47 protein-coding genes and 2 pseudogenes (2 of these 49 cut by a window edge) are annotated in these 57,671 nt (G+C 67.7%); 25 read left to right on the top strand and 24 right to left on the bottom strand.

All coding sequences use genetic code 11. The annotated features are described in order from the left end of the window. Both MNAB215_RS06685 and MNAB215_RS06680 read right to left on the bottom strand, forming a co-directional pair. Positions 1–373 carry the 5' portion of a helix-turn-helix domain-containing protein gene (locus MNAB215_RS06685; protein ID WP_077078005.1) on the bottom strand. The gene continues 149 nt to the left of window position 1, outside the view, so 373 of the gene's 522 nt are visible here — the first part of the coding sequence; it begins with the start codon at positions 371–373; its stop codon lies off the left edge, out of view. After that, on the bottom strand, positions 370–3,423 hold the full coding sequence (locus tag MNAB215_RS06680; protein ID WP_077078004.1) for an MMPL family transporter: 3,054 nt from the start codon (positions 3,421–3,423) through the stop codon (positions 370–372). Before MNAB215_RS06680 ends, MNAB215_RS06685 begins: the two co-directional genes overlap by 4 nt. Positions 3,424–3,746: 323 nt before the next feature. Here MNAB215_RS06680 and MNAB215_RS06675 point away from each other — a divergent pair, with 323 nt between their 5' ends. Further along, a complete protein-coding gene (locus MNAB215_RS06675; RefSeq protein WP_077078469.1) occupies positions 3,747–4,247 on the top strand; it encodes a hemophore in 501 nt (166 codons plus the stop codon). 21 nt (positions 4,248–4,268) lie between these two features. Here the strand turns inward: MNAB215_RS06675 and MNAB215_RS06670 are convergent, their stop codons facing one another. Further along, complete coding sequence (locus MNAB215_RS06670) at positions 4,269–5,462, bottom strand: lysylphosphatidylglycerol synthase transmembrane domain-containing protein (RefSeq protein WP_077078003.1); 1,194 nt, start codon at positions 5,460–5,462, stop codon at positions 4,269–4,271. Positions 5,463–5,589: 127 nt separating this feature from the next. Between MNAB215_RS06670 and MNAB215_RS06665 the strand changes: the two genes are divergently transcribed. Beyond that, positions 5,590–6,738: an AI-2E family transporter gene (locus tag MNAB215_RS06665; protein WP_077078002.1), complete on the top strand. Its 1,149-nt coding sequence runs from the start codon at positions 5,590–5,592 to the stop codon at positions 6,736–6,738. A gap of 18 nt (positions 6,739–6,756) precedes the next feature. Here the strand turns inward: MNAB215_RS06665 and mmpL3 are convergent, their stop codons facing one another. The 3 genes and pseudogenes from mmpL3 to trmB form a co-directional block, all read right to left on the bottom strand. Then, the gene (gene mmpL3 / locus MNAB215_RS06660; protein WP_083746020.1) at positions 6,757–9,600 is read right to left on the bottom strand and encodes a trehalose monomycolate exporter MmpL3; all 2,844 of its coding nucleotides are present in this window, start codon (positions 9,598–9,600) and stop codon (positions 6,757–6,759) included. Positions 9,601–9,660: 60 nt separating this feature from the next. Continuing rightward, on the bottom strand, positions 9,661–10,392 hold the full coding sequence (locus MNAB215_RS06655) for a PIN domain-containing protein (protein ID WP_077078001.1): 732 nt from the start codon (positions 10,390–10,392) through the stop codon (positions 9,661–9,663). A gap of 2 nt (positions 10,393–10,394) precedes the next feature. Then, positions 10,395–11,069, bottom strand: a pseudogene (gene trmB, locus MNAB215_RS06650) (tRNA (guanosine(46)-N7)-methyltransferase TrmB); the annotation flags it as partial. A 356-nt stretch (positions 11,070–11,425) separates the two neighbouring features. On the opposite strand from trmB, the gene MNAB215_RS06645 reads away from it, so the two are divergent. The 3 genes from MNAB215_RS06645 (at position 11,426) to MNAB215_RS06635 (ending at position 16,048) form a co-directional block, all read left to right on the top strand. Next, positions 11,426–12,502 carry a hypothetical protein gene (locus MNAB215_RS06645; RefSeq protein ID WP_077077999.1) on the top strand — a complete coding sequence of 359 codons (1,077 nt, stop codon included), beginning with the start codon at positions 11,426–11,428 and terminating at the stop codon, positions 12,500–12,502. After that, a complete protein-coding gene (locus tag MNAB215_RS06640; RefSeq protein ID WP_077078467.1) occupies positions 12,496–14,007 on the top strand; it encodes a hypothetical protein in 1,512 nt (503 codons plus the stop codon). Before MNAB215_RS06645 ends, MNAB215_RS06640 begins: the two co-directional genes overlap by 7 nt. 211 nt (positions 14,008–14,218) lie before the next feature. Next, complete coding sequence (locus MNAB215_RS06635) at positions 14,219–16,048, top strand: phosphoenolpyruvate carboxykinase (GTP) (protein ID WP_077077998.1); 1,830 nt, start codon at positions 14,219–14,221, stop codon at positions 16,046–16,048. Positions 16,049–16,059: 11 nt separating this feature from the next. Here the strand turns inward: MNAB215_RS06635 and MNAB215_RS06630 are convergent, their stop codons facing one another. Together MNAB215_RS06630 and MNAB215_RS06625 are read right to left on the bottom strand one after the other, a co-directional pair. After that, on the bottom strand, positions 16,060–16,815 hold the full coding sequence (locus tag MNAB215_RS06630) for a class I SAM-dependent methyltransferase (RefSeq protein WP_077077997.1): 756 nt from the start codon (positions 16,813–16,815) through the stop codon (positions 16,060–16,062). Further along, positions 16,812–17,759, bottom strand: a complete 948-nt coding sequence (locus MNAB215_RS06625; RefSeq protein WP_245830143.1) for a methylenetetrahydrofolate reductase — start codon at positions 17,757–17,759, stop codon at positions 16,812–16,814. The genes MNAB215_RS06630 and MNAB215_RS06625 overlap by 4 nt, the downstream gene beginning before the upstream one ends. A 122-nt stretch (positions 17,760–17,881) precedes the next feature. Here MNAB215_RS06625 and MNAB215_RS06620 point away from each other — a divergent pair, with 122 nt between their 5' ends. The 4 genes from MNAB215_RS06620 (at position 17,882) to MNAB215_RS06605 (ending at position 21,133) form a co-directional block, all read left to right on the top strand. Further along, on the top strand, positions 17,882–18,253 hold the full coding sequence (locus MNAB215_RS06620; protein ID WP_245830142.1) for a DUF3253 domain-containing protein: 372 nt from the start codon (positions 17,882–17,884) through the stop codon (positions 18,251–18,253). 28 nt (positions 18,254–18,281) lie between these two features. After that, positions 18,282–18,572, top strand: a complete 291-nt coding sequence (locus MNAB215_RS06615) for a hypothetical protein (RefSeq protein ID WP_077077995.1) — start codon at positions 18,282–18,284, stop codon at positions 18,570–18,572. Between the two features lie 73 nt (positions 18,573–18,645). Continuing rightward, positions 18,646–20,163, top strand: coding sequence for a fatty-acid--CoA ligase FadD4 (gene fadD4, locus MNAB215_RS06610; protein WP_077077994.1), 1,518 nt, complete (start codon positions 18,646–18,648; stop codon positions 20,161–20,163). 4 nt (positions 20,164–20,167) lie between these two features. After that, positions 20,168–21,133, top strand: coding sequence for an enoyl-CoA hydratase/isomerase family protein (locus MNAB215_RS06605; protein ID WP_077077993.1), 966 nt, complete (start codon positions 20,168–20,170; stop codon positions 21,131–21,133). Between the two features lie 6 nt (positions 21,134–21,139). Here the strand turns inward: MNAB215_RS06605 and MNAB215_RS06600 are convergent, their stop codons facing one another. Together MNAB215_RS06600 and MNAB215_RS06595 are read right to left on the bottom strand one after the other, a co-directional pair. After that, positions 21,140–21,583 (bottom strand): CD225/dispanin family protein, encoded by a 444-nt coding sequence (locus MNAB215_RS06600; RefSeq protein ID WP_077077992.1) that lies wholly within the window; start codon positions 21,581–21,583, stop codon positions 21,140–21,142. 111 nt (positions 21,584–21,694) lie between these two features. Then, entirely contained in the window at positions 21,695–22,849 is a 1,155-nt protein-coding gene (locus MNAB215_RS06595; RefSeq protein WP_174604528.1) for an acyl-CoA dehydrogenase family protein, read from the bottom strand. 111 nt (positions 22,850–22,960) lie between these two features. On the opposite strand from MNAB215_RS06595, the gene MNAB215_RS06590 reads away from it, so the two are divergent. The 3 genes from MNAB215_RS06590 to MNAB215_RS06580 are packed head-to-tail and all read left to right on the top strand — an operon-like array spanning position 22,961 to position 26,510. Beyond that, positions 22,961–23,980 carry a MaoC family dehydratase gene (locus tag MNAB215_RS06590; protein ID WP_077077991.1) on the top strand — a complete coding sequence of 340 codons (1,020 nt, stop codon included), beginning with the start codon at positions 22,961–22,963 and terminating at the stop codon, positions 23,978–23,980. A 35-nt stretch (positions 23,981–24,015) separates the two neighbouring features. Beyond that, positions 24,016–25,212, top strand: coding sequence for a CoA transferase (locus tag MNAB215_RS06585; protein ID WP_077077990.1), 1,197 nt, complete (start codon positions 24,016–24,018; stop codon positions 25,210–25,212). Continuing rightward, the gene (locus MNAB215_RS06580; protein WP_077077989.1) at positions 25,206–26,510 is read left to right on the top strand and encodes an amidohydrolase family protein; all 1,305 of its coding nucleotides are present in this window, start codon (positions 25,206–25,208) and stop codon (positions 26,508–26,510) included. The genes MNAB215_RS06585 and MNAB215_RS06580 overlap by 7 nt, the downstream gene beginning before the upstream one ends. Before the next feature lie 10 nt (positions 26,511–26,520). On the opposite strand, the gene MNAB215_RS06575 is transcribed toward MNAB215_RS06580, so the two are convergent. Next, a complete protein-coding gene (locus MNAB215_RS06575; RefSeq protein WP_077077988.1) occupies positions 26,521–27,414 on the bottom strand; it encodes an alpha/beta hydrolase in 894 nt (297 codons plus the stop codon). A 143-nt stretch (positions 27,415–27,557) separates the two neighbouring features. On the opposite strand from MNAB215_RS06575, the gene MNAB215_RS06570 reads away from it, so the two are divergent. The 5 genes and pseudogenes from MNAB215_RS06570 to MNAB215_RS06550 all read left to right on the top strand — a co-directional run bounded on the left by MNAB215_RS06570 (position 27,558) and on the right by MNAB215_RS06550 (position 32,361). Further along, a complete protein-coding gene (locus tag MNAB215_RS06570; RefSeq protein ID WP_077077987.1) occupies positions 27,558–28,220 on the top strand; it encodes a class I SAM-dependent methyltransferase in 663 nt (220 codons plus the stop codon). Between the two features lie 23 nt (positions 28,221–28,243). Then, positions 28,244–28,745 (top strand): annotated as a pseudogene (locus MNAB215_RS06565) (hypothetical protein). Positions 28,746–28,835: 90 nt separating this feature from the next. Beyond that, positions 28,836–30,041 carry an alpha/beta hydrolase gene (locus MNAB215_RS06560; RefSeq protein WP_077077986.1) on the top strand — a complete coding sequence of 402 codons (1,206 nt, stop codon included), beginning with the start codon at positions 28,836–28,838 and terminating at the stop codon, positions 30,039–30,041. A 44-nt stretch (positions 30,042–30,085) separates the two neighbouring features. Next, positions 30,086–31,492 carry a WS/DGAT/MGAT family O-acyltransferase gene (locus MNAB215_RS06555; RefSeq protein ID WP_077077985.1) on the top strand — a complete coding sequence of 469 codons (1,407 nt, stop codon included), beginning with the start codon at positions 30,086–30,088 and terminating at the stop codon, positions 31,490–31,492. Positions 31,493–31,575: 83 nt separating this feature from the next. After that, the gene (locus MNAB215_RS06550) at positions 31,576–32,361 is read left to right on the top strand and encodes a crotonase/enoyl-CoA hydratase family protein (protein WP_077077984.1); all 786 of its coding nucleotides are present in this window, start codon (positions 31,576–31,578) and stop codon (positions 32,359–32,361) included. Positions 32,362–32,418: 57 nt separating this feature from the next. Here the strand turns inward: MNAB215_RS06550 and MNAB215_RS06545 are convergent, their stop codons facing one another. Further along, positions 32,419–33,498, bottom strand: coding sequence for an MIP/aquaporin family protein (locus MNAB215_RS06545; protein WP_245830141.1), 1,080 nt, complete (start codon positions 33,496–33,498; stop codon positions 32,419–32,421). 133 nt (positions 33,499–33,631) lie between these two features. Between MNAB215_RS06545 and MNAB215_RS06540 the strand changes: the two genes are divergently transcribed. Then, positions 33,632–35,134 (top strand): class I adenylate-forming enzyme family protein, encoded by a 1,503-nt coding sequence (locus MNAB215_RS06540; RefSeq protein ID WP_077077983.1) that lies wholly within the window; start codon positions 33,632–33,634, stop codon positions 35,132–35,134. Beyond that, positions 35,131–35,427 carry a hypothetical protein gene (locus MNAB215_RS06535; protein ID WP_077077982.1) on the top strand — a complete coding sequence of 99 codons (297 nt, stop codon included), beginning with the start codon at positions 35,131–35,133 and terminating at the stop codon, positions 35,425–35,427. Before MNAB215_RS06540 ends, MNAB215_RS06535 begins: the two co-directional genes overlap by 4 nt. A gap of 15 nt (positions 35,428–35,442) precedes the next feature. Here MNAB215_RS06535 and MNAB215_RS06530 read toward each other — a convergent pair whose 3' ends face one another. The 3 genes from MNAB215_RS06530 to MNAB215_RS06520 form a co-directional block, all read right to left on the bottom strand. Next, a complete protein-coding gene (locus MNAB215_RS06530; RefSeq protein WP_077077981.1) occupies positions 35,443–36,030 on the bottom strand; it encodes a TetR/AcrR family transcriptional regulator in 588 nt (195 codons plus the stop codon). A 682-nt stretch (positions 36,031–36,712) separates the two neighbouring features. Further along, positions 36,713–38,182, bottom strand: a complete 1,470-nt coding sequence (locus tag MNAB215_RS06525) for an aldehyde dehydrogenase (RefSeq protein ID WP_077077980.1) — start codon at positions 38,180–38,182, stop codon at positions 36,713–36,715. 47 nt (positions 38,183–38,229) lie between these two features. Continuing rightward, positions 38,230–38,994 carry a class I SAM-dependent methyltransferase gene (locus MNAB215_RS06520; protein ID WP_077077979.1) on the bottom strand — a complete coding sequence of 255 codons (765 nt, stop codon included), beginning with the start codon at positions 38,992–38,994 and terminating at the stop codon, positions 38,230–38,232. 75 nt (positions 38,995–39,069) lie between these two features. Between MNAB215_RS06520 and MNAB215_RS06515 the strand changes: the two genes are divergently transcribed. Then, positions 39,070–40,224 (top strand): glycosyltransferase family 4 protein, encoded by a 1,155-nt coding sequence (locus MNAB215_RS06515; RefSeq protein ID WP_077077978.1) that lies wholly within the window; start codon positions 39,070–39,072, stop codon positions 40,222–40,224. Here MNAB215_RS06515 and MNAB215_RS06510 read toward each other — a convergent pair. Beyond that, the gene (locus tag MNAB215_RS06510) at positions 40,221–41,924 is read right to left on the bottom strand and encodes an MmpA family trehalose lipid delivery protein (protein WP_077077977.1); all 1,704 of its coding nucleotides are present in this window, start codon (positions 41,922–41,924) and stop codon (positions 40,221–40,223) included. The genes MNAB215_RS06515 and MNAB215_RS06510 overlap by 4 nt on opposite strands. A gap of 46 nt (positions 41,925–41,970) precedes the next feature. Continuing rightward, a complete protein-coding gene (pgfA, locus tag MNAB215_RS06505; RefSeq protein ID WP_077077976.1) occupies positions 41,971–43,254 on the bottom strand; it encodes a cell envelope lipid trafficking protein PgfA in 1,284 nt (427 codons plus the stop codon). Positions 43,255–43,446: 192 nt separating this feature from the next. Here pgfA and MNAB215_RS06500 point away from each other — a divergent pair, with 192 nt between their 5' ends. After that, complete coding sequence (locus MNAB215_RS06500; RefSeq protein ID WP_425436426.1) at positions 43,447–44,553, top strand: acyltransferase family protein; 1,107 nt, start codon at positions 43,447–43,449, stop codon at positions 44,551–44,553. A 17-nt stretch (positions 44,554–44,570) separates the two neighbouring features. Here MNAB215_RS06500 and MNAB215_RS06495 read toward each other — a convergent pair whose 3' ends face one another. The 3 genes from MNAB215_RS06495 to MNAB215_RS06485 all read right to left on the bottom strand — a co-directional run bounded on the left by MNAB215_RS06495 (position 44,571) and on the right by MNAB215_RS06485 (position 47,660). After that, the gene (locus MNAB215_RS06495) at positions 44,571–45,050 is read right to left on the bottom strand and encodes a YbjN domain-containing protein (RefSeq protein WP_077077974.1); all 480 of its coding nucleotides are present in this window, start codon (positions 45,048–45,050) and stop codon (positions 44,571–44,573) included. 98 nt (positions 45,051–45,148) lie between these two features. Beyond that, entirely contained in the window at positions 45,149–46,687 is a 1,539-nt protein-coding gene (locus MNAB215_RS06490) for an AMP-binding protein (protein WP_077077973.1), read from the bottom strand. Then, positions 46,680–47,660, bottom strand: coding sequence for a phosphotriesterase family protein (locus MNAB215_RS06485; RefSeq protein WP_077077972.1), 981 nt, complete (start codon positions 47,658–47,660; stop codon positions 46,680–46,682). The genes MNAB215_RS06490 and MNAB215_RS06485 overlap by 8 nt, the downstream gene beginning before the upstream one ends. 122 nt (positions 47,661–47,782) lie before the next feature. Between MNAB215_RS06485 and MNAB215_RS06480 the strand changes: the two genes are divergently transcribed. Beyond that, entirely contained in the window at positions 47,783–49,492 is a 1,710-nt protein-coding gene (locus tag MNAB215_RS06480) for an acyl-CoA dehydrogenase family protein (RefSeq protein WP_077077971.1), read from the top strand. Between the two features lie 15 nt (positions 49,493–49,507). On the opposite strand, the gene MNAB215_RS06475 is transcribed toward MNAB215_RS06480, so the two are convergent. Then, the gene (locus tag MNAB215_RS06475; protein ID WP_077077970.1) at positions 49,508–50,173 is read right to left on the bottom strand and encodes a S1 family peptidase; all 666 of its coding nucleotides are present in this window, start codon (positions 50,171–50,173) and stop codon (positions 49,508–49,510) included. A gap of 129 nt (positions 50,174–50,302) precedes the next feature. On the opposite strand from MNAB215_RS06475, the gene MNAB215_RS06470 reads away from it, so the two are divergent. Then, positions 50,303–50,989 carry a TetR/AcrR family transcriptional regulator gene (locus MNAB215_RS06470; RefSeq protein ID WP_077077969.1) on the top strand — a complete coding sequence of 229 codons (687 nt, stop codon included), beginning with the start codon at positions 50,303–50,305 and terminating at the stop codon, positions 50,987–50,989. Next, on the top strand, positions 50,986–51,924 hold the full coding sequence (locus MNAB215_RS06465) for a R2-like ligand-binding oxidase (protein ID WP_077077968.1): 939 nt from the start codon (positions 50,986–50,988) through the stop codon (positions 51,922–51,924). The genes MNAB215_RS06470 and MNAB215_RS06465 overlap by 4 nt, the downstream gene beginning before the upstream one ends. On the opposite strand, the gene MNAB215_RS06460 is transcribed toward MNAB215_RS06465, so the two are convergent. Continuing rightward, on the bottom strand, positions 51,921–53,297 hold the full coding sequence (locus tag MNAB215_RS06460; protein ID WP_077077967.1) for an NADP-dependent succinic semialdehyde dehydrogenase: 1,377 nt from the start codon (positions 53,295–53,297) through the stop codon (positions 51,921–51,923). The two genes, MNAB215_RS06465 and MNAB215_RS06460, sit on opposite strands and share 4 nt — an antisense overlap. Before the next feature lie 89 nt (positions 53,298–53,386). Here MNAB215_RS06460 and MNAB215_RS06455 point away from each other — a divergent pair, with 89 nt between their 5' ends. Next, positions 53,387–55,033 carry an acetolactate synthase large subunit gene (locus MNAB215_RS06455; RefSeq protein WP_077077966.1) on the top strand — a complete coding sequence of 549 codons (1,647 nt, stop codon included), beginning with the start codon at positions 53,387–53,389 and terminating at the stop codon, positions 55,031–55,033. 3 nt (positions 55,034–55,036) lie between these two features. Here MNAB215_RS06455 and MNAB215_RS06450 read toward each other — a convergent pair whose 3' ends face one another. Further along, on the bottom strand, positions 55,037–56,458 hold the full coding sequence (locus MNAB215_RS06450; protein WP_077077965.1) for a lipase maturation factor family protein: 1,422 nt from the start codon (positions 56,456–56,458) through the stop codon (positions 55,037–55,039). A gap of 3 nt (positions 56,459–56,461) precedes the next feature. After that, positions 56,462–57,671: the end of an alpha-(1->3)-arabinofuranosyltransferase gene (locus MNAB215_RS06445; RefSeq protein WP_077077964.1), read on the bottom strand. It continues 3,020 nt past the right edge of the window; only the last 1,210 of its 4,230 coding nucleotides appear in the window; its start codon lies off the right edge, out of view; its stop codon occupies positions 56,462–56,464.

The raw sequence follows: 57,671 nt of genomic DNA, 5'->3' as shown, positions 1-57,671 counted from the left end.
ATTCCTGCTGGTTCAGCCCGGACCTCTCGATCAGAAGTCCCACATGGCGGGCCACTTCGGCGCGCTCGTTGGCCTCGAGGTGCACGCGGGCACGCTCCAGCACCTCCCACAGGGCTTTGGCGATGCCGAACGGGCGTGCGCCCTCGAGCACTTCCTCGACCTGACGGGCGGTGCGGCCGAAGGGGTCACGCTTCAGGGCGGACGCGATGCGCTTCCAGGTCTCGATGTCGCCGGCCTGAAGCGCCGCGCGGATGGCCGAGGTCGGCCAGAACTCGACCGGCTGATCCGGGTCTGGCGCAGATCCACTGACGGGCCGTTCCGAGGCGGGCCGCTGGGGCGGCAACGCGCGGCGTCGGTCGGGTGCCAACGTCACCTCGCCTCCTCCAGCATCGCCACGGCCACTGACAGGCAGCGCTGCCGGACCTCTTCCCAGTCTTCCTGAACATCCGGCTTGGAGAGTTGTTCAGCGGTGAAATCGGCGGGATGTGGATCCGCAAGTTGGCGGACCAACTGGGAGGCCATCCACTGCTGCCTGGGTGGTTGACAACAGTAGTACCTGTCCATTCCGGCCAGCACGAGAGCAGCGGTTTTCGGCTCCACGGTGTCGACCATGTCAGCAAAATCGGCAAAATCGCGGCTGCTGTTACGGCTCATGATCAGGTAGCCCTTCATGCGCAGGGTCTCGGCGCCGGTCGGGACCTGCAACCGGTCCCCGGTGGGCAACTGCACGTGGGTGGTCTCCACGGGGCTGCTTCGTTCGTACTGGAGTCGGCCGTTGGCGCCCGTCTTCGAGCCGCCCTGCGCCTCCAGCGCGTCGATGGCGACCGATAGCCGCCCCCGCCACAGGGTGACGGGATGGACCGGCCGGTTGCCCCCGGTGATCGCGCGGGCGATGCCGTTGCGGGAGGTCAGGCCGTCGACCAGCTTCTTGGCCCCGGCCTGGCCGCGGGGCTGACCGTTGCTGCCGTTCTTCGCACCGGCCGCAACCGCCCCGATCCCCGCGGTCTCGTCGATGATGTTGACCTGGTGCGGGATGTCGCCGGGGCCCAGGCCGCGGACCTGGTCGGGGTCGTCGCCGGTGTCGCCGCCGGTGCGCCCGCAGCCGGTGAAGGCCAGCGGGTCGGCCACGCAAATCGCGTCGGGTGCCAGATTCTTGAGCTTGGCCGCCGACTTCAGCACCATCCGCAGGTCCGCACTGGGCGCGATCAGCGCCGAGATGTCGTCGGGGATGACGACGATGTTGGCGAGGTCGACCTCGGGCAGAGGCCGGTCGAAGTCGACCGACGGCAGGATCCGGGCCATCCAGCGGGGCAGCCACCAGTTCCACTGGGCGAACATCGCCATCAGCGCAGGCACCAGCACCAGCCGCACCACGGTCGCGTCCACCGCGATCGCGACGGCGCAGGCCACACCGATTTCGGCGACCAGCGGCATGCCCGCGAAGGCGAACCCGATGAACACCGCGATCATGATCAGGGCGGCGCTGGTGATCGTGCGCGCGCTGGTGCTCACGCCGTAGGCGACGGCGTCCCGGGTGTTGCCGGTGTGCAAGAACCGCTCCCGGATGCGGGTGAGCAGGAAGATCTCGTAGTCCATCGACAGCCCGAACGTCATGGCCAGCACCAGCGGGGGAACCGTGCTGTCGATGGAGCTGATGTGGGCGAACCCGAGGTCGGACAACCAGCCCCACTGGAAGATCACCACCAGGCTGCCGTAGGCGGCGGCGACCGACAGCAACGTCATCAGCACGCCCTTGAACGCCAGGAACACCGAATGGATGGAGATCAGCAGCATCACGAACGCGATCAACGCGACGAAGGCCAGCACCAGCGGCTCGGTCGCCGACACCCGGTCGTCGAAATCCTTGATCAGCGCGGTGGAGCCGCCGACGTCGATGCGCGCGGCGGCGTCGCCGGACGCCTTGGGCAGCTCCGCGCGCAGCCAGTCGACGGTCTGCCGGGCGCCCATGTCCTCGGGGTCGACCGACAGCACCGCCGACATCAGCGCGCTGGTGTTGTCGTCGGCGAACGCCGGCGGCGACACCGAGATGATGTTGGGCGCCTGTGTCATCCGCTGCCGGATCGCGGTCAGGGCCTCGGTGTGGTCGGGTGAGGACGCGCCGCCGTCGGGAAAGCTGACCAGCACCTGGACCGGGCCCAACGCGCCGGGCCCGAGCGCCTGGGACGCCGCAGCGACCCCGGCCCGGATCTCGTGCGAGGAATCGAATTGGCGCAGCAAGCTGTTGCCCAGCACCATCGACGCGGCCGGCACCGCCATGACGAGCAACACCGTCGACGCCGCGACGGCGGTGATCCAGGGCCGTCTCATCACCGATCCCACCCAGCGGTTCCAGAACCGGGACTGGGTGCTTTCCGGCCGGCGCGACCAGTGCAGCAGGGCCGAGCGCTTGGCGGCCGATCGGCCGAACGTCGCGAGCACCGCGGGCGTCAGGGTTGTCGACGTCAGCATCGCGACCGCGACGGCCATGATCGCGCCCGTCGCCATCGATTTCAGCGCCGGGGTGTTGATCAGGTAGATCCCGGTCAGCGAGGCGACGACGGTCATGCCGGACAGCACCACCGCGAGCCCGGAGGTGGCCATCGCGGCGTCGACGGCTTCGCGCGGCTCACGACCGGAACGCAACTCCTCGCGGAAGCGCATCAGGATGAACAGCGAATAGTCGACGGCGAGCGCGATGCCGAACATCGACACCGTCGAGGTGACGAACACCGACATGGTGGTGAACGACGACAGCAGGTAGACCAGGCCCATGGTGACGGCCACCGTGCACACGCCCAGGGCGAGCGGAATCGCCGCCGCGGCAAGCGAACCGAACACCGCCAGCAGCACGATCAGGATGATCGGCAGGTTCCAGCTCTCCGCCTCGGCGATGTCGTGTTTCGTGTTCTGCGCCGCAGCCGTGGACAGGGCCCCCTGCCCGATGACGTAGAGCCGCACCCGGCCGTTGGCGGTCTGCCCGGATTGGTCACCCTTGATGCCCACCTTTTGGCGCAGCTGTTTGGCGACGTCACTGGTGCCGGAGTTGGTGGGGTCCAGCCGCAGCGACACCACGTAGGGGCGGTCGGGCTGCGGCGGGCGCTGGGTGGGGTTGGGCTTCTCCGTCACCCCGGGAAATTCGCCGGCGATCTGCCGCAGCTGCGCGACGGCGTCGTTGATGTCCTGATAGGTGGCGTCGGGGCGGGGAGCGGCGACCAGCGCCAGCGAGGATGCGCCCAGGTCGTGGTACTGCTCCTGGAGCTGATCGTGGACCAGCAGCGACTGCGAGCCGGCCACTTCGAACCCGCCGCCGGTGAGATTTCCGGACTCGGACATCACCAGGTAGACAGCGGGTACCAACGCCAATAACCAACCTGCGAAGACGAACCACCGGTACCTGCGCAGGCTGCGGCTGATACGCATCATGAACTGCTGGATTTCGTCACTCCCCGGTTTCTCGCGAACGCGTGCTGGCGAGAATACCGCAGCAGTCTGTGCAATATCTGGGGTTCGCGGGTTCCTGAGCTGGGCAGACGGCGATGTTGCCGAGACGCGACGCAGTTGTTGTGAACCGGTTATAAAGCGGGATGTGGATCACATCGGCTGGCAGCCGCGCCCCGCGGAATGGCAGGATGTCGCATGTCCGTGGGGGTATCGGGGCCGTTTCGTCGCTCATCGAGTCGTCTGGCGCGGCCGGTTGTGACGCGCCGAAACCCGGCCGGCGCAGCACACCGCCCAAGGAGCTATCTATGAAGACAAGCCGTCGCCTTTTCGCCGGACTGGTCGCCGCCGCCGTGCCGGGTGTGGCCTTCGCCGTCCTGGCCGGGCCGCCGGCGACCGGTGCCAACGACCCGTGTGCGGCCAGCGAGGTCGCCCGGACCATCGGTTCGGTGTCCAAGTCGATGGGCGACTACCTGGACTCGCATCCCGCGACCAACCAGACGATGACCGCCATGCTGCAGCAGCAGGCCGGCCCGCAATCGGTCGACTCGATGAAGTCCTACTTCGCGGCCAACCCCAAGGTCGCCGCCGACATGGCGTCGATCGCGCAGCCGCTGACCAATATGTCCATGCAGTGCAAGCTGCCGATCAGCATCCCGCAGGCGATGGGCCTGATGCAGCAAGCCGACGGTGCGGGCGCACTGCCCGCTCTGCCGCCCGCGGCGGCCCCGCCTCTTGGGGCCCCGCCGGCGGTGGCCGCGCCGGGTGCACCGCTCGGCGGCCTGTCGCGGCAGAACAACGTCGGCTGAGCGGATCGGCCGAGCGGGCCGCTAGGCGCCGTGCTCGAGAGGTCGAATGCGGGCTGGATCGGGCGGCGGCAACGGACCCTGCAGCGCGCTGCCGGTCGGGTCGGTGGCCGGATCGTTCCAGGCCAGCGGTGGTGTCAAGGCGGGCAGCGGCCCGGTGGGCGGGTCGTCGTCGGGGCCGGCGACATTCTCGGTGCGGAACATGAAGAAGAACACCACCCAGCCGATGGCGGAGATGAGCAGCCAGCTGATCAGCCGATAGAGCAGCATCGCCGAGATCGCGTTGGGCAGCGACATCCCGCTGGACACCAGGCCGGGCACCAGCACCGCCTCCACGACCAACAGCCCGCCCGGCATCAGCGGAATCGTGCCGACGGCGCGCGCGGCGGCGTAGGCAACCGTCAGTCCGGCGATGGACGCATGGTCGCCGGCCGCATACGCGCAGAAGCCCAGGCAGGCCACGTCGGCGATCCAGTTGAACATCGACCAGCTGAACGCGACCCCCAGGTCGCGGCGGCCCAGGCTCACCGACTCGAGCTGCATCAGCGTCTCGCGCCACTTCGCCAGTCCGGTGTCGGCGGTCTTGCCCCGAACCGAGTTGAACCACGACAGGACGCGGGTGCCGATGCCCTCGATCAGCTCCGGCCGGGATGCCACGGCCTGGGCAAGCAGTAGCAGCGCGATGAAGCCGCCGAGCGTGAACAACAACGAGAAGGGATTGTTCTTCGCGCCCAGGAAGAAGGCGCCGCCCAACCCCAGCAGCGCCAATCCCACCGCCTGCAGCACACCCGACATGACCAGCTGCCAGGACGCCACCACGGTCGAGGCGCCCCAAATGCGTTGCTGCCGAAGCAAAAACGTGGCCGACAGCACCGGACCGCCGGGCAGCGTGGTGCTCAGCGAGTTGGCGGCATAGAAGGCGGCCTCGGAGCGCAGTTGCTTCACGTGCACGCCGGCGGAGCCCAGCAAAGTGCGTTGGATCTGGGCGAAGCTGTGCATCGATGCCGCCGCGGCCAGCGCCGCCGCGAGCAACCACCACCAGTTGGCGGCAAACAGGCTCGTCCAGGCCTTGGCCAGCTGATCCCAGCCCAGTGCGACCTCGACAGCGAGCACGATGGCGACGACGCCGAGAACCGCCCAGCGCAGCCACCAATACTTCCCGCGCGGTGACTCTTCGCGCGGGAAGTCGATTTTGCGGGCCGGTGCGTCGTGCGACACGGGTTTTAGGGTAACCGTGCAGGTGGCGTAGCCCTCGGTGCACAGCTCCGGCCGTGTCGTCAACGTAACCAGATTGTGCCGGCCCGAGACCCTTAATGGGGTCTACCGCGCCCGCTAGGCTTGCCGCATGTCAGCAAACCTCGAAGATGCTGCCGTAACACCGCTTGTCCGCAAAACCGCAGCCTGGGCGTGGCGTTTGCTGGTTATCCTGGTCGCCGTTCTCGCCGTCTTGTGGGTGGTGGACAAACTCGAGGTCATCGTGGTTCCAGTGTTCCTGGCGCTGATGGTCAGTGCGCTGTTGGTACCGCCGGTCGACTGGCTGGATCGGCACGGCGTCCCGCGCGGCGGGGCGGTGGCCGTGGTGTTGCTGGGCGGATTCGCGACGCTGGGCGGTGTGCTGACGTTCGTCATCACCCAGTTCGTCGTCGGCTTGCCCGATCTGACCGAGCAGGTCACCCGCAGCATCGACAAGAGCCGCAGATGGCTGATCGAAGGGCCGGCTCATCTGCGCAGTGAGCAGATCACCAATGCGGGCAACGCCGCGATCCAGGCGCTGCACAACAACCAGGCGAAGTTGACCAGCGGTGCGCTGTCCACCGCGGCCACCCTCACCGAGCTGCTCACCGCCGCGGTGTTGGTGCTTTTCACGCTGATTTTCTTCCTCTACGGCGGCCGCAACATCTGGCAGTACGTCACCAAGATCTTCCCGGCGGGGGTGCGCGACCGGGTGCTGGAAGCCGGCCGCGCCGGATACGGCTCGCTGATCGGCTACGTGCGGGCGACATTCCTGGTGGCGCTGACGGATGCGGCCGGCGTCGGCACCGGGCTGGCGATCATGGGTGTGCCGTTGGCGCTGCCGTTGGCGTCCCTGGTGTTCCTCGGCGCGTTTATCCCGTTGATCGGTGCCTTGATCTCGGGCCTGGTGGCCGTAGTCGTCGCGCTGCTGGCGAAGGGAATCGTCTACGCGCTGATCACCCTGGGGTTGCTGGTGGTGATCAACCAGATCGAAGCCCATCTGCTGCAGCCGCTGGTGATGGGCCGCGCGGTGTCGATTCACCCGCTCGCGGTGGTGCTGGCCATCTCCACCGGCGGAGTGCTGGCCGGCATCGTCGGCGCCTTGCTCGCCGTTCCGACGGTCGCGGTCCTCAACAACGCGATCCAGGTGCTGCTCGCCGCGGATCCTTCCGCCGAAGCCGAGAAGCAGACCGAGGACGCCTACGCCGACAGGGCCGTCGGCAGGGCGAGTCCGGACCATCCGGACGACGATCCGGACTGAGCACGGCGGCCGCGCGGCCTAGAGCCGTCCCTCGCGGCGCAGCAGATCCTGGGCGGACAGCCCGCCGCCGGCGCGGCGTCGCGGCCGTGGATCCTCGCCGTTGTCACCCTTGGCGCGGGTGTTGAGCTTTTCGGTAGCGGCGTCGGAGTCGTTGCCCTGCGCGGGCAGGGCTGCGGTGGGCTCGGCCGGGTCGCCGTTGCTCGGGACCTGGATGGCCCGGGTCTCCGTGTCCGACGGCGTGGCCGGCTTGGGTGCGGGCGGCGCCGGGGGTCGCGGCGTTGCGGGCGGTGTCGAGTTGCCGGGCACCGACAGGCGCGACGTCTGGGCCTCGGTCGGCTGGCTGGGCTTGGTCTGGATGCGTGTGGTGCTTGCCCCCGACGGCGGCTCCAGGGCCGGCTTGGCCTCGCCCTGACCGACCGGGCCCGGACGGATCGCGCGCGACGGCTCGGGCGGTGCGCCCGGGTGCGTGGGGTCGTGCGCCGGACGCGGCGTCGCGGCGGCCAGGGCGGCCACCGGCGGGCGGGCCGGACGGCCGTTGGCGGTGGGCCGTTTGCGCTCGTCGGGCAGGTCGATCTCGCCCAGGCCGATGCGGTCCTGCAGCCGCCGGGCCCAGCGCGGCGCCCACCAGCAGTCGTCGCCCAGCAGCTTCATCACCGAGGGCACCAGGAACATCCGCACCACGGTCGCGTCCAGCAGCAGCGCCGCCATCAGACCGAACGCCAAGTACTTCATCAACACCAGGTCGGAGAACACGAACGAACCGGCCACCACGGCGAGCACCAGGGCCGCGGCCGTGATCAGGCGCCCGGTGGTCGCGGTGCCGATCCGAATCGCCTCGGCGGTCGACATGCCGCGTTCGCGGGCTTCCACCATTCGCGAGACCAAGAACACCTCGTAATCGGTGGCTAGCCCGAAGCCGACCGCGACGACCAGGGCGATCAGCACGATCATCAGCGGCGTCGGGGTGAAGTTCAGCAACGTCGAGAAATGCCCGTCGACGAAAATCCAGGTCAGGATGCCCAGCGTCGAGCCGAGTGTCAGCGCGCTCATCAGCACGGCCTTGATCGGCAGCACCACCGAGCCGAATGCCAGGAACATCAGCAGCAGCGTGGCGCTGAGTAGCAGCACCAGCATCAGCGGGGCCTTATCGAACAGGCTGTGAATGGAATCCTGTTCCAGCGCAGGGGTTCCGCCGACCAGCAGGGTCAGCCCCTTGGGAGGATTTATCGCTCGCAGCTCCTCGATCTTCTTGGCGGCGTCGTTCTTGTTGACCAGGCCGTTCTGGATCACCCGCACCGAGTCGTCCTTGGGCTGCGTGGTCCCGTTCGGCCCGTTGACGCAGGGGTTGCCGGCGATCATTGGGCACGCCCGCTCCTCCCAGGTCTTGTCGGTGAACCCGCTGATCCCCGCGATCCGGTTGCGGATGTCGGCAACCTGCTGGTCGGTGACCTTGCCGTGGTTGGTGCTCTCGATCACCACGGTCAGTTGTTCGGTCCGATACCCGGGGAACAGCTTGTCGAAGTGCTCCTGCGCCAGCCGCACCGCGTTATCCGGAGGCAGGTACTTCTCGCTCATGCCGCCGAACGAGAGGTTGCCCAGCGGGATGACCAGCAAAATCATGCCGACGGCGATCGGGATGGCGAACGCCAGCGGCCGCTTCATCACCCAGTTGACCAGCTTGCCCCAGAAGCCGGCCTCGACCTCTTCGCGGGTCTTGGTCTTCTGCAGCCGGTCGGCGAGCCAGTTGAGGTAGGCGCGCGAGTACTTCCAGTTGCGCAGGAAGGGCACCCGAAATGCCGTCCGCACGCCGAGCGCGTCGACGTTGCGACCCAGGATGCCCAGGCACGCAGGCAGGAAGGTGATCGACAGCACCGCAGCAAGTCCCACCGCCGCGAAGATCGCATACGTCAGCGAATGCACGAAGCCCTGCGGCAGCACCAGCAGGCTGGCGCTGGACGCGATGATCAACACGGCCGAGAAGACGATCGTTCGGCCGGCCGTCATCACGGTGCGCCGCACGGCGGCTTCCGTGTCGTAACCCTCGGCGATCTCTTCCCGGAAGCGGCTCACGATGAAAAGCCCGTAGTCGATGGCCAGGCCCAATCCGACCAGCGAGACCACCGGCTGGGCGAAGAAGGACACCGGCCCGAACATGGTGACGAGACGCAGGAGGCCCGTCGACCCCGCGATGCTCAACCCGCCCACGATGACCGGCAGGCCGGCGGCCACCGCGCCGCCGAACACCAGGAACAGCACCACCGCCACCAGCGGCAGCGCCAGGACCTCCATGCGGCGCTGGTCGGTGGCGATGGTGCCGGTCAGGGCGTTGGCGATCGGCTCGAGGCCGGCGAGTTCGATCTTGCCGCCCTCCAGCTTCTGCAGGTCGGGTACGACGGCCTTGTAGTTATTGAGGATGGTGTCGTCGTCATCGCCCTTCAGCGGGATGGTGACGAAGGTGTGCTTCTTGTCTTCGGTCGCCATCCCCTTGATCTGACCGTTGGGGGGCTCGACGCCGGGGGCCAACGCCAGCCAGCCGGCCCAGCCGAGCACCTGGTCGGGATGGTCCTTGACGAACTTGTTGAGTTCATCGACGGTCTGCTGGTGCCATGCCGGGTCGTCGACGGTCTTGCCGTCGGGCGCGGTGAAGGTCGCCACGATCTGTGCGGTGCGGTCACGGCCGTAGGTTTTGTCGCCCAGTATCGAGGCCTTGACGGACTGACTGCCGTCGTCGTAAAAACCGCTCTGCGTAACGTGTTTGCCCAGGCTCATCCCGAAGACGCCGCCGCCGAGGCACAGGGCCACCATGACCCCGATCACGATGTACCGGTACCGGTACACGGTTCGACCCCACCAGGCGAACACGTAAGCTCCTTACTGGATCTCTAGCGACCCGCGCAGCGTCTTTCGGTTTTCAAGCCAGTGTCACACACGCGTGGTCAATAGCGCCGACAGCGGCCGGAACGGCTGCAGCCACGCGCCCTGGTCAGGCAGCGAATCTAGGCCAATTCGCGGCAATGGCTCCCGGAAAACGCCGTCGATGTCCTCCAGATCGACGAACTCCAAGGTCTCCGAGGCTAGTGCCCAACTGGCATGTTCACGAAATCCGATCACCTGGACCGAAGTTGCACCCGACCCGCTACGAGCGATGTCCTCCAGCGGCTGGCGGAAAGCCTGACCGTCGGCGGATGCCACAACCAGCGCAGCGAGTCCTTCCTGACGCCGCTGTTCGATATGGGCGAGCATGTCGCGGTCAACGTCGCTGTCCTCATCAATCTTCGGCTTGGCGAAGACCGCGAACCCCACGTTACGCAACGCATCGACCCACGGCCGAACAACTTCGGCGCTGCCCGGTGCGATATTGGTGAAAACAGTGGCTTCCGGTTCGACCACGACGCCGGGCCTGCGGGTGCTCACCTCGGCGGTGCGTGCCAGCAGCCACCGCCCCAGCGCGTCGAAACGGGGGCGTTCCAGGGCGGTGGGTCGACGGCCCAGGATCGAGCCGAGCCCCATGTCCAGGTTGGGTGCGTCCCACACCAGCAGCACCCGGAGCGGCGGCGAGTCGAGATCGCCCGAGGCCCCGATATCAATGCCGGGCGCCACCGCCGGAGCCCCGACTTCAGGTGCCGTTGCCGGCGTTTCTTCTGTGAGGCTCATACTCATCGTCTTTTCCAGATCAACTCGGTCACGGAGCTGCCCGTGTCGTGGGCCTTCATTTCGTACTTGGTCGTCGGACGGGCGACCGAGATCGGCAGCGGGTCGCCGGGCTCGACGCGACTCAGCCTGGGATCGGCGTCGCCGACCTCGGCGATGTGCTCGGCATAACCCGAATGATCCGTCGCGGCGTGCAGAACACCTCCGGGGAGTAGCCGGTCCGCGATCAGGCCAACCGTGACGGTTTGCAGGAATCGGCGCTTGTGGTGTCGGGCCTTGGGCCACGGGTCCGGGAAAAACACCCGCACGCCGGTCAGCGATGCCGGTGCGATGAGATGCCGCAGCACGTCGACCCCGTTTCCGCGGATCAGCCGGATATTGCGCACCCGCTCACGGTCGACCGAGGACAGCAGCTGTGCCAGGCCGCGCCGATACACCTCGACCGCGATCACGTCGATGGCCGGCTCGTCCTGCGCCATGGCCAGCGTCGACGTGCCGCTGCCGCAACCGATCTCGAGCACCACCGGGGCCTTGCGGCCGAACCAGGCGCCGGTGTCCAGCGGCGCGAAGTGCTCGGGGATCTCCGAGATGCCCAGCTCGGGCCAGAGCCGGTCCCAGGTCTGACGCTGAGCGCCGGACAACGCCGAGCGCCGCGAGCGGAAACTGGTGGCCGGGAGGTAGCCATGTCCGGGCCCGGTCGAATCGGGCGGCTCCGGCGCTGTCACGGCTTCTCTACTCTCCAGGTCGGCTCTCCAGGTCGGCCTCGCCTCCACCGGCGCGCCGGGACGTGTCCCGACTCCGGGTTGCGCATGCATTTGTCCATGGTGGCGCATTAACTCCCGATGTAGCCGCCCCTGGACCAGATTGATACCCAACAGTTGCCTTCAACTGGTAACTCATAAACAGTGGCTCGCATCTTGGTGACACAGGTGCCACCATTCGGTGGGACCCGGACGGCTGCCCGGCAAACAGGGCCGGCCTTGGCGACGGCCCGGTATCCGGCGGGGGCAACCCACGCCCGGGGGTCGGACCGGGCATGAAGGGACAGGGGCACCAGATTTTCGTTGACGAGCTGACGCGATTCGCTGCCGGCCAGGCCGACGCCCGCGTGACCGCGATCGCCGAGCGCGCCGCCGCGCCGCTGCGGGTCGCCGTCCGCGGCCGTCGCGGAGTGGGTCGCGGCACCGTGGCGGGCGCCCTCGACCGCGTATACGCAGCGGGCATCACGCTGCATCCGGCGGCTCGTGCTACCAGCAAGGACGTCGACGTCGTCGTGTACGTCACCGCCGAGGTGATCAAACCCGAGGACGCGGATGCGATCGCCGCCGCCCGGCAGCCGCTGCTGGCGGTGCTCAACAAGGCCGACCTGGCCGGCTCGCTGTCGGGCCGCGCCGGCGACGGACCGATCGCGGCAGCGCGCAACCGCTGCGCGGAGCTGTCCGAGCTGGTTGGAGTACCCGTCGAGCCGATGATCGGTCTGCTCGCGCTCGACGGTCTGGACGACGAGTCGTGGGGGGCGCTGCAGGTGCTGGCGGCCCATCCCGGTGGCAGCGATTCCCTGGACGGCTCCTACGACGGCTTCCTGGCGGCGGAAAACCCGCTGCCGGCCGAGGCTCGGCGGCAGCTGCTGGACACCCTCGACCTGTTCGGCACGGCGCTCGGCATTGCGGCAATCCGCCAGGGCAGGACGCAGGTGCAGGTCGCGGCCCTGCTGCGGCGGATGAGCGGCGTCGACAACGTCGTCAGCAAGGTGACCTCGCTCGGCGCCGAAGTGCGCTACCAGCGGGTGCTCGACGCGGTCGCGGACCTCGAGGCACTGGCCGCCTCGCGCACCGAGGTGGGCGAGCGGATCAGCGGCTTCCTGTCGCACGACGACACAGTGGTGGCCCGGATGGCCGCCGCGGTGGACCTGGCCGAGGCCGCCGGGCTGGACGTCGGCCGGTGCGACGAACCGGCCGAGCACCTGCCCCGCGCCGCTCGATGGCAGCGCTACAGCCGCGGGTCGGTCAGCGACCTGCACCGGGCCTGCGGCGTCGACATCGCCAGGGGATCGCTGCGGCTGTGGTCGCGGACCTGCGGGTCACTGCCGGAGCCGCACGCGGAGTCATGGTGAGCGACGAGGAAGGGGAGGATCCGGCCGCCCAGGTGGACGCGCTGGTGGCGGAGATCGGGCCCCGACTGGATCCGCCTGCCATCAACCGCCGCGATGCGGTGCTGGTGACGGGGCCGTGGATGGCCGGCGCGACCGGGGTGATCGCGGCGCTGCGCGAGGCGCTGCCGGAGCACACGTTCGTTGAGACGACGGAGCTGGAACCCGGCGAGGCGCCCGCGGCGGTGGTGTTCGTGGTGTCGGCCGCGGCTCACCTGACCGAATCGGACTGTGCGCTGCTGGACACCGCCACCGAGCACACCGACGTGGTGATCGGCGCGGTGTCCAAGATCGACGTGCACCGCAGCTGGCGTGACGTGCTGAGCGCCGACCGTGAGACGTTGGCCGAGCACGCGCCGCGCTACGCCGCGGTGCCCTGGGTGGGTGTGGCGGCCGCGCCCGACCTTGGTGAGCCGGTTGTCGACGAGCTGGTCGACACCGTCGCGGCGCAGCTCGCCGACCCGCAGGTCGCACGGCGAAACAGGTTGCGGGCGTGGGAATCTCGGCTGCGGACCGTCGCGCAACGGTTCGCCCGCGACGCCGACGGCGCCGGCCGCCGCGCGAGGGTCGAGGCGCTGCGCGACGAACGCAGCGAGGCCTTGCGGCAGCGGCGCCAGGCGAAATCGGAACGCAGCGTCACGCTGCGCAATCAGATCCAGCAGGCGCAGGTGCAGTTGTCCCACTTGGCGCGCAACCGGTGTTCGTCGGTGCGCAGCGAGCTGCAATCCGAAGCCGCGCATCTCTCCCGGCGGGACATGCCCGGATTCGAGGCGCATACCCGGGAGCGGGCCGCCGCGGTGGTGACCGAGGTGAACGACGGCACCGCCACCCAGCTCGACGACGTCGCCCAGGTGATGGGTGTGCCGCTGGTCCTGCCGACGCAGGAGACGCTGCCGGCAATCGACATCGCCGGGCCGCCGCTGAAGGAGCGGCGGGCCGAAACCTGGCTGATGATGCTGCTGGGCGCCGGGTTCGGGCTGGGGGTGGCGCTGACGCTGAGCCGGCTGGTGCTCGGCCTGGTTCCGCGGCTGAATCCGGTACTCGAGATCGCCGCGGCCGTGGCATGCGTGGCGATCGGCCTGGCGGTCACGCTCCTGGTGGTCCACCTTCGCGGGCTGCTGCGTGACCGGGCGTTGCTGGACCGCTGGGCGGGCGACGTGACGGCGTCGCTGGCCTCCGCTGTCGAGGAGTTGGTCGCCACCCGGGTGCTGGCCGCCGAGTCGGTGCTGAGCACGGCGTTGAACGCCCGCGAGGAGACCGAATCCGCACAGGTATCCGACCAGGTCAGCGTCATCGACAGTGAACTACGCGAGCATGCCATCGCCGCGGCGCGGGCCACCGCCGTGCGGGACCGCGAGATGCCCACGCTGCAGGCCGCGCTGGAGGCCGTGCGTGCAGAATTGGGCGAACCGGGTATACCTCCGCGATCCGAGAATCAAGCCCAGGAGGCCGACAAAACCGAAGAATAGGGTTCGAGGAACGGCGTTGAGAATGTTCAGCAGCGTTTTTGGGCCTTCTGAATCGGTCTTGTGAGAAGGCTTATACCCGCCCAGGACTTCCCCAGCAAGGTGATCGCGATAACCTGTAGGTAAAGCTCCGCCAGTCAAAGTTGTTGTGTGGGCGAACGCGTACGCAACGTAGTTATGCCCACCCGTACGTAGATGAATTCAGGAGAGTTCGATGACCTCAGCGACCATTCCCGGTCTGGACACAGCACCCACCAAGCACCGGGGGCTGCTGGCATGGGTGGAGGAGGTTGCCGAGCTGACCCAGCCCGACCGGGTGGTATTTGCTGACGGCTCCGAGGAGGAGTTCAACCGGCTGGCCGAGCAACTGGTCGCGGCCGGCACGTTCAAGAAGCTGAACGAGGAAAAGCACCCCAACTCGTACCTGGCGCTGTCCGACCCGTCCGACGTGGCTCGGGTGGAGTCGCGGACCTTCATCTGTTCGGAGCGCGAGGTCGACGCCGGACCGACCAACAACTGGATGGAACCCGCCGAGATGCGGGGCATCATGACCGACCTGTATCGCGGCTGCATGCGCGGTCGCACCATGTGGGTGGTGCCGTTCTGCATGGGCCCGCTCGGCGCCGACGACCCCAAGCTGGGCGTGGAGATCACCGACTCCGAGTACGTCGTCGTCTCGATGAAGGTGATGACCCGGATGGGCAAGGCGGCGCTGGACAAGATCGGCGACGACGGCTTCTTCGTCAAGGCGCTGCACTCGATCGGGGCGCCGCTGGAGCCGGGCCAGAAAGACGTGCCGTGGCCCTGCAACGACACCAAGTACATCACCCACTTCCCGGAGACCCGGGAGATCTGGAGCTACGGCTCCGGCTACGGCGGCAACGCCCTGCTCGGCAAGAAGTGCTACTCGCTGCGCATCGCGTCGGCCATGGCCCACGACGAGGGCTGGCTGGCCGAGCACATGCTGATCCTCAAGCTGATCTCGCCGGAGAACAAGGCCTACTACTTCGCCGCGGCCTTCCCGTCGGCGTGCGGCAAGACCAACCTCGCGATGCTGCAGCCCACCGTCCCGGGCTGGCGCGCCGAGACCCTGGGCGACGACATCGCCTGGATGCGCTTCGGCAAGGACGGCCGGCTCTATGCGGTCAACCCCGAGTTCGGTTTCTTCGGGGTGGCGCCGGGCACCAACTGGAAGTCCAACCCCAACGCGATGCGCACCATCGCAGCGGGCAACACCGTCTTCACCAACGTCGCGCTCACCGACGACGACGAGGTGTGGTGGGAAGGCCTGGAGGGCGAGCCGGATCACCTGATCGACTGGAAGGGCCAGGACTGGTACATCCGCGAGACGGAAACCAAAGCCGCGCACCCGAATTCGCGGTACTGCACCCCGATGTCGCAGTGCCCGATCCTGGCGCCGGAGTGGGACGACCCGCAGGGCGTGCCGATCTCGGGCATCCTGTTCGGCGCCCGCCGCAAGACCACGGTGCCGCTGGTGACCGAGGCCCGCGACTGGCAGCACGGCGTGTTCATGGGTGCCACCATGGGCAGCGAGCAGACCGCCGCGGCCGAGGGCAAGGTCGGCACCGTGCGCCGTGACCCGATGGCCATGCTGCCGTTCCTGGGTTACAACGTCGGCGACTACTTCCAGCACTGGATCGACCTCGGTAAGAACTCCGACGAGTCCAAGCTGCCCAAGATCTTCTTCGTCAACTGGTTCCGTCGCGACGCCGACGGCGGCTTCCTGTGGCCGGGCTTCGGCGAGAACAGCCGGGTGCTGAAGTGGATCGTCGACCGCATCGAGCACCAGGCCGGCGGCCAAGACACCGCGATCGGCGTCGTGCCCGGCGCCGGTGACTTGGACCTGGACGGCCTGGACATCGACGGCGACGACGTTGCCAAGGCGCTGGCTGTCAACGAGGCAGAGTGGCGCGCGGAACTGCCGCTGATCGAAGAGTGGTTCGAATTCGTCGGGGAGAAGCTGCCGACCGGCGTCCGCGACGAGTTCGAGGCCCTCAAGCAGCGGCTGTCCGAGTCCAACTGAAACGCCGTCGTTCAGGCGTGACGCAGCACCAGCAGCTCGCCGGTAAGCGTCCCGTCGTCGAGTAGCCGACCGATCCGCGAAGACTGGCGTTCGGCCAGCCGCCACGCCTGCGTATGTCCGTACTGCTCGGAGAGCGCCCTGGTCACGGTGTCGGCGCGCTCGTTCCAGGTGTCGGGGATGGCGGGAAGGTCCGCCGTAGTTCTCCTCTGCTCGACGTGCAGCGATGACGTTTCGAGCAGATCGAGAAGGGCGCTGTCCGTCGGGAAGTGGTTGCCCTCAAGCTGATTGCCCGGAATGTCGCCGTGAGCGATGAAGACGAGCAACCCGATTGGCCCACCGGGTCGCACGATACGTCGCAGTTCGTCGAGTAGCGCGAGTTGATCCGGCGTAGTGCACAACACCCCCAGTGACCAAGCCGCGTCGAAACTCGCGTCCGGCATCGGCAACGCCGACCCCGAGGCACACACGACCGGATAGTCGAACAAGGTCGTCGCCGCCCGGCACGCTCCTATCTCTGGCTCGACAAGCACCGGTAGCACTGAGCGCGAACTCGCCGCATAAGCCGCAGATCCCCCGACGCCGGCCCCGCAATCCAACAACCGGGAGCCGGGCTTTAGCTTCATCTGCTCGATGAGCCAGTCCAACGCTGGCGGACTGCCGCTTCCCCGACATCCCGCGGGCACGGCGTACTCCGGGCCGAGCTCGACCGCTACCTGCGCTGTCCATTCCGCGACCGTGCCGAACTCGGCCTCCATCGCTTCGGTCATGACATCTCCGCCCGGATACGGCGCCCGACCTCTGCCTTGATCTCCGCGCCGATATGGGCACCGGAAGCCGATGCGAGCCCCGAGACGTTCACGCCCTCGACACCGTCGATCGACAGCAGCGCACGTGCCTCGCTGACGGCCGCCGCGATTCCGGCCGCCACGGGGTCCGCTGCACTCAACACCTGCTCGACCGCGGCCTGGTCCAGCTCGAGACCGGGTAAGCCCTGCAGCACGGCCGCCGACACGTTGTCGGTGAACACGGCGACGGCGGCGATCACGGGTATCGACAGACCTGACGCTCTCGCCGATTTCATGAACGCGGCGATCATGTCGGGAGTGGGCACGTGGTTCAAGACCGCCAAACTCGCTCCGGCGCGCTGCTTCTCCACCAACCGCGCCGGCCGGGCGCGCGTGGGCGGTGCGGTGGGCGTCTCGGGGACCGCGGGGATCATTCCGACGGACGCCGCCAGGGAAACCAGCCGGGGCCCGTCGAGATCGAAGGTTTGCGTAACGTCCGGGCGCACGTCGTAGCCGCGTCCGTCGCCTGTCACGCACAGCACCGTGTCGACGCCGATGCTGCGCAGGCCCCGCAGTTCCTGCTCGAGAACCACGCGGTTGCGATCCCGGCACGACAACGTGATCCAGGGAGCCACGCCCGCGTCGAGCAGTAACGACCCCATGAGCGTTGGCGGAAAGTCGGGCTTGTTCTGGTGCTCGCCGACCAGGACGGCGTCACATCCCGGTGCCAGGACGGCAGCCGTCGCGGCAACGTCGTCGCGGTCGAACGGCGTGCAGCTGAAGTCGGCGAGCACCAAGGGCGCGTGAGCCGGTCGCGGTGGAAGTTGAACGCCGGACCACGGCACCACGTCGCCGAATGCGCACGCGCCGGGGCGCATTTCGCATTGGCCGCCGGGGCGCACGCCGCCGCACGGTCCGAACTGCATCCGTTTCGGACAACCGGACTCCGTCGACATCGTGCCTCTCTGAGAAACCTTGGACCCCGCGCATCAGTACTGGCAGGCGTACCCCGCCGACCGCGAGTACAAGCTCCGATAAGACTGATCGGGTGAGTCAGCGCTTGGTCAGTGAGTTGGTTCGTGCCTTGGCTGCCGGTGGCCCAGGTGCCGAGGATGCCGAGATCGCGCTGGGAGACGGGCCGCTGAGGCAACGCCTGAAAGCGTCGATCCGCGCGCTGGCCGAGCATCGGGGTCCGGGCAGCAGCACGTGCCCTTCGGACACCGCCCGGGCCATCGGTGGCGAGAATTGGCGTGACTTGATGCCCGACGTCCGCGAACTGGCGCGGGAGTTGGCGAAATCCGGCGACGTGGAGATCACCCAGGGCGGGAAAGTGCTCGATCCCGCCGGTTCCTGGAACGGCCCCATCCGGATTCGCACCGCCGCTGAGCGTTTGGGGCGCCCTGCTTCGGTGTATAGATAGCTAACAGACCGAACCTGGAAGGCCGACGATGAAGTCACGCACCCCTGCAGCAATCACGACCGCGATTGCCGCCGCCGGAATTCTGCTCAGCGGATGCTCCGCTTCGCAGGTGATCAACACCGGGGGTGACACGCAATGCAAAGACTTCGGCACCCAGGACGAGAAAAAGCAGAACGACGAGATCAGCAAAATGCTCAAGGACAAGAGCGGCCAAGACCCGACGAATTTGCAGATTTCGGCGACCCGCCTTTCGGCGCAGACCTGGTGCCAGACTCTGGGCACCCCTAATAGCAAGATCTCCGAGGCGCCGCACGGCTGACCGTTGACGGACCGGGCCGCCGTTGCGCGGCCCGGTTAACACCCGTCAAGTTCGCCGGTTGTACAGTCGGCGCATGCAGATCCGTCCCCACATCGGCGCCGACAAACCTGCTGTCATTCTCTATCCGTCCGGGACGGTCGTCACCTTCGACGACCTCGAGGCTCGCGCCAACCGGCTGGCGCACCGGTTCCGTAAAGCCGGTCTGCGCGAGGGCGACGCCGTTGCGATCCTGATGGAGAACAACGAGCACATCCACGCCGTCATGTGGGCGGCTCGGCGCAGCGGCTTGTACTACGTCCCGATCAATACCCACCTGACGCCGGCCGAGGCCGCCTACATCATCGACAACAGCAACGCCAAGGCGATCATCGGGTCGGCGGCCTTGCAGGAAACCCTCGCGGGCTTGGAGGAGCATCTGCCCGGCGGGCTGCCGGACCTGTTGCTGATCGCCGACGCCGACCTTCCCGGCTGGGAGCGCTACCCGGAATGTGTTGCCGGCCAACCGGATACCCCGATCGACGACGAGATCGAAGGCGACCTGCTGCAGTACTCGTCGGGCACCACCGGCCGGCCCAAGGGAATCAAACGCGAACTGCCGCACCTCCCGCCCGAGGAGGCGCCGGGCATGATGTCGGCGCTCGTCGGGTTCTGGCTGGATCCCGAAGCGGTGTATCTGAGTCCGGCTCCGCTGTACCACACCGCGCCATCGGTCTGGTCGATGACGATCCAGGCCGGCGGCATCACCACGGTGGTCATGGAGAAATTCGACGCCGAGGGCACCCTCGACGCGATCCAGCGCCACCGGGTGACCCATGGCCAGTTCGTCCCGGCCATGTTCGTCCGGATGCTGAAACTTCCTCAGAGCGTTCGTGATTCGTACGACCTGTCCAGCCTCAAGCGGGTCATGCACGCGGCCGCGCCGTGCCCGGTGCAGATCAAGAAGCAGATGATCGATTGGTGGGGACCGATCATCGACGAGTACTACGCATCCTCGGAAGCGCACGGCTCGACGCTGATCAGTGCCGAGGACTGGCTGGCGCATCCGGGGTCGGTCGGCAAACCCATGGGGGGTGCCGTACACATTCTCGACGAGGACGGCAACGAGCTGCCACCCGGCCAGGCCGGCGAGATCTACTTCGAGGGTGGCTCTGCGTTCGAATACCTCAACGACCCAACGAAAACCGCCTCATCCCGCGACAAGCACGGTTGGGCCACCGTCGGCGACATCGGCTACCTCGACGAGGACGGCTACCTGTACCTGACCGACCGGCGCCACCACATGATCATCTCCGGCGGGGTGAACATCTACCCGCAGGAAGCCGAGAACTTTCTGGTCACCCATCCGAAGGTGCTCGACGCCGCGGTGTTCGGGGTGCCCGACGACGAGATGGGTCAGCGTGTCATGGCCGTGGTGCAAACCGTCGACCCAGTTGATGCCACCGATGAGTTCGGTGACGAGTTGATGGCGTGGCTGCGAGACCACTTGTCGCACTTCAAATGCCCGCGATCGATCGCGTTCGAAGCTCAATTGCCGCGCACCGACACCGGAAAGCTCTACAAGAACGGGCTGATCGAGAAGTATTCGGTGTGAGGCGATGCTCCGGGTGGTCGACTTGTCGGGCGCGCTGGATCCCGGCCCTGATGCCGATCTAGCGACACCGCCCGGCGTCGTCGTCGCCGTCGGCTCGGCCGCCGACATCGCCCGGGCCCAATCTCGGCTGGACGCAGCGACTTTCACCCTGAGCGGCGAGCCATCCACCGACCGCCGGGTCGTCACCGTCGAGTCGGTGCCGGACGCGGTTGCCGAGCTGAAGCAGCGCTGCGAACGCTGGCCGCACGCCAGTGCTGTGTGCGACGACGTGCTGCGGACGGTGCGTCCCGACGGCCCCGCGCTGGCCGGCGTGCTGACCGAGTCGCTGGCGTATTCGACGTTGCAGGCCGGGCCGGAGTTCGCGCGCTGGCTCGACGAACGCGGTCCGGTCCGGATGCCCGAGTTCGCCGACCCGGTGCGCTCGCAGCGCGACGGCGACATCCTGCGGATCAGGTTCAACCGGCCGCAGCGCCACAACGCGTTTTCCACCGACGCGCGTGCCGCGCTACTGGAGGCGCTGGCCGTCGCGCAGCTGGACCCGTCGGTGACCGGGATCGTGCTCAGTGGCAACGGCCCGTCGTTTTGCAGTGGCGGCGACCTTGCCGAATTCGGCACCTTCGCCGATCCGGCGAGCGCGCATCTGGCCCGCACCCGGCACAGCCCTGCCCTGGCACTCGATGCCGTCACCGCCAGACTGGGGCGGTCGTGCCGCGCCGAGGTTCACGGCCGGGTGATGGGCAGCGGACTGGAGATGGCCGCGTTCTGCGGATGGATTGAAGCACAAGACGATTCGGTCTTCGGACTGCCCGAACTGAGTCTGGGGCTGATTCCCGGCGCCGGCGGCACCGTCAGCGTAACCCGCCGGATCGGCCGCTGGCGCAGCGCCTACCTGGTGTTGTCCGGCCGCACCGTCGATGCCGCTACCGCGCTGGCCTGGGGGCTGATCGACGCGATTTATGCTGGGGCGTAGCGGTTTTCAGAAACCGGGAACCGTCGTGGTGGTGCTGGGGAAGTTATGGATGTCGTTCACGACGACCGCCGCGATGAATACGAAGTAGACCACCATGACCGCCACGTAGATGATCGGGCCGACGATCGCGCCGATGATCGCCCATTTCTTGGCGCTGTCGGCCGCGGCCTGCGCCTCGGCGTATTGCCCCTGCGCCCACAGCGTGGAGACCTTGTTGGAATTGATGATCGAGACAATCCCGAACGGCAGGCAGCACATGACCGTGACCAGAATGCCCCACACCAGGTAGTTATCCGGCTCGCGCACGGGCGGCGGGTAGCCGGGCTGCTGGCCCTGCCAACCCGGCTGCGGCGGGCTTTGCCAACCCGGCGGCGGCTGGCCCTGCCATTGCGGCGGCTGCTGGCCCTGCCATTCGGGGGAACCTTCGGGAGGCCCAGGGGGATAACTCATGGCGGTTGCCTTCCTTAAGGTTTCTCCGGCCCGAACAGATCGCTCCCGCGCAGCTTTGCTGTGCCGAAGTCAAGCAGAATATAGCGCACGCACCCTGGTCAGGCCGGGAATTCAGGCGTCTTCCAGCCCGCCCCGGGCCACCAGCTGGGTGGCGATCACATTGCGCTGGATCTCGTTGGTGCCTTCGCCGACGATCATCAGCGGCGCGTCGCGGAAGTAGCGCTCAACGTCGTACTCGGTGGAGTAGCCGTAGCCGCCGTGAATGCGCACGGCGTTCAGCGCGATCTCCATCGCGACTTCGGAGGCAAACAGCTTGGCCATCCCGGCTTCCATGTCGCAGCGTTCGCCGCTGTCGTAGCGCTCGGCGGCGTAGCGGGTGAGCTGACGGGCGGCGGTGAGTTTGGTCGCCATATCGGCCAGGTAGTTGCCGACCGACTGGTGCTTCCAGATCGGCTGGCCGAAGCTCTCCCGCTGCTGGGCGTAGTCCAGCGCATCCTCGAGTGCGGCCGTCGCCACGCCAAGCGCGCGGGCCGCGACCTGGATCCGGCCCGTCTCCAGCCCCTTCATCATCTGCGAAAAGCCTTCTCCGGCAACATTACCCAGCACCGACGATGCCGGCACGGCGACGTTGTCGAAGGACAGCTCGCAGGATTCGACGCCCTTGTAGCCCAGCTTGGGCAGATCCCGCGACACCGTCAGGCCCGGACCGTGCTCGACAAGCACGATCGAGATGCCCTTGTGCCGGGGCGTGGCCTGGGGGTCGGTCTTGCACAGCAGCGCGATCAGCGTGGAGCGGCGCGCGTTGCTGATCCAGGTTTTGGCACCGTTGATCAGCAGGCCGCCCTTGTTGTCGGGCAGCGCGGTGGTGGTCATGTTCTGCAGGTCGGAGCCGCCGCCCGGTTCGGTCAGCGCCATGGTGGCGCGCACCTCGCCGGTGGCCATCGGCGGCAGGTAGGTCCGCTTCTGCTCGTCGGTGCCGAACAGTGTCAGGAGCTTGGCCACCACAGTGTGCCCGCCCATCGCACCGGCCAGGCTCATCCACCCGCGTGCCAGTTCCTGAGTGACCCGCACATAGCACGGCATCGACACCGGTGACCCGCCGTATTCCTCGGGAACGGCCAGGCCGTAGATGCCGATCCGCTTCATCTGCTCGATCCACGCCTCGGGGTAGGTGTTGGCGTGCTCGACCTCACGTACCGTCGGCTTCACATCGCGGTCGATGAACGCCCGCACCGTGGCGACCAGCATTTCTTCCTCGTCGTTCACCCGCGACTTCCTCCTGCGTGAATGGTGGCGACCCGTTTCGCCCGGCTCCGCCGCGCTCGCGATCGCCACGTAGTTGACCCCCGATTCGACAGCCTGCCAGCATGTGGCGTTGTGACGGGTAATGGGTATGCGGCGGTGCGCGAGGGTGGGTACTACTTCGACGATCTGTCGACGGGCCAGGTCTTCGACTGGGCGCCGACGATGACGCTCTCGGCGGGGATGGCCGCGACTCATCAGGCGATCGTGGGCGACCGGATGCGGCTGTCGCTGGACACCGACCTGTGTGCGGCGGTGACCGGTTTGCCGGGACCGCTGGCGCACCCGGCATTGGTCTGCGACGTCGCGATCGGGCAGAGCACCCTGGTGACGCAGCGGGTGAAGGCCAACCTGTTCTACCGCGGGCTGACGTTTCACCGGTTTCCCGTCGTCGGCGATTCCCTCTACACCCGCACCGAAGTGGTTGGACTGCGGGCCAACTCGGCCAAGCCGGGGCGTGCACCGACGGGCCTGGCGGCGCTGCGCATGACCACGATCGATCAGGGCAATCGATTGGTGCTCGACTTCTACCGCTGCGCGATGCTGCCGGCCAGCCCGGACTTCAGTCCCAACCCCTCCGATCCCGGCGACGATTTGTCCACCATCGGCGCCGACCCGGCGCCGCCGGCCGCCGATCCGACCGCGCACTGGGACGGCGCGACCTTCCGGAATCGGGTGCCGGGGCCGCATTTCGATGCGGGGATGGCCGGTGCGGTGCTGCACAGCACCGCCGACGTGGTGAGCAATGCGCCCGAGCTGGCCCGGCTTACCCTGAACATCGCTGCCCCGCACCATGATTCGCGGGTCGGTGGGCGCCGGCTGGTGTACGGCGGGCATACCATCGGGCTGGCGCTGGCCCAGGCCAGCAGGCTACTGCCGAATCTGGTGACCGTGCTGGGCTGGGAATCCTGCGACCACACCGGGCCGGTGCATGAGGGTGACACCCTCTACAGCGAGCTGCACGTCGTGGCCGCTGAGCCCGCCGAGCACGGGGGAGTGCTGGCGCTTCGATCCGTGGTCTACGCGGTCGGCGACGTGACCGGCGAGCCGGACCGCCAGGTGCTGGACTGGCGGTTCAGCGCGTTTCAGTTCTGATCCACTTCCACGTGGCGCGATAGGCCGCGAGCACAATGGTGGACGTGAACGACGCGGTGTCCGAGTGGGCCAGCAGCGGGCTGGCCCATCTGACCGGCCTGCCGGACGGCCACCCCGACTTCTCCCGGGCGAACGTGTTGATCCGCGCCCAGCAGGTCGCGGCCGCGGTCGAAAGCCGCATCGGGGTAGCCGTCGATGCGGCCACCCTGCTCGCCGGGCGCGCCGGGCTGCTCGGCCTGGTGCGGGCCGGCCGGAGGTCGGCCGGTGGCGGCACCCGAATGCTTGCGGCACGCGACGGCTGGTGTGCCATCACGCTGTCGCGCCCCGACGATGTCGCCGCTGTCCCGGCACTCCTCGAGGTCGACGACACGCCCGTCGATCCTTGGCCGCTGCTGGCGCATTGGGCCGCAACGCATCCGGTGTCGGCGATCGTCGAGCGGGCGGGGTTGCTGGACATCCCGGCGGCCGGCCTGGGCGAGGCGGCGGCCGCGCCGCCGCGCGTACACCGCACGGGCACCCGGGCGCCGGGACGGGACTTGGCCGGGCTGTTGGTCGCCGACCTGTCCTCGATGTGGGCGGGGCCGCTGTGCGGACACCTGCTGGCGCGCGCCGGAGCGCGGGTCGTCAAGGTGGAAAGTCCCCGCAGGCCGGACGGTACCCGCGCGGGCAATGGTGCGTTTTTCGACTGGATGAACGGTGGAAAACTGTTCTACTGCCTCGATTTCGACCGCGACGCCGGCGAATTGCGCGAGCTGCTCTCCGCCGCCGACATCGTGATCGAAGGCTCGCGGCCCGCGGCCTTGGCCCGCCGACACCTCGGGCCCGAGTATGTGGCGCCGCGAGCGGGACGAATCTGGTTGCGGATCAACGGATATGCCGCCGACCCCGGACGGCCCGCATTCGGCGACGACGCCGCGGTCGCCGGTGGCCTGGTCGGAACCACCGCCGAGGGCCCGGTGTTCTGCGGCGACGCCATCGCCGACCCGCTGACGGGACTTCAGGCGGCTTCGGCGCTGACCGAGTCGCTGGGCCGCGGCGGCGGTGAAGTGATCGAGCTGTCGATGGCCGCGGTGGCCGCGAGCTACGCCGCCCTGCCGGCCGTCGCGCCGGTCTCGGAGCATCCGGCGCCCGCACCACGGGTTCCGCAGCCGTGCTCCCAGGCGTCCGCGTCGGGCGCCGACAACGACGCCGTGCGCCGCTTGATCGCCGAAAGGCGCTTTCTGTCATGCTGATTCAGCGCGCGTCCTTGCTGGACGGCATGTCGGCCGATATCCGGTTCGGCGCGATGATCGAGGAAGTGGGCGACACGCTTGCCGCCGAACCGGGGGAGAGTGTCCTGGACGCCGGCGGCGGCACGGTGCTACCCGGCCTGCACGACCACCACGTGCACGTGCGATCGGCGGCGTCGGCCCTGGACTCGGTCATGGTCGGTCCCCCCGCTGTCCGCACGAAAGACCAACTGGCCCAACGATTGTCAGATGCAGCACCCGGGCCCGACGGGTGGATTCGCGCGGTCGGCTACCACGAGTCGGTTGCCGGTGAGCTGGATCGAAACGCCCTGGATCAGGTGGTGCCCGGCGTCCCGGTGCGCGTCCAGCACCGCAGTGGCGCCTTGTGGATCCTCAACTCCGCGGCGCTGAACCGGGTGGGGATGGCTGAACACGCCGATGGACGGCTGCGGTCCGCCGACGGCGGCTGGTCGGAGCGGCTGCAGCCTCGGCCCACCGACCTGGTGGAACTGAGCCGCCGGCTCACCGCGGTCGGTGTCACCGGAGTCACCGACGCCACCCCCGATCTCGATGCCGAGGACATGGTCTCGCTGCTGGTGGCGCACCGGCGCGGGGAATTCCGGCCGCGGCTGGGCTTCCTGTCGCCGGGCAAGAAAATCCTGCGCGACGACCACCTCGACCTGGACTCGCTGATCGCGTGGATTACCGATCAGCACGCCGACGGGCGACGGGTCGCCGTGCACTGCGTGACCGCGGCCCAATTGGTGGTGACGATCGCGGCGTTGCGGGCGGCCGGCAGCCACCCGGGTGATCGCATCGAGCATGCCGCGGTCGCCGATGACGGCAGCCTGGCCGAGCTCGCCGACCTCGGCGTCACCGTGGTCACCCAGCCCAACTTCGTCGCCGAACGCGGCGATCAGTACCTCGCCGACATTCCCGCCGCCGAGCACGGTCAGCTATGGCGGCTGGCCTCCCTGTTGAAGGCGAATGTGCGCGTCGCGCTGTCCACCGACATGCCGTTCGGTCGCGGCGACCCGTGGGCGGCGATGCGCGCTGCGGTGCGGCGCACCACGCCCACCGGCGCTGTCCTGGGGGCTCACGAGTGTGTTTCGGCGCGAACGGCTTTGGCCATGTTTCTGGGACATCCCGACCAGCCGAGCCGGCCCAGGACCGTCGAACCCGGGCAGCCCGCAGATCTGTGCGTGCTGACCGTGCCGCCCGCTGACGCGTTGGCCGAGTTGGACGCCGCCATGGTGGCCGCGACCATCATCGGCGGCGACGTCGCCTACTCGGCGACGTGACGCGGCCCGATCAACCCGCCGGAGCGAACGCGGCCCGCAGGCTGTCGCACTGACTGCGGAAAAAGGTCCGTGACACTTGAGCTTTCGGCGCCACCAAATCAAAGCCGTGGAAGGCGCCCGAAACGACCTCGACCTCACACGGCACCCCGGCGCTGCGCAGGCGCTCGGCGTAGGCGAGGTCTTCGTCGTGGAAGAGGTCGTGGGTCCCGACGCCGATCCATGCCGGTGCCAGCCCGCTCAAGTCTTCGCGCCGGGCTGGGACGGCGACCTGCGGATCCGCATCGCCCAGGTACGCCGTCCAGCCGAACTCATTGCTCTGCGGACTCCACAGCCGGTAGTTGGGTTTCGGGGTGGTCAGCGAACTTCGATCATCGATCATCGGGTATGTCAGCAGCTGGAATGCGAGGCCGATCTCTCCGCGGTCGCGCGCCAGCAGCGCCAGGGCCGCCGCGAGGCCGCCACCGGCGCTGGCGCCGCCGATCGCCAATCGTTTGGCGTCGACCCCGGGCAGTGCGGCCAGCCAGGCCAGCGCCGTGTAGCAATCCTCCAGCGGAGCGGGGTACGGATGCTCCGGAGCGAGCCGGTAGTCGACCGAGGCGACGGTGATGCCCAGCTTGGTGCTGAACCGCCGGCAGAGACCGTCGTCCTGTTGTGCGGTGCCGATCACGTATCCGCCGCCGTGGATCCACAACAGGGCTGCCGTGGGCTCCGCGACGCCGACCGGACGGAACAGCCGCACCCCGACGCCGGATCCGAGGGTGATGACCTCGACGTCGCCGCGCGAGTGGCGCTGCGTCAGGCCGGACAGGGCCCGTACCAGCCGCAGGCTGCGGGGCGTGATCATCTGCCGGGGGGCGAAGCGGGCGATTCGGCGCAGGTCGGGGTGAACATCGCTGTTCGGCACCGATCCAGTATGCCCCCGGCTCCGAATCACCCGAACCGACTGGGTGTACGCGGCCAAGGATTGGGGAATGATGGGAAAGCTCGCTTACGCGATGTTCGTCAGTGGCGTCGCGAACAGGTCCGCAACGGTGCGAGGGGCGTGACATGCTGGGACATCTCTACGACCGGGCGCTCGGCGGCGAGCGATGTTGGGTCCGCCACGAGGACGGCCAGATCCGCGCGCTACCGACCCACCGCTGGTTGGGTACCCGATGTTGCTCGGATGGAGCAGCCGGACCTCCTGACGCCCTGGACGATGCGTTCGATGAAGCTGTCACCGAGATGTGCAGCGGTCCTACGATCGAATTAGGCTGCGGGCCAGGACGTTTGGTGGCGCGACTGTTCCAGCGGGGGATACCCGCGCTAGGTATCGACCGTTCCGCCGCGGCCGTCCGGTTGGCCGGCCGCGGCGGTGCGCCGGCTCTGCTCTGTGACGTGTTCTCGCCGCTGCCCGGAATGGGTCAGTGGCAGACCGTCCTGTTGGTCGACGGCAATGTCGGCCTCGGCGGGGACCCACGACGGATCCTGGCCCGCGCCGCCGAGCTACTCGGGTGCGGTGGCCGCTGCGTAGCCGAGTTCGATGCCGATACCGTCGGTATCCGTGCCGGCTGGGTGCGCCTCGAGTCGGCCTGCGAGGTGGGGCCCTGGTTCCGGTGGGCAAGCGTGGGTGCGGACAGTGCCGCGTCGCTCGCCGCCCAAGTGGGTTTGACGCTGACGAGTGTGCGGCTGATCGGCGATCGGGTGATCACCAGTCTGGTGTCCGGGTGAGATCGAATTCGAGGCGAGCTGAAATGTCTAGATCGACAACACGTTTCGCCGCGATTTTCGGGTCTCGTCCGCTGCACCTGCTGACCACGGTGTCCGGCTTGGCGCTGCGGGGCCACATCCTGGTCACCTTCTCGCCGGCGACGCTGTGGAAACCCCGGCACTTGGTGGCGATCGATCGCCGTGTGGTTCGCCGCCGCCGTTGTCGCGCACGACCTCGTGTTGTTCCCCCGCTACGCGCTGGCCGACCGGCTGCTATCCGTCCGGACCGACCGCCAACCGAGCGACAATCATCGAAAAGTGTTTGTCCGCAACTACATTAGAGTTCCCGCCCAGGGTGCTGGGCTTACGTTGCTGGTATTCCTGCCCGGCATCATCGACCAGGGCGGGCCGACCTATCAGGCGGCGACCGGCCAGACTCAGCAGCCATTCCTGGGCAGGTGGGTGCTGCTGACCGCCACGATGTTCGCGGCCAGTGCCGTCAGCTATGCCCTGCACCTCGCGGTGCTGAGACGCATAGCTGGTTAGCAAATACGTACCGGATGGATGTTCCGGCGCGGGCGACCCTTCTACGCAAACGTCAGTTTCCGCTATCGGCGCCGGGGTAATCTCGCCTACATGACGGGGAGAGTTCCGAGCGTGACACCGTATGTGAAATGGTTGCTGCGGGCTCGCCCCGCCGACTATGCGCTGGCACTAAGCGTCGCTGGCACTTCGCTGCCGGTGGTCGGTAAGCACCTCGAGCCACTGGGTGGCATGACCGCCATGGGCGTGTGGGGTATGCGGCTCGCGCCCGAGGCAATCTCGGCGATGACCAAGGACTTGCTGACGCCGGGCAAGGGCGAGGCGCGCCGCCGCGACCGGGCAAGCACCCAGCAGGTTTCGCTGGCGGCGTTGCGCGGGGTGGTATCGGCCGCGGACCTGGACGCGGAATGGCCCGTTGCCGGGCGTACGCCGCCGATTTGGGAGGCGCTGCGCCAGCGCCCGTACCTCTACCGCCGCGCGGTCCACTACGGCGACCACCCGGCGCAGGTGCTCGACGTCTGGCGGCGCAAGGATCTGCCCGTTCAACCCGCGCCGGTGCTGATCTTCGTTCCCGGCGGCGCCTGGGTGCACGGCCGCAGCATGCTGCAGGGCTCGGCGCTGATGTCGTATCTGGCGGCGCAGGGCTGGGTGTGCCTGGCGATCGACTATCGCGCTTCTCCCAACCATCGCTGGCCACGCCACATCATCGATGTCAAGACGGCCATCGCGTGGGCTCGGGCCAACGTCGACAAGTTCGGGGGAGACCGCAATTTCGTTGCGGTGGCCGGTTGTTCGGCCGGCGGGCATCTGGCCGCACTGGCGGGACTCACTCCTGACGACCCGCAGCACGCGTCGAAGCTGCCGGACGGCGCCGACAGCTCGGTGGACGCGGTGATCGGCGTATATGGCCGTTACGACTGGGAGGACCGGTCCACCCGGGAGCGTGCCCAGTTCGTCGAGTTCCTGGAGCGGGTAGTGGTCAAACGCAGGATCGTCCGTCACCCCGAGGTGTTCCGCGATGCGTCGCCGATCGCGCGTGTAGAGCGAAATGCGCCACCGTTCTTGGTGATTCACGGCAGCAAGGACAGCGTCATCCCGGTCGAGCAGGCTCGCAGCTTCGTCGAGCGGATGCGCGCCGTCTCCGGATCGATGGTCGGGTATCTGGAGTTGCCCGGCGCGGGACACGGTTTCGACCTTGTCGACGGAGAGCGCGCCGGCGTCGCCGCGCATGCGACTTCGCTGTTCCTCAACCAGGTTTACCGAACGGCCACACAGATCAGGGCCAAAGAGGTTATCTGAGCCCGCACCGCTGAGTAAGGTCCCCTTATGGGCAAGGGGCGGCGGTGAAACGGCTAAGCGGGTGGGACGCGGTACTGCTGTACAGCGAGGCACCAAACGTGCATATGCACACCCTCAAGGTCGCGGTGATCGAACTGGACCCGGATCGACGGGATTTCGACCTCGATGGTTTTCGTCAGGTCATCGGGTCCCGGCTCAATAAGCTCGACCCGTTCTGTTATCAGCTCGTTGATATCCCGCTCAAGTTCCACCATCCGATGTGGCGGGAGCATTGCGAAGTCGATCTCAACTACCACATCCGGCCGTGGCAGCTGCCCGCACCGGGGGGTCGTCGCGAGTTGGACGAGGCGATCGGACAGATCGCCAGCACGCCGCTGGACCGCGAGCGTCCGCTGTGGGAGATGTACTTCGTCGAGGGCCTGGCCAACAACCGGGTCGCGGTGGTCGGCAAAATCCACCACGCGCTCGCCGATGGCATCGCGTCGGCCAACCTGATGGCTCGCGGCATGGACCTGCTGCCCACGCCGGAGAGTGGACCCCAAGTCACCGACCCGGCGCCCACCAAACGGGACCTGATGGCGTCGGCGTTCAGCGATCACTTGCGGCAGATCGCAAAACTCCCGGCGACGATGCGCTACACCGCGCAGGGTGTCGGCCGGGTCCGACGCAGCTCGCGCAAGCTCTCGCCCGAACTGACCATGCCGTTCACGCCGCCGCCGACCTTCATCAATCACAAGCTCACCCCCGAGCGGAGGTTCGCGACCGCGACGCTGGCGCTGGCCGACGTCAAGGCGACGGGCAAAAAGCTCGGCGTCAAGATCAACGACGTCGTGCTGGCCATCTCCACCGGAGCGTTGCGGACCTTGCTGTTGCGGTATGACGGCGTGGCCGAGCCGCTGCTGGCGTCGGTGCCGGTCAGTTTCGACTTCTCCCCGGAGAGGATCTCGGGTAACTACTTCACCGGGATGATGGTGGCGCTGCCGGCCGATCTTGACGACCCACTGGCGCGACTGCGCGCGTGCCACGACAACGCCAACTCCGCCAAGGAGGGTTCCAACCTAGTCGGCCCCGAACTGATCAGCCGCTGGTCGAACTATATGCCGCCGGTGGCAAGCCAGTCCTTCTTCCGCTGGGCAGCCGGCCGCGAGCTGAACAAGGTGCTCAACCTGCCGATCTCCAATGTGCCCGGTCCCCGGGAGCGTGGCCGGGTTGGCGGCGCGGTGGTCACCGAGATCTATTCGGTGGGACCGTTGACTACCGGCAGCGGGCTCAACATCACCGTGTGGAGCTATGTCGATCAGCTCAACATCTCGGTGTTGTCCGACGGTGCCACCGTGAAGGATCCACATGAGGTCACCGAGGCCATGGTCGCCGACTTCATCGAATTGCGCAGGGCAGCAGGGCTTTCCGAGGAGCTTACGGTGGTCGAGGCCGCGATGGCGCCGGCCTGACGGCTCCCCGCTACGATCACCTCGGACAACAGCCACTGGTCTGCACCGATTGCCACTGCTAGTCGAAGGAGCTTGGTAGCACCGTGAGCACAGGGAACGAAGAAGCCAACGAACCCGAGGTTCTGGTCGAACAGCGGGGCCGAGTCCTGATCATCACGATCAACCGGCCGAAGGCCAAGAACGCGGTCAACCTCGCCGTCGCCAAGGGCCTGGCCGAGGCCGTCGACCGGCTCGACGGCGACGCGGGTCTGTCCGTGGGCATCCTGACCGGCGCCGGGGGATCGTTCTGCGCGGGCATGGATCTCAAGGCATTCGCGCGGGGCGAGTTCCCCATCGTCGAGGGCCGCGGCATGGGCTTCACCGAGCGTCCACCAACCAAACCACTCATCGCGGCGGTCGAGGGCTACGCCCTGGCCGGCGGCACCGAACTCGCGCTGGCCACCGACTTGATCGTCGCGTCGAAGGATTCGGCGTTCGGCATCCCCGAGGTCAAGCGCGGCCTGGTCGCCGGCGGCGGCGGGCTGCTGCGGTTGCCGCAGCGTATTCCGCAGGCCATCGCCATGGAGCTGGCGTTGACCGGGGAGAACCTGAGCGCGGAGCGCGCGCACGCGCTCGGCATGGTCAACGTGCTGGCCGAGCCGGGCGGGGCACTGGACGCCGCGATCGAGCTGGCCGAGCGGATCGCCGCCAACGGGCCGCTCGCCGTGGCCGTCACCAAGCAGATCATCGTCGAGTCCCGCAGCTGGAACCCGAACGACTTCTTCGCCGAGCAGGGCAAGCTGCTGGCTCCGGTGTTCGGGTCCAACGACGCCAAGGAAGGCGCGATCGCGTTCGCCGAAAAGCGGGCGCCGCAGTGGACCGGCACCTGAGCTGGTGGGGATCGCAAGCGCGGCGTAGCCGGGCGCAGCGGGCCGCCACTATCGGACCTAGGCGGCCCGTTCCTCCGCCACTGTGTCGCCGGGGTCGGCGCTGTCCTCGACCGTGACGGGTCCGGCCACCGCCGACGCGGCGTCGGTCGTGGGTGGCGGTGCCAGACCCGGTTCGGGCGTTAGCTGCATCGCGGCACGTGCTTCCAGCACGTGGCCGATGAAGAAGTCGTACAGGAAGATGCCGGCGATCGCGCCGGCCAGCGGGCCCACGATCGGGATCCACCAGTATTGGGTGGTTTGGCCGTAGTTGCCGGAGAACGCAAGCTTGCCCCAGCCCTCCAGGTAGGCGAACAGCCGTGCCCCGAAGTCGCGGGCCGGGTTGAGCGCGTAGCCGGCGTTGGTGCCGTAGGAGCACCCGATGACCGCGACGATCAAGCCGATGATCAGCGGTGCCATGTTGCCCGCGGGCGCCTGGTTGCGGTGATCGATCAACGCCGCGATCAGCACGACGAGGATCGCGGTGCCGACGAGCTGATCGACGAGCGGGCCCGCGTAGCCGCCGTGGAAGTAGGAGGCGGGCGACGTCGCGAAGATCGAATAGGTGTCTGGCGAATCCGGCCGCGCGAGGTGATGGGCGGCGTTGAAGTCGTCGATCGCCGGGCCATAGATCGCGTAGACCGCCGCCGCTCCGCAGAACGCCCCGACGGTCTGGGCGACCCAGTACGGAATCACGTTCTTCCACTCGAATTTGCGCCGGATCGCGAACGCCAGCGTGACCGCCGGGTTCAGATGCGCGCCGCTGATCCCGCCGGCCAGGTAGGCCGCCAGCATGACGGCAAATGCCCAGCCGAAGACGTTGATCAGCCAGTTCGCCGGCTCGAACGGCACCGTCTGCCTGCCCGAGCCGGTCAGGCCGACAACGTTCACCGCGCAGGTGCCCAGGCCGAGCAGGAGCAGCACGAAGGTTCCGAAGAACTCGGCCAGCATCGCCCCGGGCAGGCCCGCACGCATCCTCGTCAGGGGCGTCGGGGACAGCTGTGTTTCGCCTTTGGTGGTGGTCAACGCGTTTCCCAACTGATCAGTGGTTGCCTGGCAGAAGGGGAACGGATAACCCGTGAACCGGCCGGTAAACGCCACCGTAGCCAGCGTCACACTCTGGGCGGGCGGCCCTGGGCCGCAAGATACTTGCGTGATCTAAACTACAGCGGGGGCCGCGGCATGACACTTTTGGCCGGCTTTGTAACGTGACGAGACCAGAGAAAGTTCGAGTGTGAGTATTTCGTTGCTTCTCGAGATGGCTGCATCGAGCAACCCGGATCGCACCGCCGTCGTCGACGGCGACCTGCGGCTGACGACTCAGCAGCTCAGCGATCTCGCCGACGGCGGCGCGGGCGTCATCGCGCAGTCGGGCGCCCAGCACGTGGCCTACGTCGGCATCGGCGGTGCGATGCTGCCGACGCTGATCTTCGCGTCGGCTCGGGCCGGGCTGTCCTTCACCCCACTCAATTACCGGCTGTCCGCCGAGGGCGTGCAGGCCCTCATCGAGCGGTTGCCCGAACCCGTGGTCATCGTCGACAGCCGCTACCGGGACATGGTCGGCGAATCGTCGAAACGGGTGCTGCTGTCCGACGAATTTCTGACCGCCGCCCGCAGCGCCGAGCCCGCCACCGAAGGCCTCGCATTCCCCGACCCCGACTCCGTCGCGATCGTGCTGTTCACCTCGGGCACCACCTCCAAACCCAAGGCCGTCGAGCTCTCGCACAACAACCTGACCAGCTATGTCACCAGCACCGTCGAGTTCGAGTCGGCCGCCGAGACGGACGCCGCGCTGATCTGCGTGCCGCCGTATCACATCGCCGGCGTGGGGGCCGCGCTGACGAATCTCTACGCCGGCCGCAAGATGGTTTACCTGCCCAACTTCGACGCGCAGGAATGGGTGCGGTTGATCGATGCCGAGCACGTGACCACCGCGACGCTGGTGCCCACCATGCTGGACCGCGTCGTCACCGTGCTCGAGGCGGGCGGCCATGACCTGCCATCGCTGCGCAACCTGGCCTACGGCGGCTCGAAGGTGGGCCTGCCACTGGTCCGCCGGGCGCTGGAACTGCTGCCGAATGTGGGTTTTGTTAACGCCTACGGCCTGACCGAGACCAGCTCGACGATCGCGGTGCTGGGCCCCGACGACCACCGGGTGGCGCACTCCGCGACGGACGCCGCCGTCGCCAAGCGGCTGGGATCGGTCGGGCAGCCGGTGCCCGGCATCGAGCTGCAGATCCGCGGCGAAGACGGCACGGTGCTGGCGCCGGGCGAGACCGGCGAGCTGTTCGTGCGCGGCGAGCAGGTTTCTGGCCGCTACACCGAAATCGGCTCGGTGCTCGACGAGGACGGTTGGTTCCCGACGAGGGATATCGCCATCCTCGACGAGGACGGCTACCTGTTCATCGGCGGACGCAGCGACGACACCATCATCCGCGGTGGGGAGAACATCGCGCCCGCCGAGCTGGAAGAGGTGCTCATCGAGCATTCCCATGTGCGTGACGTCGCCGTGGTTGGAGTCGAGGATCCGGAGTGGGGCCAGGCGATCGTCGCCGTGGTGGTGCCGACCGTGGGCATCGATCCCGATCCCGAGGAACTGCGCGAGCATGTCCGCAAGAGTTTGCGCGGCTCGCGGACTCCCGACCATGTAGTCTTCCGCGACGAGCTGCCCACGACCCCCACCGGCAAGGTACTTCGCCGGGAGATCATCGAGACGCTAAAAGGATTACACGCATGATCAAGAACGGAACCCGCCTCGCCAGCCAGGTGTGTGACACCCAGGTGATCGTCGTCAGGAGCTCCGACGGCCTCGACGACTTGCGTTGCGGCGGTGTGCCGATGGTGCCCGTCGGCGGCGAGCGCTCGGGCGAACTCGACCCCGCGTTCTCCGGCGGCACCGTGATGGGCAAGCGCTATGTCGACGAAACCGGTGCCGAGGTACTGGTGACCAAGCCGGGCGCCGGCAGCCTGAGCATCGGTGCGACCGCGCTGCAGCTCAAAGAGGTCAAGCCGCTGCCCGCCAGCGACTGAGGCCCTCGGCCGCGATTAAGCGGGCGCTTCGTCGTGCTTGGCGGGAATTCCGTTGCGGCTGACGAATTCCCGTGCCTTGATCAGGAATTCGAGTTGCTCGCCGACCTGGCTGAGCGGTCGCACGCAGCGCGTCGAGCGAGATAGCACCACCGCGCCCTCGAGCGCGGCGAGCGACGTCACCGCCAGCGACGCGGCGTCCTCTTCATCGAAACCGTCGTTGACGAAAGCCCGGGTCAGTGCGTCGGACCAGCGGGCCAGGATCAGGCCGGCTTCCGAGGTCAGCTGAAAGTCGTCCACGTCCGAGCCGATCGCTGCCGCGACCACCGGGCAGCCGGCGTGAAAGTCGCCGTCGGTCAGCAGGAGCTCCCAGAATCCGATGAACTCGCGCAGCAGCTCGCGGGCGCCGCGATTGGCGGCGGCGTCGATCGTGGCCGTGATGGAATCGCCCGAAAACTGCAGCGCCTCCCTCAGGATCTGGGCACGCCCGTCAGGAAAGTGGTAGTAGACCGAACCGCGCGGCGCGCCGCTGCGGGCCAGGACCGCGTCGATCGTCACGCCCGACGCCCCGCGCTCGCGCATGAGTTGCGCGGCGCTGGCCAGCATTTTTGTTCGAGTACCGCCCCGCTTGGAGGGGGCAGGATTCTGCACGGTGTCGCTGGTAGTCGGCACTGGCGTACCCCCTCTAGCTAGGTCACGCAGCGTTGGAATGCCGCAGTACCGGCCAGTGGATATTACGCGGGCTGAATCGGAAGGGCGGGCGTTTTACGTCGCGGAACTCGCGTGAGAAGTGATAGCCCGCCACATTGAGCTCGATGATCCACATGACTCTTCTCCCGGCCGGTGTGTCATTCATGCGCCGGGGCCGGCGGCTCATGATTATGCTGAGAACCATATAAGACACTGGTCTACTTAGCAAGTTATTAGCGGCACTAAATTCGCAGACCAGGGCACTTTGTGACCTAGGTCATTCGCAATGCCGATCGCGAAGCTGAGGAATCGCTAAAGATTATGCTTTAGAGCATAATTTCTGGTTCTGCAGCTCACTGTGGCATGGCACACACGTTCAACAGCTCTGCCGGCGAGATCCTTCCCGTCCTCGGCACCGCTTCTCCGGAGCGGGGGCACCATCGGCGAGCGCGCCGGCAACGTGAGGGGTGCGGGCCACGCTGACGTCGGCCCAGCCGGCGCGCGCCTGGCCCCTGGCATACGGCGGCAGGCACGACCGAGCGGCGGGCCGCACGGTCGTGCCCAAACGTGCGGCGGGCCGCACTCTCGGCGGGAGGGTCTAGCCCTCGACGGTGTAGCCCATCGGCATCAGGACGCTCTTCTGCTGCGTGAAGTGCTCGACACCCTCGGGCCCGTTCTCGCGGCCGATGCCGGAGTTCTTGTAGCCGCCGAACGGGCAGCACGGGTCGAAGGCGTACCAGTTGATGGCGTAGGTCCCGGTGCGGATCTTCTCCGAGATCTCGATGCCCTTGGGGATGTCGGAGGTCCACACGCTGCCGGCCAGGCCGTACGCCGAGTCGTTGGCGATCTTGATCGCGTCGTCCACAGTGTCGTAGGGGATGACCGCGAGTACCGGCCCGAAGATCTCCTCCTGGGCGATCGTCATCTTGTTGTCGACGTCGGCGAACACCGTCGGCTCCACGAAGAAGCCGTTGTCCAGACCTTCGGGGCGGCCGCCGCCGCACACCAGCCGGGCGCCCTCCTCGACGCCCTTGGCGATGTAGCCCTCGACCCGGGCGCGCTGCTTCTCCGAGATCAGCGATCCGATCTGGGCGGCCGGGTCCGACGGCAGGCCCACCGGCAGCGCCTGCACGAAAGTGCTTACCGCGTCCACGATTTCGTCGTAGCGCGAGCGCGGAGCTAGGATGCGGGTCTGGCCGACGCAGGCCTGCCCGGTGTTCATGATTCCGGAGAACACCAGCATCGGGATCGCCGACGCCAGGTCGACATCCTCGAGCAGGATCGCTGCCGACTTTCCGCCCAGCTCCAGGGTGCACGGCTTGAGCAGCTCGGCGGCGCGGCGGCCGATCTCCTTGCCGACACCCGAGCTGCCGGTGAACGTGAACAGGTCGACGTCGCGGTTGGACGTCAGGGCCTGTCCGGTCTCGATGCCGCCGGGCACCACCGACAGCACGCCCTCGGGCAGACCGGCCTCGGCGAAGATGTCCGCCAACGCGTTTGTGGTCAGCGGTGTTTCGGCGGCGGGCTTGAGCACCACCGTGCAGCCGGCCAGCAGCGCGGGGCCGAGCTTGTTGACCGCCAGGAACAGCGGCACGTTCCACGCCACGATCGCGCCGACCACGCCGATCGGCTCACGATGGACGATGGTCTGCCCGTAGGAGCCGTTGCGGATCTCGCGCCACTTCACCTGTTCGACGGCCGGGCCGGCGAAGAAGTTCATCGCCCCCATCGACCCCATCCAGTGCATTGTCTCGATGGTGGTCGGCGGCTGACCGGTCTCACCGGCCAGCAGCGCACTCAGCAGCTCCTTGCGCTCCTCCATCAGCTTGACCACGTTGGCGATGACGGCTGCGCGCTCCTTGGGCGGCGTCGTCGGCCACGGGCCGTTGTCGAAAGCCGCGCGCGCCGCGGCCACCGCGGCGTCGACGTCGGCGGCCGCGGCTAGCGGCGTCTTGCCGAAGTACTCGCCAGTCGCCGGACAGTGCACCTCGATGACTTCGGAGGTCGACGGTTCGGTCCATTTACCGCCGATAAAAAGTTTGTCGTATTCGGTCTTAATGTCGCCCATGGCGCCACCCTACTAAAGCCGAAGCAAAACGAGAACATGTTTCATTCTCAGGGCGAAAGCACCAGGACGAGATTGCTGACGAGGAACTCGCGCAGCACCGGTACCGATGTCAGCCACCACGCCCATCGCGGGTGGTAGCGGGGAAATGCGGCGATCGCGGCGCCGCTGCTGGCAGCCCAGGTCAGGCCGTCGGCGGCGGACACCGCAAACAACGACGACCCGTAGTCGTTTTTTGCCCGCCGGCCGTGTTTACGGGCATAGCGGGCCGCGGCTCGCTCGCCGCCCAGGTAATGAGTCAAGCCCATCTCGTGACCGCCGAACGGTCCCAGCCAGACGGTGTAGGACAGCACTGCCAGCCCGCCCGGCTTGGTCACCCGCAGCATCTCGGCGCCGAGTTGCCACGGCAGCGGCACGTGCTCGGCCACGTTGGACGACAGGCAGATGTCCACCGAGTCGTCGGCGAAGGGCAGCGCCATGCCCGATGCCCGGACGAACGTCCCCGGCCCACCGGCGAATGCCGGCCCGCCCGCGTGCATTTCGCGGGGATCCGGTTCGACGCCGACGTAGCGGACGCCGGCGTCGGCGAAGGCCGCCGCGAAATATCCGGGCCCGCCGCCGACGTCGAGCAGGGTGCGGCCCACCGGTGCTTCGCCGTGGGTGGCCCGCCACAGGTCGTCGACCATCGCCACGGTGTCGGCGGCCAGCGCGCCGTAGAAGCGGGCCGGGTCGCTTTGTTCGTAGCGGAACTCCGACAGCAGCCGCACTGAGCGGGCCAAAGTTGCCCGTCGGGCGAAGACGTCCATCACGGCCACCGGCCAACCCTATGCAGTCCCGGCGGCCCTCGTCGCCGAGCGGCATCCACGGTCGCCGAGTTAGGCTAACGATTCATGTCTGCTGTCCGCTCGGTGTTGCTGCTGTGCTGGCGCGACACCGGGCACCCGCAGGGCGGGGGCAGCGAGGCCTATTTGCAGCGCATCGGGGCGCAGCTGGCCGCATCGGGCGTCGCCGTCACGCTGCGCACTGCCGGCTATCCGGGTGCGCCCCGGTGCGAGGTCGTCGACGGTGTCCGGATCAGCCGCGCGGGCGGGCACTACTCGGTCTTCGTGTGGGCGCTCCTGGCGATGGCCGCGGCCCGGCTGGGCCTGGGCCCGCTGCGGGGTGTGCGGCCCGATGTGGTGGTGGACGCCCAGAACGGTCTGCCCTTCGTGGCCCGGTTGCTGTACGGCCGGCGAGCAATGGTGTTGGTGCACCACTGCCACCGCGAGCAATGGCCGGTGGCCGGGCCGCTGTGGGGCAGGCTGGGCTGGTTTGTCGAGTCGTGGCTGTCACCGCGACTGCACCGGCGCAACCAGTACCTGACCGTGTCGCTGCCGTCGGTGCGGGATCTGGTCGCACTCGGTGTGGGCAATGAGCGGATCGCGGTGGTGCGCAACGGTCTGGACGAGGCGCCGGCCGAGTCGCTGGCCGGCCCCCGATCGGCCTCGCCGCGGGTGGTGGTGCTGTCCCGGCTGGTGCCGCACAAGCAGATCGAGGATGCCGTGCGGACCGTCGCGGAGCTCCTCCCCGGCATGCCGGGGCTGCATCTTGACATCGTCGGCGACGGATGGTGGCGTGAGCGACTCGTCGAGCACGTCCACAGCCTCGGCATCACCGGCGCGGTGACCTTCCACGGCCATATCGACGACGTGGCCAAGCACCATGTGCTGCAAAGCGCTTGGGTGCATGTGCTGCCGTCGCGCAAGGAAGGCTGGGGTCTGGCGGTCCTCGAGGCGGCCCAGCACCGGGTGCCCACCATCGGCTACCGGTCCTCGGGCGGACTGTCGGACTCGATCGTCGACGGGGTGACCGGGATATTGGTCGACAATCGCGCCGAGCTGTCGGATTGCCTGCACGAGCTGCTGACCGACCCGGTGTTGCGCGATCAACTCGGCGCCAAGGCGCAGGCCCGCAGCGTCGAATTCTCCTGGGCGCAGAGCGCCGAGGCCATGCGAAGCGTGCTGCAGGCGGTGCACGACGGCCGCATGGTCAGCGGGGTCGTCTAAAGCGGTGGCCTTGACCGGCGTCTCAGTGCGGTGACGGCCGCACCGGCGCCGCCCACGATGAGCGTCGCCAGCCACAGCAGGTGTGCGATGAGCGTGGTCCGGCGGCCGCCGGCCGGTGCGCCGGGGATGTCGCCGCCGATGCGGTACAGCGCGAACTCCTTGTCGCGGTAGACCGGAACGAGGCCGCCGAGCGTGCGGGCGGCCGCCCCCATGTCGCCCGCACTGTCGGATTCCACGACCAGCCACCCCACGCCAGCCGGGGCCAGCGCGGCGGGATCGGGTCCGGCCAGCAGCAACTGCTGCACCGCCCGGGCGCGATTCCCCTCCCCGGGAATGGTCACGCCCGAGATGGGGAGGTCGCCGGTGATCAGCACGTCGGCGCGCACCCAGCGCGGCAGCGGATCAAGCACCGGCGACGCACCGGACCAGGAGAACTCCCGCATGGTGCCCGCGGGCAGGACGGCGACGGTCCTCGGGTCGGCGTTGATCGCGGCGGCCACCGCGGCCCATCCGGGCGGGTAGCGCACCGGCGCAACCCTGCCCCAGGCGCCCCACGCCAGGTCGGGCATGACCAGGATCAGCGCGAGGCAACAGACCAGCGCCGTCGCGGCCGGGCGCAGCCACTGCCGCAGCGTCACCACCGCGCCCGCACCGGCCAGGGCGTATCCGGGCATCGTCAGCGCCACCCACTTCTGCCCGTCGCGCAGCACGCCGAGCCCGGGTACGGCGTCGATCACCGCGCTCAGCAGATGTATGCCGGGGCCGGTGGCCAGCCCGGCCGGCACCACCACCGCTACCGCGGCCAGTATCAGCAGCGGAACAGCGGCCGGGCGGCGCGCGGCGGTCGCCAGCCCGGCGACCACCACCGCCAGCAGCACCAGGGCCGACGACACCGCGAAAAGTGTTGTGCGCGAATAAGGTACGGCCTCGCCGTTCCAGATCCCGCCGAGGCTGGCCAGGCTGCCGAGTGTCCCAAGGCCGGGCTCGGCGCGAGGTGCGAAGGCGGTAACCCCGAGCGCGCTCGTCGACCCGCCGGGATTCAGCGTCGCGCCCACCACCGAGGCCGTCAGCCAGGGCGCCGCCGTCGCCAGCGCGGCGCCCAGCGTCGCGGCGGCGCACAGCCAGCGCGGGCGGCCTGCGCCGGGGGCGGCGACGCAGACCAGGGCGACGGTCGCCGCCAGCATCTGTCCCGTCGGGGTCAATCCGGCCAGCGCGATCCAGAAGCACAGCCCGAAAAACCCGACAAAGCCGGAGGCCTGGCCCGAGCGCAGCGCCAGCACCGCCGTCGCGGCCCAGGGCAGGCAGCCGTAGCCGACCAGCAGACTCCAGTGCCCCTGCAGGAGCCGCTCGGCCACATAGGGATTCCAGATCGCCAGCGTGGCGGCGACGAATTGGCCGGGCATGCCCGCATCGGGCAGCGCCAGCGCGGCCAGGCGGGCCGCGCCCCAGCCCGCCAGCCACAGCCCCAGCACGGTCAGTGCCTTCACGACGACACCGCCGTCGAGCACGTGTGAAGCCAGGGCCACCGCGAAATCCTGCGGCGTCGCCCGCGGCGCCGCGGTCAATCCGAGGGCGGCGTCCGTCAGGTAGGAGCGTGGCGTGGAGACCGCGTCACGCAGCAGCAGGTACCCGGGGCGCAGCAGCGGAGCCAGCACCAGCAGGGCCAGCACCAGCGCGTATCCCGGGAGGGACCAGCGCATGGCCTGGCGACCCCCTCGGGCCAAGGTGGCCCGCATTGCCGCTGAACTAACCCCGTTCGGGCGGGCCGGACGGATTTTCCGGCGGCCCCGCATCGGACGACTCACCCGAATCTGGCGGATCGGAGCCGGGCGGGCCCGATTCCTCACGCAGATCGGGGCGCTGGGTGGGTAGCTTCTCGGTCTCGGCTTCCGCGCCGGGCACCCGTTCTTCCAGCCCGCTGCGGCCGAAGAATTCCTCGTCGCCGCGGTCCAGGCCGGGGTCGGTCAGCGCACTCTCGGTGCGCAGGCTGAACGACGCCAGCAACCCGCCGCCGACCAGGGCGATGATGCCGATCGCGGTAAACGTGATGGGCAGCACCCGCGACCACAGCGCCAGCCGGTCACGCTCGTCGCGGGCGGTGTTGACCTGAGATTCGACGGTGTCCTCGTTGGAGGTGACCTTGTAGTCGGCCAGCGTCACCTCGGGCTTGAGCGCGTCGCGGGAGAAGTAGTGGTTGGCGTGCTCGGTTTCCTTGACGATGGTGCCCGAGACCGGGTCCACCCAGAAGGTCTTCTGCGCGGCGTAGTAGCGGGTCATGGTGATCTGCTCGGCCGGGTCGCCGCCCTGCAGCCCCCACATCGCCGCGGACGCGGTGACCTTGCCGTCCTCTTGGCCGGCGTACAGCGACGGATACTTCACCGGCGCCACCAGCTTGCCGTCGGCGTCGTAGCCGACGTTCTGGGTGAAGCGGTAGGTGGTCAGCCCGTTGACGTCTTCCTGGGTGTCGTAGTTGACGTCATAGGCCTTCTGCGCGATCGGATCGAAAAAGGGATAGGTCTTCTTCTCGGTGTTGAACGGGAAGCGGTAGGACAGGCCATCGTGGCGCAGCGGGATCGCGGTCGGTGGGTTCTCGTCGCCGTAGGCGCGCGGCTTCTGCACCGAGCCGCCGGTGTGGGTGTCGTCCGACACGGCCAGCGCCGTCTTGCGGTTGAGGGTCACGGTGTCGACGATGGCCAGCAGCAGCCCGCCGTCCTTTTGCTTGTCGGTGCGCCGGACCGAGGAGCCGACTTGAAGCGTCACGACATCGGCGTTGGCGGGCGACTCGACACTGATCTGCTGCTGGGAAACCAGGGGCACATTCTGGTTGATCACGAAGTGGTCCTGGGACAGCGAGGCCACGTCCAGCGCGGTACCGGTGCCGTCGCTGACCAACGTGGCGTCGATGTCGAGCGGGACCTTGGCGATCCTGCTGCTGGTGTACGTCGTCAGTAGCAGCGCGGCGATCAGCAGGGCGGCTCCGAGTCCGATGATTCCGCATGCGGCGAAGCGCAACATGACTGCGCGGTTCACGTTGCTGTGCCCTCCTAGTGGTGCGTTGGACTCATCGGCCGCGACCCGCGAGCAGCGAGGCAAACCCGTTCGACACTAACAGCAGAAACTAAGGCACCGGCTTACGAACCCCATCGTCACGGGCAGACTGTCAACGTGACCGAGAGCCAGCCGGTGGGCGGAATCCGCGGCTTTCTGCCTGCCGTGGAGGGGATGCGCGCCTGTGCTGCCATGGGTGTGGTCATCACCCACGTCGCCTTCCAAACCGGTCACTCCAGCGGAGTCGACGGTCGGTTGTTCGGTCGCTTCGACTTGGCGGTCGCGGTGTTCTTCGCGTTGTCGGGATTTCTGTTGTGGCGCGGACATGCCGGGGCGGCGCGGCAACTGGGCCCGCGCCCGCGTACCGGTCACTACCTGCGGTCGCGGGTGGTGCGCATCATGCCGGCGTATCTGGTCGCCGTCGTGGTGATCCTGAGCCTGCTGCCCGACGCGGATCACGCGAGCCTGACGGTGTGGCTGGCAAACCTGACGTTGACCCAGATCTATGTGCCGCTGACGCTGACCGGCGGCCTGACCCAGATGTGGAGCCTGTCCGTCGAGGTCAGCTTCTACCTGGCGCTGCCGCTTCTCGCGCTGCTGGCCCGCCGCATCCCGGTGCGGGCCCGCGTCCCCGCGATCGCCGGGCTGGCCGCGCTGAGCTGGGCGTGGGGCTGGGTGCCTTTCGCGCACGCCGGCCCTGGCATCAACCCGCTGAACTGGCCGCCGGCCTTCTTCTCGTGGTTCGCCGCGGGCATGCTGCTGGCGGAGTGGGTCCACAGCGAGGTCGGCCTGCCGCATCGGCTGGCGCGCCGACGGTTGCTGATGGCCGGGATCGCCCTGGTCGCCTTTGCGGTGGCGGCTTCCCCGCTGGCCGGTCCGGAGGGGCTGATTCCGGGCACGGCGACGCAGTTCGCGGTGAAGACGGCGATGGGCTCACTGGTCGCTCTCGCGCTGGTCGCCCCGCTGGTGCTGGATCGGGTCGACACACCCCACCGACTGCTGGGCAGCACCGGCATGGTCACCCTGGGCCGCTGGTCCTACGGCCTGTTCGTCTGGCACCTGGCCGCATTGGCGATGGTGTTCCCCGTGATCGGGACATTCCCTTTCACCGGGCGGATGCCGACGGTGTTGGTGCTGACGCTGATCTTCGGCTGGGCGATCGCCGCCGTCAGTTACGCCCTGGTCGAGTCGCCCGCCCGGGAGGCGCTGCGCCGCTGGGAGAAACGCGAGAAGTCGACCGACGCCGACGCCGACGCCGAGGCCGACGCGATCGCGCCCTAGCCGGCAGGCAGCGGGTCCTAGCCGGTGCGATCCATCCACTCTTCCAACGCGTGCGCGGACGGCAGGCAGGCCGCCTGCTCGATCTTCTTGAACAGATCGGCCGCGTGCTCGACGGTGGACCGGATGAAATTGCCCAGCGCCGCGAGGTGGATGCCATCGCTCAACAGGTAGGCACCCTCGCCGACCACACTGATGCGGCTCGGGTGGGGGGTTTCGCGCACAAAAGCCTTGGGCCAATGGGTGTCGCGATTCCAGTCGTTCACCAGTTCCATCAGGCGGGGGCGGTCGCGGGCCTGGTAGTACGCGGCCGGGCTGATCGAGATCTCCACGATGTCGCGCCGCAGACCGTTGATCCGCAGGTTCACGTGCAGCTTGCCCTGCTCATAGTTGGACAGCACCATCAAGAATTCCTCGCCGTCGTCGCTGCGAAAAAACCGCAACTCGCGGGATCGCAGATAGCGTTCGATCAGCTCGGTGCTCAACGGTTCGATCTGCATGGCCCTCTCCCGGACAACGGACATCGGTCAACGTCATCGTCGGGCCGGCGGCTTAGAGGATTCTCTACGAATTCTTGGTGTGGCTTAAGCCTCGAGTATCAGGCCGGCTCAGTGGCCCGTGATCGCGCGACGATCTCGGCGCGTACCGCTGATCGACGGGCCTTGCCCGCGTCGTCACGCAGGGGAGTGTCGACGAACTCGACGGTGTGTGGCACCTTGTAGCCCGCGATGCGTTCGCGCAGAAACTCCTGCACGCCGTCGGCGTCCAGTGTCGAGCCGTCGGCCGTGTGCACCAGGGCGTAGGGCACCTGACCCAGATCGCCGGCATTCGGATCGGGCACACCGACGACCAGACAGGACAACACGTCCGGGTGGGCCGACAGCGCATTCTCGATTTCGGCCGGATACACGTTGCGACCGCCGACGGTGAACATGTCGACCCGGCGGTCGGACAGGTACAGGAACCCGTCAGCGTCGAAGTAGCCCAGATCGCCCAGCGAGTCCCAGCCGTCGCGGCTCTTCGCCGTGGCCCCGACATACCGATAGGTCGGTGCGCTGCCGGGACCGGGCCGCATGTAAACCTCACCGACTACGCCTGGGGGACAAGGGTTTCCGTCGTCGTCGAGCACCTTCATCTCGCCGCTGACGACCACGCCGACCGAGCCGCGGTGGGTCAGCCACTGATCACCGGAGATGAAGGTCAGTGCCTGTAATTCGGTGCCGCCGTAGAGTTCCCAGACCTTCTCGGGGCCCAGCAGATCGATCCAGGACTCCTTGATGGCCGGCGGGCACGGCGCGCCCAGGTGCCAGAACCGTCGGATCGACGACAGGTCGTAGGCATCCGGGTCGGCCTGATAGACCGGCAGCGACCGCTGCATGATCGTCGGTACCGTGGTCAGGAACGTGACCCGGTGGTCGCTGATCAACTGGAGGAACCCGTGCGGGTCGAACCGGCTCATCACCACCAGGTGGTGGCGCATCAGCAATGCGATCGTCGCGGTGGTGAAGCCGGTGTTGTGGCTCAGCGGCACCGGCACCAGGGTGGTGTCGCCGGGTTGCGCGCCGAGCGGATAACCGATGGCGGCCGGCACCCGGCTGTCGCCGCCGGATTCGATGAGCTTGGGGCGCCCGGTGCTGCCGCCCGACCCCATCGCCTTCCACACCGGCGAGACCGCTTCTGGTAGTGCGGCGTCCGACAGCGCCAGGTCAGGAGTGAAACCAATTGGCACGCTTGATATTTCGGGATGAATGGGCTGTCTGGTCGGCGACCCGCTGCGCCCGGCTTTGCCCAGCTGGCGATCGCCTTCACGACCGACCAGCAGGGCGGGCGGCCGCAGCTCCAGCAGGCCCTGCAGCTCCGCGTCCGGCAGTCGTGCGGACAGCGGCTGGGGTACCGCGCCCAGCTTCCAGCAGGCCACCGCGGCCTGGATCCACTCGATCGAGTTGGGCAGCACGATGGTCACGTAGTCGCCGACGCCCACGCCACGCTCGGCATAGGCGCGCGCCAGCCGGTTGGTCGACCGGTCAAGCTCGCGTCGAGTGAGCGTCACGCCATCGCAACTGAGTGCCGGCTCGTCGGGAGCGAGGTCGGCCAGCGCGGAGATCTGCGTGCCGATCGGCAACACCGGCTCACTCATACGCGCCCTGCCGCTCGAAGATCCGGCGTGGGTTGTCGACCAGCATGGTGTGCAGCTGCTCGTCGGTGACGCCGCGCTCCTTGAGCGCCGGGATCACGTCGTTGTGGATGTGCAGGTAATGCCAGTTCGGCAGCATCTGCCGCCCCAGTTCTTCCGGCAGCGCGTCGAAGTAACAGTTGGCGTCGTGCGATAGCACCATCTTGTCGGCGTGCCCGCGTTCGCACATGGTCGCCACGGTGTTCACCCGGTCCTCGAACGGCAGGTACGCGTCGATGCCGAACCGGTCCATTCCGAGGTAGGAGCCGGGTGCGATGAGTTCCTCGAGGTACCCGATGTCGGTGCTGTCGCCGGAGTGTCCGATGATCACCCGGCTCAGGTCGACGCCCTCCTCTTCGAAGATGCGCTGCTGTTCGAGGCCGCGACGCAGCCCGGCGTGGGTGTGCGTGGAGATCGGCACCCCGGTGCGCTTGTGCGCCTGGGCGACGGCCCGCAGCACCCGCTCGACGCCGGGGGTGACGCCGGGTTCGTCGGTGGCGCATTTGAGGATGCCGGCCTTGACGCCGGTGTCGGCGATGCCCTGCTCGATGTCGCGGACGAACATGTCGGTCATGATCTCGGGGCCGCCCAGCAACCCGCCCGGGCCCTCGTAGTGGAACCGCAGCGGCAGGTCGTTATAGGTGTAAAACCCAGTCGCCACAACGATATTCAGCTCGGTGGCCGCCGCGACCCGGGCGATGCGCGGAATGTAGCGGCCCAGCCCGATCACGGTGAGGTCGACGATGGTGTCCACCCCGCGGGACTTGAGTTCATTGAGCCGGTCGACGGCGTCGGCGACTCGCTTCTCCTCGTCGCCCCAGGCTTCCGGATAGTTCTGCGCGATCTCGGTGGTCATGATGAACACGTGCTCATGCATGAGCGTGACGCCGAGATCCGCGGTGTCGATGGTTCCGCGTGCGGTATTGATGTCTGACACAACGCTGATGCTAGGTCGAGTCGGTCCCAGACCGACAGTGCCGATTTATCCGGGTGCTCCAGATGGCTGCGATATTGCCGTACCGTCACCCTCGTCTTGATTCGAACCCGCGGGAGCCCGTTATGTTGCTCAATCCCAACCACCTGCAGCGCCGGTACCCAGAACGCCGTTCGAGCGAGATCATGGCCGCGACGGTGGACTTCTTCGAGTCCAGGGGCAAGGCCCGGTTGAAGTCCGACGACCACGAACGCCGTTGGTACTCAGACTTCCTGGACCACATCGGCCGCGAGCGCATCTTCGCCTCCCTGCTGACGCCGTCCGAATACGGCGGTGCCGACTGCCGATGGGACACCTACCGAATCAGCGAATTCGCCGAGATCGTCGGCTTCTACGGGCTGAACTACTGGTACCCGTTCCAGGTCACCGCCCTTGGCCTGGGCCCGATCTGGATGAGCGACAACGAGGACACCAAGCGCAAGGCCGCCGCCCAGCTGGAGCAGGGTGAGGTGTTCGCCTTCGGCTTGTCCGAGCAGACCCACGGCGCCGACGTCTACCAGACCGACATGATCCTGACGCCGTCCGAGCACGGCTGGGTCGCCAACGGCGAGAAGTACTACATCGGCAATGCCAACGTGGCCCGCATGGTCTCCACCTTCGGCAAGATCGCCGACCCTTCAGGAAACGAAGACGAGTACGTGTTCTTCGTCGCCGACTCCCAACACGACCGGTACGAGCTGAAGAAGAACGTGGTCAACTCGCAGAACTTCGTCGCCAACTACGCGCTGCACGACTACCCAGTCACCGAGGCCGACATCCTGCACCGGGGTCCGGGAGCGTTTCACGCCGCGCTGAACACGGTCAACATGTGCAAGTACAACCTGGGCTGGGGCGCGGTCGGCATGTGCACCCACGCCATGTACGAGGCGGTCACGCATGCCTCCAACCGCATCCTGTACGGGACCGTCGTCACCGACTTCACCCACGTGCGACGGCTGCTCACCGACGCCTATGTGCGACTGGCCGCGATGAAGCTGGTCGCCACCCGCGCCTGCGACTACATGCGCAGCGCGTCGGAGACCGACCGCCGCTACCTGCTCTACAGTCCGCTCACCAAGGCGAAGATCACCAGCGAGGGCGAGCGGGTGATCGTCGCGCTGTGGGACGTCATCGCGGCCAAAGGCGTCGAGAAGGACACCATCTTCGAGGCGATGACCCGCGAGATCGGCTTGCTGCCCCGCCTGGAGGGCACCGTCCACATCAATATCGGACTGCTGGGCAAGTTCATGCCCAACTTCCTGTTCGCCCCGACCAGCGAACTGCCGATCGTCGACCGGCGCGACGACGCGGCCGACGACTCGTTCCTGTTCACTCAGGGGCCGACCGGAGGCCTGGGTAAGGTGCGCTTCCACGATTGGCGTCCGCCGTTCGACCACTTCGCTCGTCTGCCCAACGTCGCGTTGCTGCGCCAGCAGATCGACGTGCTGGCCGAGATGCTGGCCAGCGCCACCCCGGATGCGGCCCAGCAGAAGGACATCGACTTCGCCTTCGCGGTGGGCCAGCTGTTCGCCGTCGTCCCGTATGCCCAGCTCATTCTGGAGGAAGCGCTGCTGTCGGGCGTGGATGAGGCTTTGATCGACCAGATCTTCGCCGTGCTGGTCCGCGACTTCAACGGCTACGCCGTCGAACTCAACGACAAGCCCTCGACTACCGAGGCCCAGGCCCGTTTCGCGATGCGGATGATCCGGCGTCCAGTGCACGACCCGTCGCGCTATGACCAGGTCTGGAAAGAGCACATCCAGCCGCTCAGCGGCGCCTACCAGATGCGCCCGTAACCAGGCCGGCTGACTTCAGGTCAGCAGGTGCAAGTGCCACTTGGCCAGCAGTGGCGCCACGATGATGAAGTACGTCGTGTGGTCGTCGTCGAGGGCGGACGTCAAGATGCCGACCGCGCTCGCGGAGCCGTCCGGGTTCTTCACGAAGCCGGGGCTGCCGCTGTCACCGCCGAGGCAGTGCAGGTTGGCCTCCACCACGTAGTCGCCTTCGATGTTGGTGATGGGGCCACACGTCTCGCCGGTGACGGCGCCGACCTTGCACATCTGCGTGCCAACCTTGATCTGGGCGAGGCTCAGCGCGTCCCGGACCGGATACTTGCCGGCGATGTCATCCGACGGCACGCCAACATCCGGTTCGAGTTTGATCAGCGCGGCGTCCTTCGTCTGAGTGCCCGTATCGGGGTTCTCCTCGTATTCGCCTTTGGCGATCTTGCCCAGCGGGGCCTGGTTGTCCCCGTACGTCCACACCGAACCGTCATGGGCGTCGCAGTGCGCACTGGTCATCAGGTAGTAGTTGCCGTCGTTACCCTGCGCGGTGAAAGCCGAAGTGCAGAAGCTGGTTTCGTCGTTGATCTTGATGCCGGGTGTCGGCGGCGAATCCGCGCGGGCGTGCGCACTGGTCGCGACAACGGCCGCGGCGGCCAGCACGATCGAACCGACCAGTTTCCCCCGCGCAGTCACGCTATGACCCTTCTGGATGTTTGTCACCGCCCGGCGTGAGCGTAACCGCACGCCCGCCCCCGCGTCACCACTTGACTGTGACGCAGCCCACAGTAAGATGACCAGTGGTCATTGACGCGAGGAGAAGTGATGCCGACGGTGACGTGGGCGCGGGTCGATCCGGCCCGCCGCGCGGCGATTATCGAAGCCGCCGAAGACGAATTCGGGGCGCACGGGTTCTCGCGCGGCAGCCTCAACGTCATCGCCAGGCGCGCGGGCGTGGCCAAGGGCAGCCTGTTCCAGTACTTCGCCGACAAGCGCGACCTCTATGCGTTCATCACCGACATCGCCAGCCAGCGAGTGCGCGATTACGTGGAAGACCTCATCCGGGAGCTCGACCCGGACCGCCCGTTCTTCGAGTTCCTCACCGACCTGCTCGACGCGTGGGTCGCCTACTACGCGGAGCATCCCCACGAACGCGCCTTGCACGCCGCGGTGAGCCTCGAGGTCGACACCGAAGCCCGCATCACCGTGCGCAGCGTCAGCAACCGGCACTACCTCGACGTGCTGCGCCCGTTGGTTCGGGCCGCGCACACCCGCGGCGATCTGCGTCGCGACTCCGACACCGACGTCCTGCTGTCACTACTGCTGATGATCTTTCCGCATCTGGCGCTGGCCCCGTACATGCGCGGCCTGGACCCCATCCTCGGCCTGGACGAGCCCACTCCCGAGCAGCCGGCGCTGGCGGTGCGCAGGCTCGTCGCCGTACTGGCCGCGGCGTTCGAGGCAAATTCCTCCGTCAACGCAGCCCCACAACAATCTGAGGAGTTCACATGACACGGACAGGTCTGGGTGCGCTCGTCGCGGGCGGCCTCAATTGGCAAAGCCTGCCGCTCAAGCTGTTCGCCGGCGGCAACGCCAAATTCTGGAACCCGGGCGACATCGACTTCTCCCGCGACCGCGAGGACTGGGACCAGCTCAGCGATGACGAACGCGACTACGCCACCCGGCTGTGTGCCGAGTTCGTCGCCGGCGAAGAGGCGGTGACGCAGGACATCCAGCCGTTCATGGCCGCGATGCGGTCCGAAGGCCGGCTCGGCGACGAGATGTATCTGACGCAGTTCGCCTTCGAGGAAGCCAAGCACGTCCAGGTGTTCAGGATGTGGCTGGACGCCATCGGGATCACGGACGATCTGCACGGCTACCTCGACGACCTGCCGGCGTACCGCGAGATGTTCTACGACGTACTGCCCGACTGCCTCAACGCGTTGTCGACCGATCCCTCGCCGGCCGCTCAGATCCGGGCGTCGGTGACCTACAACCACATCGTCGAAGGCATGCTGGCGCTCACCGGTTACTACGCCTGGCACAAGATCTGTGCGTACCGCGGCATCCTGCCCGGCATGCAGGAACTGGTGCGGCGCATCGGCGACGACGAGCGGCGGCACATGGCGTGGGGGACCTTCACCTGCCGGCGCCACGTCGCCGCCGACGACGCCAACTGGGGAGTGTTCGAGACGCGGATGAACGAGCTCATCCCGTTGGCACTGCGCATCACCGAGGAAGGCTTCGCGATCTACGGAGACCAGACGCCGTTCGGTATTTCGCCGGACGAGATGGTCCAGTACTCGGCCGACAAAGGCATGCGCCGATTCGGCACCATCTCCAGCGCGCGCGGACGTCCGCTCGGCGAGATCGACCTCGACTACTCGCCGCTGCACCTCGAGGACACCTTCGCCGAGGAGGACGAGAAGGCGCTGGCGGCCGTCTAGCCGACCCAGACGGTCTTGGCGTTGCAGAACGCCCGGATACCCAGGCCGGCGAGTTCGCGGCCGTACCCCGACCGCTTGACGCCACCGAAGCCCAACTCCGGGTAGGACACCGTCATCCCGTTGATGAAGACCTGGCCGGCCTCGATGTCGTCGATGAAGCGCTGCTGCTCGGCCTCGTCATTGGTCCAGGCGTTGGATCCCAGCCCGAAAGTGGTGGCGTTGGCGATCTCGATCGCCTCGTCGATGTCCTGGGCGCGATACATCGAGGCGACCGGGCCGAACACCTCCTCGGTGTACAGCGCCATATCCTTGGTGATCTCGGTGACCACCGTCGGCGGATAGAACCAGCCCGGTCGATCCAAACGTGTTCCGCCGCAACGGATCTTGGCGCCCGCGGCGACGGCGGCATCGACCTGCCCGGCGATTTCGTCGCGCCCGGACTCGGTGGCCAGGGGGCCCACGTCGGTGTCGGGGTCGGTCGGGTCGCCGACCTTGAGCGCCTGCATAGCGTCGACGAACTTGTCGACGAAGGCGTCGTAAATGTCGGTGTGGACGATGAACCGCTTGGCGGCGATACAGGACTGCCCGTTGTTCTGCGTGCGGCCGGTAACCGCGGTCTTGACCGCCTCGTCGAGGTCCACCGACGGCATCACGATGAACGGGTCGCTGCCGCCGAGCTCCATGACGGTCGGCTTGATCTCGTCGCCGCAGATCGCGGCCACCGATTGGCCGGCCGGCTCGCTACCGGTGAGGGTGGCCGCCACAACGCGCGGATCGCGCAGGATGGGTTCGACCGCGCTGGACGAGACGAGCAGCGTCTGGAAGCAACCGTCGGGAAAGCCGCCGCGGGCAATGACGTCGGAGAGGTACAGGGCCGACTGCGGCACGTTGGACGCGTGCTTGAGCAGTCCGACGTTGCCCGCCATCAACGCGGGCGCGGCGAACCGGACCGCCTGCCACAGCGGGAAGTTCCACGGCATCACCGCCAGGACGACCCCGAGCGGCTGGTAGCGGATGTACGCCTTTTTCGCGCCGACCTTCGACGCCTCCGCCGGCTCGTCGGCGAGCAGCTGCTCGGCGTGCTCAGCGTAGTAACGAAAACCCTTGGCGCACTTGAGCGCTTCGGCCTTGGCCGACTTCAGCGTCTTGCCCATCTCGAGGGTCATCATGGCGGCGACCTCGTCGGCTTCCTTCTCCAACAGGTCGGCCGTCGCGTTTGCCCATGCGGCACGTTGGGCAAAAGTGGTGTTGTGGCGGTAGTCCTGGAATCGGGCATACGCGCGGGCAATGGCCGCTTCGACTTCGTCATCGGTGGCCGGCGTGAAGGTCTTTACGGTCTCGCCGGTGGCCGGATTGATGGTGGCGATCGCCATGCTGACATCCTTCGCTTGCTCTTTGTTTCCAAGGTTGTGGAACGTCCAACATCTAGCCTGCCACTATCGTTCCCTTAGGGAGGTGTCGGATGACAAAAGCCGCTCGGTTGATGGTGGAGTGCCTGGAAAACGAGGGCGTCGCCGTGGTGTTCGGACTACCTGGTGAGGAGAACATCCGTTTCGTGCAGGCGCTGGCCTCCTCGAAGATCCGGTATGTGCTCACCCGGCACGAACAGGCCGCGGCGTTCATGGCCGAGATGTACGGGCGGGTCACCGGCCGGGCCGCGGTGGTGTCGGCCACACTGGGCCCGGGCGCGATCAACATGCAGCTGGGCGTCGCCGACGCCACCACGAACAGCACGCCGATGGTGGCGATCTCCGCGCAGGTCGGCCAGGACCGCCAGTACAAGGAATCGCACCAATACGTCGACCTGGTATCGATGTTCGCCCCGATCACCCGGTGGGCCGCCGGCGTTCCCACCGTGCGCGCCATCCCCGAGATGTTCCGCAAGGCCTTCAAGCTTGCCGAGACCGAACGCCCGGCCGCGGTCTACCTGGCCGTGCCCGAGCACATCGATGCCGACGAGGCCGACTACGACCTGAGTCCATTGCCGCGCAACGTGGTCCGCGCCGATGCGCCGGCGCCGGGCCAGGTGGAACGTGCCGTCGACATTCTCCGCGCGGCGAAGCGGCCGGTAGTGCTGGCCGGGCACGGCGCGGCGCGCAGCGACGCCACCGCGGCGCTGGTGCGGTTCTCCGAGAGATTCGGTGTACCGGTGGCCAACACCTTCCACGGCAAGGGCGTCATGCCCGACGATCACCCCAACAGCATCGGGACGCTCGGGTTCATGCGGCACGACTATGTCAACTTCGGATTCGACAACGCCGACGTCATCATCGCCGTCGGCTACGAGCTGCAGGAATTCGACCCGGTCCGGATCAACCCGCAGGCCGACAAGAAGATCATCCACATCCACCGCTTCCCGGCCGAGGTCGACGCGCACTATTCGGTCGACGTCGGGATCATCGGCGACATCAGCGACTCCCTTGATGCAGTCGCCGACGGACTGGCCGACCACACCTACGAGGCCGAGCCCGAGGTTCCCGGATCGGGCCTGCTGGCCGAGGAATTTGCTCGCGGACAACAGGATTCGCGCTACCCGTTGGCTCCCGCGCGGGTGGTGGCCGACACGCGAGAAGCGTTGGGCCGCAGCGACGTCGTGCTGGTCGACACCGGGGCCACCAAGATGTGGATGGCCCGGCTCTATCCGACGTATGAGCGGAACACCTGCCTGATCTCGAATGGGTTGTCCACTATGGGTTTTGCGCTCCCGGGTGCCCTGGGGGTCAAGCTGGCCCGGCCCGAGGCCAAGGTGCTCGCCGTCGTGGGCGACGGCGCGTTCCTGATGAACTCGCAGGAGATCGAAACCGCTGTGCGGGAGCGCATCCCGCTGGTGGTGCTGATCTGGGAGGACGGCGGCTACGGCCTTATCGAGTGGAAGATGGATCTCGAGCTCGGCGAGCACTACTACGTCAAATTCGGCAATCCGGACATCCTGCAGTACGCGGAAAGCTTCGGTGCCAAAGGCTATCGGATCAACAGCGCAGAAGAACTGTTACCGACGCTGCGTGCGGCGCTCGACGACGATGGTGTCTCGCTGATCTGCTGCCCGGTCGACTACTCGGAGAACCTGCGGTTGACCGATCGGCTCGGTGAGCTGGACGAAACGCTGTAGTCGTCAGAATTCTCCCAGCGCCATCGGCGGAAGGTATTCACCCACCAGCGTGCGGTGCCACCAGGCCCGGTCACGGCGCAGCTCGGCCGCCGTGGTGAAGCGGTACTGGTAGAGCCGGGCGCGCACATACAGCGGCGGTGACGCCGGAAAGGGGTTGTGCCGCAACAGCCGCAGTGTCGATCGGTCGTTGCGCAGCAGGCGTTGCAGAAACGGCCTCAGCCACGGCTGGGCGTAGTCCGGCGAGATTGCGGCGAACCACATCAACCAGTCCAGCCGCAGGTGATAGGGGGCCCACTGGCGCGGCAGCCGGCGCAGGGCACCGGGCTTGCCCTTGAATTCGTACTCCTTCCAGACCGTCTGCCCGGTGATCGTCGAGGATTCGGTGCCTTCGATCACCACCTCGCGCCGGATGCGGCCGATGCTGCCGAACGCCCCGTAGGTGTTTACCAGATGAAAGGGGTTGAACGACATGTTCATTCGTTGGCGTGCGGACAACATGTTGCGCAGCGGCCAGTAGTTGAGGAACAGCACCGCTACGGTGAACACGAGCACCACAACGACGAACCACACCGGTGGTTGCGCTATCGCCGGCGCGGTGGACACCGGCAACAGCGACGACGGGTCGATCGCGCTGAACGCCAGGATGATCGTCATCCAGTTCAGCCAGGCGAAGTTGCCCGATGCCACCAGCCACAATTGGGTGACGACGATGGTCGCCGCGGCTACGGTCGCGATCGGCTGGGGGGCGAACAGCCCGAACGGCACGATCAGCTGAGCAAAGTGGTTGCCCGCCACCTCAATTCGGTGCAGCGGCTTGGGCAGGTGATGGAAGAACCAGCTCAACGGCCCAGGCATGGGCTGTGTTTCGTGGTGGTAGTACAGGCAGGTCAGATCCCGCCAGCAGGGATCGCCGCGCATTTTGATCAGCCCGGCCCCGAACTCGACGCGAAACAACAGCAGCCGCGCCATCCACAACGTCAGCACCGGAGGCGAGATCTGGTCGTTGCCCAGGAAGATCATCAGAAAACCGATCTCCAGCAGCAAAGATTCCCAGCCGAAGGAATACCAGGTCTGCCCGACGTTGACGATCGACAGGTAGAGCACCCACAGCGTCAACCACGTCAGCATGGCCGCCCACAGCGGCACCAGGTCGGCCGCACCCGCGACCACCGCCGCCGACAGTGTGGCACCGAACCAGGAGACGGCCGCGAACAACCGATCGGAGTAGCGGAGGTGAAAGACGCTCGGCGTCCGCCAAAACGAGTGGGCGGCCAAAAACCTTGGCACCGGTAGTATTCCGTGCTCACCGATGAGTGCCCGGAACTGCGCGGCGGCCGCGACGAACGCGATCAGGTAGATGGCCGCGGCGCCGCGCTCGAGCAGCAATCTGCCCAGCCAGTACTCGGGTGCCGAAAACCATCCCATGGCTTATCCAGTCGTCGAACGCTTCGGCAGGGCCACGACCGAAGCGGCCAGCACGGCGAGCGAAATCATGGCCAGCAGTTGGACATTCGCGGAATGACCGGCATAGCCGTCGACCGAGCGCCAGGGGTAACGGGACAGCGCCGCGCCGGCGAGGATAAGACCGCCCGCGCTCACCGCGACGGTGAGCCGGTCGCGCAGGCGCTCTCGATGGCGCAGCGCGTACCGCAGGCCCAGGGCGCCGCCGACCACGACGGCCCCGGCCACGCCCGCGATCACCGCCCCGGCCGCCAGCACCGGAGCCGCGGCCCACGCCCTGAGGTTCCATGGTTGTGCGGGTGCGTCTTCGGTATGGCCACGTCGTGTTCGCCACAGCGCGAGCATGGCCAGCAGCGGCAGCAACGCCAGTCCGAGCGCGAGCCCGGCACGGTACAGCGAGTTGGACGCGAAGGTCAGTGTGATGGTGCCGGGGTCTCCCGCGGGTACCAGCCAGCCCTGTTGCCACCCGTTGACCGCGATCGGCGTCAGTCGGGCCCCGCTGCCGGTGCGCGCCACCCAGCCCGGGTTGATGCTCTCCGGGATGACCAGCACCCGGGAGGTGGCCGACGCGGGGGCCCGCACTTCGCGACGGTCGGGACCCCAGGCCATGGTCGTGGCCCGCATCGGTGTTGCGGCACTGGGCGGCCCGTTCGGAGTCGACAGCCGCGCGCCGTCCACCACGAACTGGGCGCCGGGGCTGATCAGGAATTCCTGCTGCCCGGCGGGCAGCGTGATCGGCTCGCGGTCGCACGCGTTGGCGGCCACGGGTTCGCCGTCCAGCAGCGCGCCCACCGTGGTCCGGATCGAGGTGTGCACGAACCGGCCGGCGACGGCGATGACCGGCCCGTGTTCGCAGTCGACGACGATCTCGCGCGCCCGGTTTCGGGTCGCGTCGGCCGGCGCAATCGGGTTCCCGTCGGCGCCGAGCACCGCGACGCCGGCCAGCCCCGGCGGCTTGAGCTGGTCGAAGCCCAAAGCGTTGCGGTCGATGACGTCTTGCCAATCGAGCAGGCTCAGCGTGACGGTGTCGGTCATCCGCGGTCGCAGCGACACGGCTTGCGGTTGACCCGGCGCGTCACCGGTCGCGCGCACGTCCCGTACCTGGGGGCCGTCGCCCAGGTTGACCGCCACCATCGTCGGGTGCGCGGGCAGGGCCGACCGGCTGGCGGCCAGCCGC

The sequence above is a fragment of the Mycobacterium numidiamassiliense genome, assembly GCF_900157365.1.
GTDB lineage: Bacteria > Actinomycetota > Actinomycetes > Mycobacteriales > Mycobacteriaceae > Mycobacterium > Mycobacterium numidiamassiliense.
The sequence above is the reverse complement of the archived record's forward strand: the minus strand, read 5'-3'. Positions and strand labels throughout refer to the sequence as shown.

What these genes read in the sequence shown, in the direction of transcription:
- MNAB215_RS06680 (WP_077078004.1), bottom strand. Translation starts at nt 3,423, where the DNA reads ATGATGCGTATCAGCCGCAGCCTGCGCAGGTACCGGTGGTTCGTCTTC.
- MNAB215_RS06675 (WP_077078469.1), top strand. Translation starts at nt 3,747, where the DNA reads ATGAAGACAAGCCGTCGCCTTTTCGCCGGACTGGTCGCCGCCGCCGTG.
- MNAB215_RS06665 (WP_077078002.1), top strand. Translation starts at nt 5,590, where the DNA reads ATGTCAGCAAACCTCGAAGATGCTGCCGTAACACCGCTTGTCCGCAAA.
- MNAB215_RS06655 (WP_077078001.1), bottom strand. Translation starts at nt 10,392, where the DNA reads ATGAGCCTCACAGAAGAAACGCCGGCAACGGCACCTGAAGTCGGGGCT.
- MNAB215_RS06645 (WP_077077999.1), top strand. Translation starts at nt 11,426, where the DNA reads ATGAAGGGACAGGGGCACCAGATTTTCGTTGACGAGCTGACGCGATTC.
- MNAB215_RS06640 (WP_077078467.1), top strand. Translation starts at nt 12,496, where the DNA reads ATGGTGAGCGACGAGGAAGGGGAGGATCCGGCCGCCCAGGTGGACGCG.
- MNAB215_RS06635 (WP_077077998.1), top strand. Translation starts at nt 14,219, where the DNA reads ATGACCTCAGCGACCATTCCCGGTCTGGACACAGCACCCACCAAGCAC.
- MNAB215_RS06630 (WP_077077997.1), bottom strand. Translation starts at nt 16,815, where the DNA reads ATGACCGAAGCGATGGAGGCCGAGTTCGGCACGGTCGCGGAATGGACA.
- MNAB215_RS06625 (WP_245830143.1), bottom strand. Translation starts at nt 17,759, where the DNA reads ATGCAGTTCGGACCGTGCGGCGGCGTGCGCCCCGGCGGCCAATGCGAA.
- MNAB215_RS06615 (WP_077077995.1), top strand. Translation starts at nt 18,282, where the DNA reads ATGAAGTCACGCACCCCTGCAGCAATCACGACCGCGATTGCCGCCGCC.
- fadD4 (WP_077077994.1), top strand. Translation starts at nt 18,646, where the DNA reads ATGCAGATCCGTCCCCACATCGGCGCCGACAAACCTGCTGTCATTCTC.
- MNAB215_RS06605 (WP_077077993.1), top strand. Translation starts at nt 20,168, where the DNA reads ATGCTCCGGGTGGTCGACTTGTCGGGCGCGCTGGATCCCGGCCCTGAT.
- MNAB215_RS06600 (WP_077077992.1), bottom strand. Translation starts at nt 21,583, where the DNA reads ATGAGTTATCCCCCTGGGCCTCCCGAAGGTTCCCCCGAATGGCAGGGC.
- MNAB215_RS06585 (WP_077077990.1), top strand. Translation starts at nt 24,016, where the DNA reads ATGGTGGACGTGAACGACGCGGTGTCCGAGTGGGCCAGCAGCGGGCTG.
- MNAB215_RS06580 (WP_077077989.1), top strand. Translation starts at nt 25,206, where the DNA reads ATGCTGATTCAGCGCGCGTCCTTGCTGGACGGCATGTCGGCCGATATC.
- MNAB215_RS06570 (WP_077077987.1), top strand. Translation starts at nt 27,558, where the DNA reads ATGCTGGGACATCTCTACGACCGGGCGCTCGGCGGCGAGCGATGTTGG.
- MNAB215_RS06560 (WP_077077986.1), top strand. Translation starts at nt 28,836, where the DNA reads ATGACGGGGAGAGTTCCGAGCGTGACACCGTATGTGAAATGGTTGCTG.
- MNAB215_RS06535 (WP_077077982.1), top strand. Translation starts at nt 35,131, where the DNA reads ATGATCAAGAACGGAACCCGCCTCGCCAGCCAGGTGTGTGACACCCAG.
- MNAB215_RS06530 (WP_077077981.1), bottom strand. Translation starts at nt 36,030, where the DNA reads ATGCTGGCCAGCGCCGCGCAACTCATGCGCGAGCGCGGGGCGTCGGGC.
- MNAB215_RS06525 (WP_077077980.1), bottom strand. Translation starts at nt 38,182, where the DNA reads ATGGGCGACATTAAGACCGAATACGACAAACTTTTTATCGGCGGTAAA.
- MNAB215_RS06515 (WP_077077978.1), top strand. Translation starts at nt 39,070, where the DNA reads ATGTCTGCTGTCCGCTCGGTGTTGCTGCTGTGCTGGCGCGACACCGGG.
- MNAB215_RS06510 (WP_077077977.1), bottom strand. Translation starts at nt 41,924, where the DNA reads ATGCGCTGGTCCCTCCCGGGATACGCGCTGGTGCTGGCCCTGCTGGTG.
- MNAB215_RS06500 (WP_425436426.1), top strand. Translation starts at nt 43,447, where the DNA reads ATGCGCGCCTGTGCTGCCATGGGTGTGGTCATCACCCACGTCGCCTTC.
- MNAB215_RS06495 (WP_077077974.1), bottom strand. Translation starts at nt 45,050, where the DNA reads ATGCAGATCGAACCGTTGAGCACCGAGCTGATCGAACGCTATCTGCGA.
- MNAB215_RS06490 (WP_077077973.1), bottom strand. Translation starts at nt 46,687, where the DNA reads ATGAGTGAGCCGGTGTTGCCGATCGGCACGCAGATCTCCGCGCTGGCC.
- MNAB215_RS06480 (WP_077077971.1), top strand. Translation starts at nt 47,783, where the DNA reads ATGTTGCTCAATCCCAACCACCTGCAGCGCCGGTACCCAGAACGCCGT.
- MNAB215_RS06470 (WP_077077969.1), top strand. Translation starts at nt 50,303, where the DNA reads ATGCCGACGGTGACGTGGGCGCGGGTCGATCCGGCCCGCCGCGCGGCG.
- MNAB215_RS06465 (WP_077077968.1), top strand. Translation starts at nt 50,986, where the DNA reads ATGACACGGACAGGTCTGGGTGCGCTCGTCGCGGGCGGCCTCAATTGG.
- MNAB215_RS06460 (WP_077077967.1), bottom strand. Translation starts at nt 53,297, where the DNA reads ATGGCGATCGCCACCATCAATCCGGCCACCGGCGAGACCGTAAAGACC.
- MNAB215_RS06455 (WP_077077966.1), top strand. Translation starts at nt 53,387, where the DNA reads ATGACAAAAGCCGCTCGGTTGATGGTGGAGTGCCTGGAAAACGAGGGC.
- MNAB215_RS06450 (WP_077077965.1), bottom strand. Translation starts at nt 56,458, where the DNA reads ATGGGATGGTTTTCGGCACCCGAGTACTGGCTGGGCAGATTGCTGCTC.